Origin of the sequence: Paeniglutamicibacter psychrophenolicus, assembly GCF_030812255.1 — a bacterium.
Taxonomy (GTDB): Bacteria; Actinomycetota; Actinomycetes; order Actinomycetales; family Micrococcaceae; genus Paeniglutamicibacter; species Paeniglutamicibacter psychrophenolicus_A.
The window spans coordinates 55482-113152 of record NZ_JAUSSH010000007.1; the positions used below are offsets into that span (position 1 = coordinate 55482).

General features: G+C 67.4%; 44 protein-coding genes (2 of these 44 cut by a window edge). 27 read left to right on the forward strand and 17 right to left on the reverse strand.

Going from position 1 to position 57671, the window contains the following annotated elements; genetic code table 11:
- Window positions 1–1165: the 3' portion of a serine/threonine protein kinase gene (locus J2T21_RS11330; RefSeq protein WP_307581481.1), read on the forward strand. It extends 449 nt beyond the left edge of the window; the window shows 1165 of its 1614 coding nt (coding positions 450–1614); the start codon falls outside the window, past its left edge; the stop codon is at window positions 1163–1165.
- 47 nt (window positions 1166–1212) lie between these two features.
- On the opposite strand, the gene J2T21_RS11335 is transcribed toward J2T21_RS11330, so the two are convergent.
- The 5 genes from J2T21_RS11335 to J2T21_RS11355 form a co-directional block, all read right to left on the reverse strand.
- Entirely contained in the window at window positions 1213–1650 is a 438-nt protein-coding gene (locus J2T21_RS11335) for an OsmC family peroxiredoxin (RefSeq protein ID WP_307581482.1), read from the reverse strand.
- A 179-nt stretch (window positions 1651–1829) separates the two neighbouring features.
- Window positions 1830–2180: a hypothetical protein gene (locus J2T21_RS11340; protein WP_071213481.1), complete on the reverse strand. Its 351-nt coding sequence runs from the start codon at window positions 2178–2180 to the stop codon at window positions 1830–1832.
- A 119-nt stretch (window positions 2181–2299) separates the two neighbouring features.
- Window positions 2300–4048 (reverse strand): 2-oxoglutarate dehydrogenase, E2 component, dihydrolipoamide succinyltransferase, encoded by a 1749-nt coding sequence (gene sucB, locus J2T21_RS11345; RefSeq protein ID WP_307581483.1) that lies wholly within the window; start codon window positions 4046–4048, stop codon window positions 2300–2302.
- A 146-nt stretch (window positions 4049–4194) separates the two neighbouring features.
- Window positions 4195–5574: a dihydrolipoyl dehydrogenase gene (lpdA, locus tag J2T21_RS11350; RefSeq protein WP_307581484.1), complete on the reverse strand. Its 1380-nt coding sequence runs from the start codon at window positions 5572–5574 to the stop codon at window positions 4195–4197.
- Between the two features lie 302 nt (window positions 5575–5876).
- The gene (locus J2T21_RS11355) at window positions 5877–7391 is read right to left on the reverse strand and encodes a leucyl aminopeptidase (RefSeq protein WP_307581485.1); all 1515 of its coding nucleotides are present in this window, start codon (window positions 7389–7391) and stop codon (window positions 5877–5879) included.
- 412 nt (window positions 7392–7803) lie between these two features.
- Between J2T21_RS11355 and J2T21_RS11360 the strand changes: the two genes are divergently transcribed.
- The 4 genes from J2T21_RS11360 to J2T21_RS11375 all read left to right on the forward strand — a co-directional run bounded on the left by J2T21_RS11360 (window position 7804) and on the right by J2T21_RS11375 (window position 12887).
- Window positions 7804–8739, forward strand: coding sequence for a proteasome assembly chaperone family protein (locus J2T21_RS11360; RefSeq protein WP_307581486.1), 936 nt, complete (start codon window positions 7804–7806; stop codon window positions 8737–8739).
- Window positions 8739–10058, forward strand: a complete 1320-nt coding sequence (locus J2T21_RS11365; RefSeq protein WP_307581487.1) for an MFS transporter — start codon at window positions 8739–8741, stop codon at window positions 10056–10058. Before J2T21_RS11360 ends, J2T21_RS11365 begins: the two co-directional genes overlap by 1 nt.
- 142 nt (window positions 10059–10200) lie before the next feature.
- Window positions 10201–11358, forward strand: a complete 1158-nt coding sequence (locus tag J2T21_RS11370; RefSeq protein WP_307581488.1) for a DUF4192 domain-containing protein — start codon at window positions 10201–10203, stop codon at window positions 11356–11358.
- Window positions 11359–11654: 296 nt separating this feature from the next.
- Window positions 11655–12887, forward strand: coding sequence for an RNA polymerase sigma factor (locus tag J2T21_RS11375; RefSeq protein WP_071213474.1), 1233 nt, complete (start codon window positions 11655–11657; stop codon window positions 12885–12887).
- A 205-nt stretch (window positions 12888–13092) separates the two neighbouring features.
- Here J2T21_RS11375 and J2T21_RS11380 read toward each other — a convergent pair whose 3' ends face one another.
- Window positions 13093–13317: a DUF7455 domain-containing protein gene (locus J2T21_RS11380; protein ID WP_071213473.1), complete on the reverse strand. Its 225-nt coding sequence runs from the start codon at window positions 13315–13317 to the stop codon at window positions 13093–13095.
- A gap of 198 nt (window positions 13318–13515) precedes the next feature.
- Here J2T21_RS11380 and J2T21_RS11385 point away from each other — a divergent pair, with 198 nt between their 5' ends.
- On the forward strand, window positions 13516–15621 hold the full coding sequence (locus J2T21_RS11385; RefSeq protein ID WP_307581489.1) for a DNA gyrase/topoisomerase IV subunit B: 2106 nt from the start codon (window positions 13516–13518) through the stop codon (window positions 15619–15621).
- Window positions 15622–15705: 84 nt separating this feature from the next.
- Here J2T21_RS11385 and J2T21_RS11390 read toward each other — a convergent pair whose 3' ends face one another.
- Window positions 15706–16668 carry a M56 family metallopeptidase gene (locus J2T21_RS11390; protein ID WP_307581490.1) on the reverse strand — a complete coding sequence of 321 codons (963 nt, stop codon included), beginning with the start codon at window positions 16666–16668 and terminating at the stop codon, window positions 15706–15708.
- A gap of 24 nt (window positions 16669–16692) precedes the next feature.
- Window positions 16693–17067, reverse strand: coding sequence for a BlaI/MecI/CopY family transcriptional regulator (locus tag J2T21_RS11395; protein WP_113760959.1), 375 nt, complete (start codon window positions 17065–17067; stop codon window positions 16693–16695).
- A gap of 204 nt (window positions 17068–17271) precedes the next feature.
- Here J2T21_RS11395 and J2T21_RS11400 point away from each other — a divergent pair, with 204 nt between their 5' ends.
- From J2T21_RS11400 to cydD, 3 genes are read left to right on the forward strand one after another with little or no spacing between them, the layout of a single operon-like run.
- Window positions 17272–18846 carry a cytochrome ubiquinol oxidase subunit I gene (locus tag J2T21_RS11400; RefSeq protein ID WP_307581491.1) on the forward strand — a complete coding sequence of 525 codons (1575 nt, stop codon included), beginning with the start codon at window positions 17272–17274 and terminating at the stop codon, window positions 18844–18846.
- A gap of 31 nt (window positions 18847–18877) precedes the next feature.
- Window positions 18878–19900, forward strand: coding sequence for a cytochrome d ubiquinol oxidase subunit II (gene cydB, locus J2T21_RS11405; RefSeq protein WP_307581492.1), 1023 nt, complete (start codon window positions 18878–18880; stop codon window positions 19898–19900).
- 25 nt (window positions 19901–19925) lie between these two features.
- Window positions 19926–23261 (forward strand): thiol reductant ABC exporter subunit CydD, encoded by a 3336-nt coding sequence (gene cydD, locus J2T21_RS11410; RefSeq protein ID WP_307581493.1) that lies wholly within the window; start codon window positions 19926–19928, stop codon window positions 23259–23261.
- Window positions 23262–23992: 731 nt separating this feature from the next.
- Here cydD and J2T21_RS11415 read toward each other — a convergent pair.
- Entirely contained in the window at window positions 23993–26650 is a 2658-nt protein-coding gene (locus J2T21_RS11415) for a DNA gyrase/topoisomerase IV subunit A (RefSeq protein WP_307581494.1), read from the reverse strand.
- 125 nt (window positions 26651–26775) lie between these two features.
- Here J2T21_RS11415 and J2T21_RS11420 point away from each other — a divergent pair, with 125 nt between their 5' ends.
- From J2T21_RS11420 to J2T21_RS11430, 3 genes are read left to right on the forward strand one after another with little or no spacing between them, the layout of a single operon-like run.
- Window positions 26776–29478, forward strand: coding sequence for a bifunctional acetate--CoA ligase family protein/GNAT family N-acetyltransferase (locus J2T21_RS11420; protein ID WP_307581495.1), 2703 nt, complete (start codon window positions 26776–26778; stop codon window positions 29476–29478).
- A 31-nt stretch (window positions 29479–29509) separates the two neighbouring features.
- Window positions 29510–30184 carry a DUF5998 family protein gene (locus J2T21_RS11425; protein ID WP_071213405.1) on the forward strand — a complete coding sequence of 225 codons (675 nt, stop codon included), beginning with the start codon at window positions 29510–29512 and terminating at the stop codon, window positions 30182–30184.
- 23 nt (window positions 30185–30207) lie between these two features.
- Window positions 30208–31389 carry an alkaline phosphatase family protein gene (locus J2T21_RS11430; protein ID WP_307581496.1) on the forward strand — a complete coding sequence of 394 codons (1182 nt, stop codon included), beginning with the start codon at window positions 30208–30210 and terminating at the stop codon, window positions 31387–31389.
- A gap of 123 nt (window positions 31390–31512) precedes the next feature.
- Here J2T21_RS11430 and sepH read toward each other — a convergent pair whose 3' ends face one another.
- The gene (gene sepH, locus J2T21_RS11435) at window positions 31513–32601 is read right to left on the reverse strand and encodes a septation protein SepH (protein WP_307581497.1); all 1089 of its coding nucleotides are present in this window, start codon (window positions 32599–32601) and stop codon (window positions 31513–31515) included.
- 333 nt (window positions 32602–32934) lie between these two features.
- On the opposite strand from sepH, the gene J2T21_RS11440 reads away from it, so the two are divergent.
- Window positions 32935–33243: a DUF4193 domain-containing protein gene (locus tag J2T21_RS11440; protein WP_071213402.1), complete on the forward strand. Its 309-nt coding sequence runs from the start codon at window positions 32935–32937 to the stop codon at window positions 33241–33243.
- Between the two features lie 105 nt (window positions 33244–33348).
- Here J2T21_RS11440 and J2T21_RS11445 read toward each other — a convergent pair whose 3' ends face one another.
- Window positions 33349–33903: a DUF3093 domain-containing protein gene (locus J2T21_RS11445; protein WP_307581498.1), complete on the reverse strand. Its 555-nt coding sequence runs from the start codon at window positions 33901–33903 to the stop codon at window positions 33349–33351.
- A gap of 137 nt (window positions 33904–34040) precedes the next feature.
- On the opposite strand from J2T21_RS11445, the gene dut reads away from it, so the two are divergent.
- From dut to J2T21_RS11465, 4 genes are read left to right on the forward strand one after another with little or no spacing between them, the layout of a single operon-like run.
- On the forward strand, window positions 34041–34511 hold the full coding sequence (dut, locus tag J2T21_RS11450; RefSeq protein WP_307581499.1) for a dUTP diphosphatase: 471 nt from the start codon (window positions 34041–34043) through the stop codon (window positions 34509–34511).
- A 48-nt stretch (window positions 34512–34559) separates the two neighbouring features.
- Window positions 34560–35363, forward strand: coding sequence for a DUF3710 domain-containing protein (locus tag J2T21_RS11455; RefSeq protein WP_307581500.1), 804 nt, complete (start codon window positions 34560–34562; stop codon window positions 35361–35363).
- Between the two features lie 4 nt (window positions 35364–35367).
- Entirely contained in the window at window positions 35368–35778 is a 411-nt protein-coding gene (locus J2T21_RS11460) for a hypothetical protein (RefSeq protein WP_307581501.1), read from the forward strand.
- 60 nt (window positions 35779–35838) lie between these two features.
- Complete coding sequence (locus J2T21_RS11465; protein ID WP_307581502.1) at window positions 35839–36567, forward strand: DUF3159 domain-containing protein; 729 nt, start codon at window positions 35839–35841, stop codon at window positions 36565–36567.
- 19 nt (window positions 36568–36586) lie between these two features.
- Here J2T21_RS11465 and J2T21_RS11470 read toward each other — a convergent pair whose 3' ends face one another.
- Both J2T21_RS11470 and J2T21_RS11475 read right to left on the reverse strand, forming a co-directional pair.
- On the reverse strand, window positions 36587–37261 hold the full coding sequence (locus J2T21_RS11470; RefSeq protein WP_307581503.1) for a potassium channel family protein: 675 nt from the start codon (window positions 37259–37261) through the stop codon (window positions 36587–36589).
- Complete coding sequence (locus J2T21_RS11475; protein ID WP_071213599.1) at window positions 37258–37944, reverse strand: potassium channel family protein; 687 nt, start codon at window positions 37942–37944, stop codon at window positions 37258–37260. Before J2T21_RS11475 ends, J2T21_RS11470 begins: the two co-directional genes overlap by 4 nt.
- A gap of 156 nt (window positions 37945–38100) precedes the next feature.
- Between J2T21_RS11475 and J2T21_RS11480 the strand changes: the two genes are divergently transcribed.
- The 4 genes from J2T21_RS11480 to J2T21_RS11495 all read left to right on the forward strand — a co-directional run bounded on the left by J2T21_RS11480 (window position 38101) and on the right by J2T21_RS11495 (window position 44863).
- A complete protein-coding gene (locus J2T21_RS11480) occupies window positions 38101–40149 on the forward strand; it encodes an APC family permease (RefSeq protein WP_307581504.1) in 2049 nt (682 codons plus the stop codon).
- Window positions 40146–41498: a class I SAM-dependent RNA methyltransferase gene (locus J2T21_RS11485; protein ID WP_307581505.1), complete on the forward strand. Its 1353-nt coding sequence runs from the start codon at window positions 40146–40148 to the stop codon at window positions 41496–41498. Before J2T21_RS11480 ends, J2T21_RS11485 begins: the two co-directional genes overlap by 4 nt.
- A 181-nt stretch (window positions 41499–41679) precedes the next feature.
- Window positions 41680–44385 carry an aconitate hydratase AcnA gene (gene acnA, locus J2T21_RS11490; RefSeq protein ID WP_307581506.1) on the forward strand — a complete coding sequence of 902 codons (2706 nt, stop codon included), beginning with the start codon at window positions 41680–41682 and terminating at the stop codon, window positions 44383–44385.
- A 127-nt stretch (window positions 44386–44512) separates the two neighbouring features.
- The gene (locus tag J2T21_RS11495) at window positions 44513–44863 is read left to right on the forward strand and encodes a hypothetical protein (protein ID WP_307581507.1); all 351 of its coding nucleotides are present in this window, start codon (window positions 44513–44515) and stop codon (window positions 44861–44863) included.
- Window positions 44864–44884: 21 nt separating this feature from the next.
- Here J2T21_RS11495 and J2T21_RS11500 read toward each other — a convergent pair whose 3' ends face one another.
- The 3 genes from J2T21_RS11500 to J2T21_RS11510 all read right to left on the reverse strand — a co-directional run bounded on the left by J2T21_RS11500 (window position 44885) and on the right by J2T21_RS11510 (window position 49321).
- On the reverse strand, window positions 44885–46498 hold the full coding sequence (locus tag J2T21_RS11500; protein ID WP_307581508.1) for an AMP-binding protein: 1614 nt from the start codon (window positions 46496–46498) through the stop codon (window positions 44885–44887).
- 859 nt (window positions 46499–47357) lie between these two features.
- Window positions 47358–48212, reverse strand: a complete 855-nt coding sequence (locus J2T21_RS11505; RefSeq protein ID WP_307581509.1) for a DNA/RNA non-specific endonuclease — start codon at window positions 48210–48212, stop codon at window positions 47358–47360.
- Window positions 48213–48898: 686 nt separating this feature from the next.
- Window positions 48899–49321: an arsenate-mycothiol transferase ArsC gene (locus J2T21_RS11510; protein ID WP_307581510.1), complete on the reverse strand. Its 423-nt coding sequence runs from the start codon at window positions 49319–49321 to the stop codon at window positions 48899–48901.
- A gap of 493 nt (window positions 49322–49814) precedes the next feature.
- On the opposite strand from J2T21_RS11510, the gene J2T21_RS11515 reads away from it, so the two are divergent.
- From J2T21_RS11515 to J2T21_RS11540, 6 genes are all read left to right on the forward strand, one after another.
- Window positions 49815–50531: a succinate dehydrogenase cytochrome b subunit gene (locus J2T21_RS11515; protein ID WP_209908713.1), complete on the forward strand. Its 717-nt coding sequence runs from the start codon at window positions 49815–49817 to the stop codon at window positions 50529–50531.
- Window positions 50516–52471 carry a fumarate reductase/succinate dehydrogenase flavoprotein subunit gene (locus tag J2T21_RS11520; RefSeq protein ID WP_444939668.1) on the forward strand — a complete coding sequence of 652 codons (1956 nt, stop codon included), beginning with the start codon at window positions 50516–50518 and terminating at the stop codon, window positions 52469–52471. The genes J2T21_RS11515 and J2T21_RS11520 overlap by 16 nt, the downstream gene beginning before the upstream one ends.
- Complete coding sequence (locus J2T21_RS11525) at window positions 52468–53226, forward strand: succinate dehydrogenase/fumarate reductase iron-sulfur subunit (protein WP_307581512.1); 759 nt, start codon at window positions 52468–52470, stop codon at window positions 53224–53226. Before J2T21_RS11520 ends, J2T21_RS11525 begins: the two co-directional genes overlap by 4 nt.
- Before the next feature lie 631 nt (window positions 53227–53857).
- Window positions 53858–55825, forward strand: a complete 1968-nt coding sequence (gene dxs, locus J2T21_RS11530) for a 1-deoxy-D-xylulose-5-phosphate synthase (protein ID WP_307581513.1) — start codon at window positions 53858–53860, stop codon at window positions 55823–55825.
- Complete coding sequence (locus tag J2T21_RS11535) at window positions 55822–56421, forward strand: DUF402 domain-containing protein (RefSeq protein WP_307581514.1); 600 nt, start codon at window positions 55822–55824, stop codon at window positions 56419–56421. The genes dxs and J2T21_RS11535 overlap by 4 nt, the downstream gene beginning before the upstream one ends.
- Before the next feature lie 13 nt (window positions 56422–56434).
- Complete coding sequence (locus tag J2T21_RS11540; RefSeq protein ID WP_307581515.1) at window positions 56435–57007, forward strand: hypothetical protein; 573 nt, start codon at window positions 56435–56437, stop codon at window positions 57005–57007.
- A gap of 73 nt (window positions 57008–57080) precedes the next feature.
- Here the strand turns inward: J2T21_RS11540 and J2T21_RS11545 are convergent, their stop codons facing one another.
- On the reverse strand, window positions 57081–57671 hold the 3' portion of the coding sequence (locus J2T21_RS11545; protein ID WP_307581516.1) for a maleylpyruvate isomerase family mycothiol-dependent enzyme. 33 nt of this gene lie beyond the right edge of the window; the window shows 591 of its 624 coding nt (coding positions 34–624); the start codon falls outside the window, past its right edge; the stop codon is at window positions 57081–57083.

Below are 57671 nucleotides of genomic sequence, written 5' to 3' on the forward strand. Positions count from 1 at the left end.
TGGGACGCACCGCGTGGTGGGCCAGTTGCCGGGGGATCTGGGTACCCAGGGCTTCTGCGCCCCGGAAACCTTCAATGGCACCGAATCCGGCCAACTCGAACCTGCTCGCGATGTGTACGCCTTGGCCGCCTGCACCTGGTACCTCCTGACCGGGCGGCCACCCAATGCGACTGCCAACAGGGTCCCGTTGGGTTCGATGGTTCCGGAGGTCAATGACGAATTCGCGAAGTTGCTCGAGCAGTGCCTTGACCAGGAACCGGTGAAACGACCCAGTGCGGAACAGTTTGGGCAACGGATCTTCGTTGCCGGGGAGCCGCTTCCCGTGGAACTGAGCGAGGCGGTCGAGCCGGGGGCACTCAAGCACATGCTCACCACCCGGCAGGAGCCCGCACCGGCCGGCCTTCTGGGCGGGCGCCGGAACAGGGGGAATCCCACGGCCGCAGACAGGGAACTGCTCAGGGAGCGCAAGGCGCAGATCAAGGCGCAGCAAAAGCCGGTCCCGCGCCGGCTCCGGGCGGCGTTCGGACTTGATGCGGCCGCGTCGCCCGGAGCGGATCCGGGCGACGGGGAATGGCAGTGGGCCCAGGAGCACCGGGTCCACGGCCTGAAGCGCGGGAACCGCAGGGTCGCGGTGGCCGTTGCCGCCGGAGTGCTCTTGGTTGCCGTGGCGGCCGGGGGAGCGGGCCTGCTCAGGGCAAGCGGCGAGCCGGCGGCCGCGGAGCCCGTAGCGACGTCTTCCCCCACAGGCGACCCTGCCCGCCAGGGAAAGGCCGAATCGTCCGGGGAATTGATGCTGGTGGCGGCCGAGCTGGCTGCGCGCCGCGACGAGGGATTGATGAGCCGGAACATGGAGCTACTCGGGGACGTCCATGTTGCCGGCTCGCCGGCGCTGGATGTGGATGGAAGGGTCGTGGCCCGGATGCGTGGGCTCGGCCTGCACCTGGAAGCCCTGGAAACGCGGCTGGGTGATGTCGAGGTGCTGCCGGGGAGCACTCAGGGAGAAGCGGTTCTCGAAGCCGTCAGCGTGCAAGGCGGTTACCGCTACGTCGATGACAAGGGCAAGACCGTGGTGAGCGCCAAGAAGGACGACAGCCAGCGTGTACGCATGGTCTTGCGGTTCACGGAGGGATCGTGGCGGATCTGGGAGGTGACCGCCGCGGGCTGACCCAGCGGGGTGCCGGTGTGCCTCCCCCCGGCACACCGGCAACGCGGTTACTGGCTCAGGCGGGCATCGAGGGTGATGGAAGGGACGGCTGCCAGGGCGGCGGACACCGGGCAACCGACCTTGGCTGCCTGCGCATGGGTCTGGAATTCTTCCTCGGTCAAGCCCGGGACGGTGGCGTTGAGCGACAACCGAATTTCGCTGATCTTGGCGCCGTCGCTGGTGTCAAAGTCCACCTCCGCGGTGGTTTCCAGCCTCTCGGCGACGTGTCCGGCGCCCTTGAGGATATTGCTCAGCGACATCGAGAAACATGTGGCATGGGCCGCGGCAATCAGTTCCTCCGGGCTGGTCTTGCCCTCGGCCGCCTCGGTGCGGGCGCGCCAGGTAACCGGGAATGTGCCGATGCCCGAGGTCTCGAAGGTGGTTTCCCCGGTTCCGGAGGCCAGGTCACCGCTCCAAACGGTGCTTGCGCTTCTTGTGAATGCCATGGTGATGACTCCTCTGATTTGCAACGAGACGAAGGCGAGCGCCCTCAAGGCCCATCCTAGGGGCACCGGCTGGGGAACCAAAGAGACCCTGGGGAACGACGAAGCGGCCTGCCACCAGCATTGCTGGTGGCAGGCCGCCTGTGCGTCGGCAAGAATCCGGCTGGTGCCTTCCGGGTGGACTAGACCCAGAGGGTGGCCACGGCGATGGCGATCAGGGCGGTGCCGCCGGTCCCGTGGGCCAGTCCGGTGGGAACCTCAAGTCCGTTCTTGATCTTCTTGCGGCCCAGCAGGGCTGCGACGAAGACGCCGATGGCCAGCAGGAGCTTGACGCCGATCTTGATGTTGTTCACTTCAAGATCACGCATCTCGAGCATGCCGACGAGAAGCAGCCCGGTCACCAGCTGGGCGATGGATCCGTACCACTGCCAGATGTTGACCGTCGGGGTCTTGAAGTTGGCGAGCCAGCCGCCAAAGATTGCCGCTGCACCTAAAACGTGCAGGAATACCAGGATTGCAGTCAAAAAGGTCATGCCGCAAGCCTAATGGAAACTGCACACCATCAAGAATCTGCCCGGCCGAAGGTGGCGCAGGACATAGCAAAGGGGGCACCCACCGCCAAAATGCAGTGGACGCCCCCTCCAACCAAGTCCTAGAGACCCAGGTCTGCCTGGAAGGCACCTTCTTCAAGGCGAGCCTTCAGCGTCTGCAGGAAGCGACCTGCATCGGCGCCGTCGACCAGGCGGTGGTCGTAGGTCAGCGACAGGTACATCATGTGGCGGATGGCGATGGTGTCGTCACCGTCGGCGTCGGTCACGACGACCGCACGCTTCACGATGGAGCCGGTGCCCAGGATGGCGACCTGCGGCTGGTTGATGATCGGGGTGTCGAAGAGCGCGCCGACCGAACCGATGTTCGTGATCGAGAACGTTCCTCCGGACAGCTCGTCCGGACCGATCTTGTTGTCGCGGGTGCGCTTTGCCACGTCGGCGATCTTGCCGGCCAGGCCGGCAAGGTTCAGGTCGCCGGCGTTGGCGATGACCGGAACCAAAAGGCCCTTGTCGGTGTCGACCGCAATCGCCAGGTGCTCGGCATTGTGGTAGGTGATTTCCTGCTTGGACTCGTCGTACTCGGCGTTCAGCTTCGGGTGCTGCTTCAGCGCCTCGGCCACGGCCTTGGCGATGAACGGCAGGAAGGTGAGCTTGGAGCCGTTGACGGCCGCGAACTCGTTCTTGGCGGCGTTGCGCAGCTTGGCGACGCGGGTCATGTCGACCTCGTGGACCTGGGTCAGCTGGGTGGAGATTTCCAGCGACTCGCGCATGCGGCGGGCAATGACCTGGCGGATGCGCGGGGCCTTGGCGACGGTGCCGCGCAGCGAGGACGCCACGACGGGTGCCGCTGCCTTGGCTGCCGGTGCTGTTGCGGGAGCCGAGGCTGCTGCGGCAGGGGCGGTCTTTGCCGCGGCAGCGGCATCGACGACGTCCTGCTTGCGGATGCGACCGCCAACGCCGGTGCCGGTCACGGTGGACAGGTCGACGTTGTTCTGGTTGGCCAGGCGGCGAACCAGCGGGGTGACGTAGCCGTCGTTGCCTGCGGCCGGAGCTGCGGCCGGTGCGGTTTCCTGGGCCGGGGCGGCCGGGGCGGCCGGGGCGGCAGGTGCTGCCGGGGCGGCAACCGGTGCTGCAGGAGCAGGCGCGGGAGCGGCGGCGGGTGCAGCCGGAGCCGGTGCGGGCTCGGCGGCAGGGGCCGGTGCTGCCTCGGCAGGGGCTGCGGGTGCAGCTGCGCCGGCGGCACCGATGACGGCCAGGACGGCGCCGACCTCGGCGGTCTCGTCTTCCGGAACGCGGATTTCCAGCAGGACGCCGGCGACCGGAGACGGAACCTCGGTGTCGACCTTGTCGGTGGAGACCTCAAGCAGCGGCTCGTCAACGGCAACTTCTTCGCCCACGGCCTTGAGCCAGCGGGTGACGGTGCCTTCGGTCACGGATTCGCCCAGTGCCGGGAGGGTGATCTCGGTGCCGGATGCGGCTTCTGCCGGTGCGGCAGGTGCCGCCGGTGCAGCGGCGGGTGCCGGTGCCTCGGCGGGTGCGGCAGGTGCCTCGGCAGGTGCGGCAGGTGTCTCTGCGGCCGGGGCTGCTTCGGCAGGTGCCGAGCCGGAGCCCGAGCCATCACCGATGCGAACCAGTGCGGCTCCAACTTCGGCGGTCTCGTCTTCGGCGACGAGGATTTCCTCGATGACGCCGGCAACCGGCGAAGGGATTTCGGTGTCAACCTTGTCGGTCGAAACCTCCAGCAGCGGCTCGTCGACCTCGACGCGGTCGCCGACCTGCTTGAGCCAACGCGTAACGGTGCCTTCGGTGACGCTTTCACCCAAAGCGGGCAAGTTCACGGTTTCAGACATCTTGTTCCCGTTCTCCTAAAACTAAAAAATTTGTGTGCGAGAGATCCGCGGTTTCCCGCACATCCCGTTTGGAGGTCAGTGCCTCCGAGCTTAGTGCACCGGGCACGCGCACCTCGTGGTGCGCGTGCCCGGTTAAGCATTTGTGACTAACCGTGCAACGGCTTGCCGGCCAGGGCCATTGCGGCCTCGCCAAGCGATTCGTTCTGCGTCGGGTGTGCGTGGATGAGCTGTGCCACATCCTCCGGGTAGGCTTCCCAGTTCACGATCAGCTGTGCTTCGCCGATCTGCTCGCCGATGCGGCCGCCGATGCCGTGAACGCCCACGATCGGGCCGTTCTTGACGCGAACCATCTTGATCAAGCCGGAGGTGCCCAGGATGGAGGACTTGCCGTTGCCGGCCAGGTTGTACTCGGTGGTCTCGATCTGGTCGTCGCCGAACTTGGCCTTGGCGGCCGGTTCCGAGTAGCCAACCGAAGCGATCTCCGGTTCGCAGAAGGTGACCTTCGGGATGTTGATGTCCTCGACAACCACCGGGTTCAGGCCGCCGATTTCCTCGGCGACGAAGATGCCGTGCTGGTAGCCGCGGTGCGCCAGCTGGACGCCCGGGACGATGTCGCCGATGGCGTAGATGTTGCCCACGCCGGTGTGGCAGCGCTCGTTGGCGAGCACGAAGCCGCGGTCCATCGGGATGCCCTGCTCTTCGTAGCCCAGGTTCGCGGTGACCGGGCCGCGGCCCACTGCCACGAGCACGATCTCGGCTTCGAGGACCTTGCCGTCGGCCAGGAAGACCTTGACGCCGTTGGCGTCCTGCTCGACCTTTTCGAAGAAGACACCGGTGTTGAACTTGATGCCGCGCTTCTTGAAGGCACGCTCCAGGTTCTTGATGATCGCCGGATCCTCGTTCGGAACCAGCGAGGGCAGGCCCTCGACGATGGTCACCTCGACGCCGAAGGACTTCCACACGGAAGCGAACTCGACGCCGATGACGCCGCCGCCGAGCACGATGGCGCTCTTCGGGAGGGTGTCCATGTTCAGCGCCTCGGTGCTGGTGAGGATGCGTCCGCCGATTTCCAGGCCAAAGGTCTTGGACTCGGAGCCGGTGGCGAGGATGATGTTCTTGCCCTTGTACTGCACGCCATCGACGTCGATGGTGTCCTGGGAAACCAGGCGGCCGTTACCTTCGATAACGGTGACCTTCTTCATCTTCAGCAGACCCGTCAGGCCCTTGTGCTTGCCGGCGACAATGCCGTCCTTGTAGCTGCGCACTGCACCCAGGTCGATGGAATTGAGGGTGGTGTTGATGCCGTACTTCGCACCTTCGCGAGCGTTCTCGGCCAATTCGGCGGAGTGCAGGTACGCCTTGGTGGGGATGCAGCCGGTGTGCAGGCAGGTGCCACCGAGCTTGGCCTTTTCAATCAAGCCGACGGTGAAACCCAGCTGGACGGCGCGCAATGCTGCCGAGTAGCCGGCGGAACCGCCACCGAGAATGAGGATGTCGAATTCTTGCGTTGCTGCCGATTCGGCCACGTGAACGCTCCCTCGTTATGAGTTGTGGCCGACGTCATGGACGGCCAGGGGTCTGTTGGGGGTGTACCTGCAAACCCGGGTCGGGGCTCGCACAAATACGGTGATGCTAGTGATCTATCAGGATTACCTTATCCCCCCGAAACGCGGTCGGCCACATACGGTGAGACAGATTGCCCGTGCCTGTGACCGGTTGCACAGTGGCGGCGGCCCTTCCTTGCTGGTGAAGGGCCGCCGCCGCATGCAGCCGCGGATTCCTACTACAAGAAGTAGAAATCCATGGGGGCCGGGTGGCTTCGTGCCCGCTACTTGGCGGAGGACATATCCTCGGCCAGTGCCACCAGGGTGCGCACCGAGGAGCCGGTGCCGTTCTTGTGGGTGTAGCCGTAGGCTGCCTGCTCGTTGAACGCCGGGCCGGCGATGTCCAGGTGCGCCCACGGGATCTTGGTCCCGTCGGACTCGCCGACAAACTCGTTGAGGAACACCGCGGCGGTCATCATCCCGCCCATGCGCTCACCGATGTTGGCCAGGTCGGCGACCTGCGAATCGATCGTGGGACGCAGTTCCTCGGGCATCGGCATGGCCCAGGCGGCCTCGCCGGCCTTGTCGGCGGCGGACACCACGGCGTCGCGAAGGGTCTCCTCGCCCATGACGCCCGCGGTGCGCAGGCCCAGGGCCACCATTTGTGCGCCGGTCAGCGTGGCGACGTCGATGAGTGCATCGGGCTTCTCGGCGCTGGCGGCCACCAGGCCGTCGGCCATGACCAGCCGGCCCTCGGCGTCGGTGTTCAGCACCTCGACGGTCTTGCCGCCAAACATCGTGATGACGTCGCCCGGGCGGGTCGAGGCGCCACCTGGCATGTTCTCGGCCAGGCACAGCCAGCCGGTGACCTTGATCGGCAGGCCGAGCTCGGCAATGGCGACGATCGCCTGGAAGATGGTGGCGGCGCCGGCCATGTCGCACTTCATGGCGTGCATGCCGGCGGCCGGCTTGATGGAGATGCCGCCGGTGTCGAAGGTGATGCCCTTGCCCACCAGGGCCAGGTGCTTGGCGGGCTTGGCCGGGGCGTATTCGACCTTGACCATCCGGGGCTTGCGCTCGGAACCGCCGCCAACTCCCATCAAGCCGCCGTAGCCGTCCTTTTCCAGCTTCTTGTCGTCGAGCACGGTGACCTTCAGCGGCAGGCCCTTGGCATTGTCCTTGACCGCCTGGGCGAAGGACTCCGGGTAGAGCACGTTCGGGGCGACGTTGACCAGGTCGCGGGTCGCGCGCACTGCGCGACCCAGGATCGCGGCGCGCTTCAGCGCGGCCGGCAGGTCCTTGTCCGCGGAGGCCGCGGTGGCGATGACGGCCTCGCCCAGCGGCAGCTTCTTGGCCGGGGTGGAGCGGTGGTTGTTGAACTGGTAGGCGCCCAGGGCCACACCCTCGGCGATGGCAGCGGCCTGTCCCACGGTGGCCGCGGGCAGGGCGAAGAGCACGGTGGGGACGCCGGCGAGCTGGCGCGTGGCGGAGCCGGCGGCCCGGCGCAAGGCCTCCTCGGTGAGCGTGGATTCCTCGAAGGCGCCCAGGCCGGCGAACGCCAGGGTCTCGGCCTTGGTCTCGGCGGTGGCAGGCAGGCGGACCAGTTCATCTGCGGCACCGGTGATGTTCAGGGCGGCCAGGGAACCCTGGAGGGATTCGGTGACCTTGGCGCTGAAGGGCGAGGCCACCAGAACCGGACCGTCGGTGCCCTTGGCGACGCCAAGAACCAGTGCGCCGGCACTGATGCGCTTGATGTCGGTGGAGACAGCGGTCAGCTTGAGATCCATGGAGTTGATCACGAAACGATTCCTGTTCGTTGGTTGTGTACATGCACGTCGAATGCCCATGCACCGAAGGAGCCGAAACGGCCGCGTGTTCCCGGGGTTCCCGGGACGCAAACGCCGATTGGCCTTTATCGATCGTATCGCTGAGACCGAGCCCACAGCGCATCGGTGTGGCAACCGGCCTAGAATTGGAGACGGGCCACGGGAAGAAAATACCTTCCGAAGAGGTTGACCACGTCAGTAGGCAACCGAACGAATCATCTTTGGGTTCACCCGGCCCCGCACCTGCCCCCGGCTTTCTTGTGGTTTGCACCGTACCGATTCGGGTGCTGCGGCAAGGAATAGGCGAGGGCCGCACGAAGGCCTTGGCCGTCGGTGGCGGTGTGGCCGGCGGAACCCATGACGCAACCTGAAAGGAGCAGCGGCAATGCTTGACCCCCAATCCCTGATCAGGTTCGAAGACCACGACCTGGATTCACTCGAACTTCAGGGCCTTGACCTGCTCATTGGCCTTCGCGGCCACGCCGATGCCGGACACGCGCTGTCCCAAGTCCGCACCGAACTGCTGGACTCGCTCGAACCTCGGCTGATCGCCTCCTTCGACATCGACCAGCTGATCAACTACCGCGAACGACGCCCCCAGATTTCCTTCCTTGGCGACCACTTCGCCGCCTACCAGCCGCCGCGCCTGGAACTTTACCGGCTGACCGACGGGCTGGAACGGGACTTCCTCTTCCTGACCGGGCCCGAGCCGGACCTGGCCTGGGAACGGGTCACCGCCGCCGTCGTTGCCCTGGTCAAGGCCTTCAACGTGCAGTTGGCCGTTTCATTCGACGCGGTGCCGATGCCCGTTCCGCACACCCGCCCGCTGGGCGTGACCGCCCACGGAAACCGCATGGACCTGATCGAGGGGATCTCCACCTGGACCCCCACTGCGGAGCTGCCGGCGAGTCTGGCGGCCCTCATCGAGGTCCGGTTGATCGAGGCGGGGCGCGACGCGGTGGGATATTCCATCCACGTGCCGCACTATCTCTCCGAGGCCGAATACCCCCAGGTTGCCGTCGGCATCCTGGAATACGTGGGTGCGGCCATGGAACTCGGCCTGCCCACGGACCGGCTGCGCGAAGCCGGCCGCAACCTCGAATCGCAGATCGCCGAGCAGGTTGCTGCGACCCCGGACGTGGCCCGGATGGTGGAGAACTTCGAAACACGCTTTGACCAGCACATCCCGGAAATCGAGCGGCGTTCGCTGCTGGTGACCGCCGATGCAGAGGTCCCCGACGGCGAAGAACTCGCCCTCGCCGCGGAGGCATTCCTCTCCGGCTTCCCCGAACAAGGTGGCACGGCTGCCAAGGAATCCTAGTGACCAAGGCCGAACACCTCGACTCCGCCCGATCATGGGTGGTGTGGGCAGCCAGCCTCGGCGCCTATCTCATTGCCGTCACGCAGCGCACCAGCTTTGGCGTGGCCGGATTGGAGGCCACCGACCGCTTTGACGCCTCGGCCTCGATCCTGGCCACCTTCTCGGTGGTGCAACTGGTGGTCTACGCCGGGCTGCAGATCCCCGTGGGCATCCTGGTGGACCGGTGGGGCCCGCGGGCCATGATCACCGGGGGAGCGGCATTGATGATCGTCGGCCAGTTCCTGCTGGCCATGGCCGATTCGGTCGCCTCCGGCCTGGTGGGAAGGTTCTTCGTCGGGGCCGGGGACGCGATGACGTTTGTCTCGGTCATCCGGCTGCTGCCCATCTGGTTCTCCGGCTACCGGATTCCCATGCTCACCCAGGTGACAGGCATGATCGGGCAATTGGGCCAGCTGCTCTCGCTGATCCCGTTCGTGGCGCTGCTTCACCTGTGGAGCTGGACCCCGGCGTTCCTCTCCCTGGCCGCATTGTCCGTGGTGGGCTTTGCCCTGGCGCTGGTGTTGGTCAGCAACGGGCCGCGCACCGACGAGGCGCCGCCGGCACCGGTCAAGGCCCGGACGCTGCTGGCCGGCGCCTGGCGGGAACCGGGGACCCGGCTGGGATTCTGGACGCACTTCACCACGCAGTTCACCACCAACGTCTTCCTGCTGACCTGGGGTTACCCTTTCCTGGTCTCTGGCCAGGGGGTCAGCCCCGCAGTCGCCTCCGGGCTGCTGTCGATCTTTGTGGTGGTTGCGCTGCTGGCCGGCCCGCTGCTCGGGGCTGCCGTGGCCCGCCATCCCCACCGGCGCTCGGCGATCGCGTTCAACGTCATCGGGATGATCGCACTGACCTGGCTCGTGGTTATTCTCTGGCCCGGCCGGGCACCGATCTGGATGCTGGTCATCCTGATCGTCTGTGTCGCCTTGGGCGGACCGGCGTCGATGATCGGCTTCGACTTCGTGCGGACCTTCAATCCCGCCCACGTCATCGGCACGGCAACCGGGATCGTGAACGTCGGCGGGTTCCTGGCCGCCTTGGTCACCGTCTACGTGGTGGGTTGGCTGCTGGACATCCAGCAGCGGGCCGCCGGTGCCGGCGCCGAACTCTACAGCCTCGACGCCTTCAGGTGGGCGCTGTCCTTCCAATTCGTGGTGATGCTTGGCGGCATCATCGGCATGGTGGTCACCCGCAACAAGGCCCGCCGGGCCATGGCCCTGCGCGGCGAATACACGCCGCGCAGCCAACGACGCCAAGGCAACATCTCCGGGAACCAGTAGCAGATCTCCCCCGGTCCCGCCGGCACCAACGGACGGTCCCTCGACTGTTCCGCACACGCAGCAGGGGCCCGGGAACCGCGGCATCCACAGCTGCCCGGATGCCCCCTGCCGAACCCTGCACCACGAGGGAAGCATGGTGTGCATGACTACTACGCCTTCAGCTTCCAGCTTTTCCCTGGCCAGTCCCGAAGAGGTCTTGGCATACATCCCCCACGCCTTGGGGTTCTACCCGCGCAACGCGGTGGTCCTGTTGATCATGCAGGGACAGGGCCTGGCCGCCACGCTGCGAGTGGACCTGCCGCGGCCCGAAAACGGGCAGGACCAAGCTGTCCAGTGGGCAGAGCAGCTGGTCCAGCTGGTGCACAAGGTCCCGGAGGCCACGGCGGTGTTCATGGCCCTCTACACGGGGCAAACCCCGGGGGACGGGCATGACTCGCTGCCCAGGCACGATCTTGTCCGACGGCTCGCCCCCGCCCTGGTGCGCTCCGGGATCCACGTTCGCGATGCCTGGAACGTGGGCGCCAAGCGCTGGCACAGCTATTTCTGCGCCAGTGAAAACTGCTGTCCGGCGGAGGGCTTTGACCTGCCGGACCTGGCGCTGACCGAGACCCACCTCAGGATGGTCGTGGCGGGATCGGCTCCCGAAGAGACCATTTGGGACGGCAGCGGAGTGGCTCCGTGGTCCAACAAGGCAACCATCCGGCAGTACGCGGGGATCCTGGTGCAGGAGTACGACGGAAAGGTTCCGCGCGAAACGCTGATCCGGGACTGGGCCCAGCTGCTGGAAGCCGATCCCGTGGTCGCCGAACGCAGGATGCGCACCGACGAGGCGTTCTGTGCCTCGCTCCTGGTATCGCTCGACGACCGGATGGTCCGCGATATCCTTCCCTTCCTGGCCGGACGTGGCGCGGTGCGTGCTGTCGAGGCGTTCAAGGAGGTGAGCCGGGCCGAAGACTTCGGGCCGGCATCCCAGGACTTCTCCGATTTCCTGCTGGGCACCTCATCATGCACCCCGGACTGGGCCCGGATCGATCGTCTCTGGTATTTCTGCCGGGACCTGCTGGGAATCGCCGAGGGCACGGAGGCCTCGGCGCTGCTGTGCCTGCTGGGATGGATCAATTGGGCCAAGGGCAAGGGAAGTTCCGCGCTGACGCTCTTTGCCGCGGCTCTCGGGAAGGACCCGGAATACCGGCTGGCACTGCTCATGAAGAAATTGCTGGAAACCGGCGAGATGCCGGGATGGGTGGCCGATCCGCAGCGCGCCTGGCGGTTGCGGCTGGAAGGCCAGCTCAGCGCCTGAGCCGCACAGACCGGTGCCGGTCGGGCCCATTGCATCCCGCACGTGGGCCAAATGAATCCCCGCGTGGTCGAAACGTGAGAGACTATTAACCAACAGACCCGGTTGGGTTCGTGCTCCATGGCTATCAAGCCAGCACCATCGAGGTTCTCGATGGGAACAAATGGCGGGAAAAAGGCGTTCCACTTATTGGACCCTGATTCCCGACTCGCCTTTATCCGGCGGGACGCGGACTTGACAGGGTCATAGTGGTGTTACCGGTAGGTGGCATCGCGGACGAACCGTGAGAAAGGTATTTCGTGTCTTCTGAGACGACCACCAATGGCAAGGCAGCAAGCGCTGCCGCCGATCCGCAGGATGCAACTACGGATAAGGCAGCTGCAAAGCCGGCTGTCGCAAAGGCCGCCACCGCGAAGAAGCCTGCCGTCAAGCGGGCTCCTGCAAAGTCCCGTGCCAAGGCCGCGAAGGCCGACGAGGAAGTCGAGACCGACGAAGTCGAGACGGACGAAGATGCCGAGGAAACCCCCAAGGCCCCGCCGGTTGACGAAAACTCCAGGGGATTTGTCCTCACCGCGGACGAAGACGATGCCCCGCAGCAGCAGGTCATGGTCGCCGGCGCCACCGCCGACCCGGTCAAGGACTACCTGAAGCAGATCGGCAAGGTTGCCTTGCTGAATGCCGAACAGGAAGTCGACCTGGCGTTGCGCATCGAGGCCGGGCTCTTCGCCAATGAGAAGCTCGTTGCCGACACCGGCAACAAGATGGACAAGCGCCTGCGCTGGGACTACGAGCAGATCGTGCATGACGGCAAGATCGCCAAGAACCACCTGCTCGAGGCCAACTTGCGACTGGTCGTGTCGCTGGCCAAGCGCTACACCGGTCGTGGAATGCTCTTCCTTGACCTGATCCAGGAAGGCAACCTGGGCCTGATCCGTGCGGTCGAGAAGTTCGACTACACCAAGGGCTTCAAGTTCTCGACCTACGCCACCTGGTGGATCCGCCAGGCCATCACCCGTGCCATGGCCGACCAGGCCCGCACCATCCGCATCCCGGTGCACATGGTCGAGGTCATCAACAAGCTGGCCCGCGTGCAGCGCCAGATGCTCCAGGACCTGGGTCGCGAACCCACCCCGGAGGAGCTGGCCAAGGAACTGGACATGACTCCCGAAAAGGTCGTCGAGGTCCAGAAGTACGGCCGCGAGCCGATCTCCCTACACACCCCGCTGGGCGAGGATGGCGACTCCGAGTTCGGCGACCTCATCGAGGACTCCGAAGCGGTTGTCCCGGCCGATGCCGTGTCCTTCACCTTGCTGCAGGAACAGTTGCACTCGGTGCTCGATACGCTCTCCGAGCGCGAGGCCGGTGTCGTGGCCATGCGCTTCGGCCTGACCGACGGCCAGCCGAAGACGTTGGACGAAATCGGCAAGGTCTACGGTGTGACCCGTGAACGCATCCGCCAGATCGAATCGAAGACGATGTCGAAGCTGCGCCACCCGTCGCGGTCGCAGGTCCTTCGCGACTACCTCGATTAAGCACCCGGCCCCAGGGCCAAGAAAAGGTGCCGGTGTTGCACCCAGCGTTGCTGGGTCGACACCGGCACCTTTTGTTTCCCCCGGATGATGCCACTCACCAAGAGGTGCTTGGCACACGTGTTTTTCGGCTTAACGCCCGCGGGACCCCGGCGCGATGCCGGGGTCCCGCTGAAGGGGTCGATGCGGCCGGTGGCCGATGACCCGATTAGTCCTCGTCGTCGTAAACGGGCTTCTCGTAGAGGCGAGCCGTTTCGTCTTGCCATTCATTGGTCAAGGGGCGCAACTTTTCTTCCACGGCTCGTGCGTGGTGTCCGCAGAAGAAGAGTTCACCACCGGAGGTCTCCAATACCGCGCGCACGAAAGCCTGTGCACCGCACCGGTCGCAACGATCGAGTGCATTCAGCTCTCGGGTTACCGTCGTCGTTGTCATGATGACCTCCTTATTCGATGTGTATCCAATACAACCAGCTATCCGGCCGTTTTCTTCTTGAATAATTGCGCTTTCGCTGACCGCGTAGCCCCGGGAGGGGTGAGCTACCGCTCACTGGAGGCACGCTTCAGCGATTTGTCGGGGCCAGAGACTATTGTGGATAGCGTCGTTCCGACGATTTGAGGAGTTTTAACAACCGTGGCCAAAAGCGCTGACTACAACGCCCGACACCTATCCGTCCTGGAGGGGCTCGAGGCGGTTCGCAAACGTCCGGGCATGTACATCGGATCCACCGACTCGCGTGGACTGATGCACTGCCTGTGGGAAATCATCGACAACTCTGTCGATGAAGCCCTCGCCGGCCACGGACAGTCCATCAAGGTCCTCCTGCACCCGGACGGATCGGTGGAGATCCACGACGACGGCCGCGGCATCCCGGTGGACATCGAGCCGAAGACCGGGCTCTCCGGTGTCGAGGTTGTCTTCACGAAGCTCCACGCCGGCGGCAAGTTCGGCGGAGGCTCCTACACCGCTTCCGGCGGCCTGCACGGCGTGGGCGCCTCCGTGGTCAACGCGCTTTCGGCGCGCCTGGACGTCGAGGTGGACCGCGGCGGCAAGACCTACGGGATGCAGTTCCGCCGCGGCGAGCCCGGCCGCTTCACCGACTCGGGCAAGCCCAAGCCCGACACGGCCTTCGAGCCGTTTTCCACGGCCTCGGTCCTCGATGTGGTGGGCAAGGCCAAGCGCGGGGTCACCGGAACCCGCGTGCGGTACTGGGCCGACCGCCAGATTTTCACGCCCGATGCCAAGTTCTCCTACACGGAGCTGCAGGCCCGTGCCCGCCAGACGTCCTTCCTGGTGCCGGGCCTGAAGATCACGTTGCGCGACGAGCGCGGCCTGGCCGACACCCTGGGGGCAGACGGCCCCTACGAGGAGGTCTTCCACCACGACGGCGGGATTTCCGAGTTCGTGGAGTACCTGGCCAACGACGCAGCGGTCACCGACATCTGGCGTTTCCACGGCTCGGGTACGTTCAAGGAATCGGTGCCCGTCATTGACGAGTCCGGCCACAGCAGGATCACCGAGGTCGAGCGCACCTGCGAGGTCGACATTGCCCTGCGCTGGGGGATTGGCTATGAGACCTCCCTGCGCTCCTTTGTGAACATCATCGCCACGCCCAAGGGCGGCACCCACCAGACGGGCTTCGAGCAGGCCCTGCTGAAGACCTTCCGCAAGGTCATCGAGGCCAATGCCCGCAAGCTCAAGGTCGGCAACGACAAGATCGAGAAGGACGACGTCGGTGCCGGGCTCACCGCAGTGCTGACCGTTCGCCTGGCCGAACCGCAGTTCGAGGGCCAAACCAAGGAGATCCTGGGCACCTCCGCGGTGCGCCAGATCGTGGCCAAGGTCGTGGAAAAGAGCCTGGCGGCAAAGCTGAACTCGACCGCCAAGGGCGACAAGACCCAGGCAGCGATGCTCCTGGAAAAGGTCGTCAGCGAAATGAAGTCGCGCATCTCCGCGCGCGTCCACAAGGAAACCCAGCGGCGCAAGAACGCCCTGGAAACCTCTTCGCTTCCCACCAAGCTGGCCGATTGCCGCAGCACCGACACCGAGAAGACCGAACTGTTCATCGTCGAGGGTGACAGCGCATTGGGCACCGCCCGGCTGGCGCGTTCCTCGGATTTCCAGGCGCTGCTGCCGATCCGCGGCAAGATCCTGAACGTGCAGAAGGCCTCGGTGGCGGACATGCTCTCCAACGCCGAATGCGCGGCCCTGATCCAGGTCGTGGGGGCCGGCTCGGGACGCAGCTTTGACATATCCGCGGCACGTTACGGCAAGGTCGTGCTGATGACCGATGCCGACGTCGATGGCGCGCACATCCGCACGTTGCTGCTGACGCTGTTTTTCCGCTACATGCGCCCCATGGTCGAGGCCGGGCGGGTCTACGCGGCCGTGCCGCCGCTGCACCGGGTCGAGGTCATCAACCACGGTGCCAAGGACAACGAGATGGTGTACACCTATTCGGAGACCGAGCTGCACGAGGTGCTGGCCGCACTGGAGAAGGCCGGCAAGCGCTACAAGGAACCGATCCAGCGCTACAAGGGCCTGGGTGAGATGGACGCGGACCAGCTGGCCGAAACGACCATGGATCCACGCCACCGGACGCTGCGCCGGGTGGGGCTGGAACATGCGGAATCGGCCGAGCGGGTCTTCGACCTGCTGATGGGTTCGGATGTTGCGCCGCGCAAGGAATTCATCATCTCCGGTGCCGAACGCCTCGAGCGCGATCGCATCGACGCCTAGGGCAACAGGCAAAGGTCGGCGGGTTCCCATCGAGGGAATCCGCCGACCTTTGCTTAACGGGTGTGGTTTGGGAGGGCCAGGTGGTCAGCTGAAGAGACCCGGGGCCACCAGCATGGTGGTCGGCAGCGCCAGGAGCAGCAGCGCCGCCGCCAGGATCGTGGCGCGCAGGGCCGCGGACAGCGGCGGCTTGGGCGTCAGCAGGCGGCGCAGGCGATGCGAGGAAAGCTCCTCGGTCGGGGCGCCACCGGTCGCGGCGGCCGGCAGGGGTGCCGGGGACTTGCCGGACGGTTCGCCCAGGGCGCCGGTGGCAACCGTGAGCAGGGCACGCAACAGCACCGGGGCCTTGACCTCGCGCAGGGCTGCGTCGTCGGCAAGCATCTCGACCAGCTCCTGGACGGCGGCCAGCGACAACTTCGAGGTCGGCAGCCACGGCAGGGCGTCGTTCCACGAAGCGAAGGCCAGCAAGAGCAGGTCATGGCGTTGTTCCAGGTGGGCCTTTTCGTGGGCGAGGACCGCGCGCAGCTCCTCGGGGCTCAGCCGCTTGACCAGACCGCGGGAGAGCACCGTGACCGAGCCGGTGAAGCCCGGCAGGCAGTAGGCAATGGGCGTCTCGTGGTCCAGGACCAGCGTGCCGGGGGTGCCGGCGGACTCCTCGGTGAGCAGCGAAAGGATGTGCCGGTGCCGTGCCCGTTGGCGCGTGATGCGCCAGGCCGCCCGGATCAGGGTGAGGACCAGGTGGAAGCCCAGCAGGGCCGCGGTGCTCAGCGCAAAGATGTGGATGGTGCCGGGGGAGTTGGCCTCGGGGTCACCCAGGACGAGCCGAAGCCCGCCGCCAAGCGCTCCGATCAGGGTGTCGCCCAGCGGATCGAGGCCCCAAAAAAGAAGCGCTCCGATCATCGACAGCCCACCGGCCAGGGCGATGGCCTGCCACACGACCATCGCGGCAAAGGGGGATCTGGCGGTCCAGTGGGCGCGCGAAAGTGCGACGGGTATCGGCCATGCAAGAAGCAAGGCGAGTCCCGCCAGAAGATAGGACGTCAGCAGCACGTTCGGTGACCGTGCCGATCGTCGCTAGGCGTTACGTGGGGTATCGAGGAGCAGGCGCAGGGACTGGGCTTCCTCGGCGGAGATCCCGCCGATGAAGCGCGCCAGCACGGCTTCGCGATCCAGCACGGTACCTAGTGCTTCGTTCATCAAGGACACGGTGTGTTCCTCGCGGCTTGTCACCGAGGTGTAACGGTGCGGGCGGATGTCGCGTTCGCGCGCCACCAAGCCCTTCTTTTCCAGCCTGGCCAGAACCGTCAGGACGGTGGTCACGGCAAGTTCCTTGCTGTCGACGCCGCCGGGCGCCGCTAGCAGGTCGCGAAGTTCATTGGCCGTGAGCGGGGTTTCGGCATCCCAAAGTAGATCCATTACTGCGCGTTCAAGGTCGCCAAGAGTGGCCAATCTAATTCCTTACAAAGTGTTCCAGACCCCGTGCAGCTAACGCAGGGGTCAACGGGCGGCACCATGGGCACCTCCCGTTAGGCACCAGTTTACCGTGTTCGGCCCGAATGTTCTACAGTTAGTAGAAACGAGTTCTACGATACGTAGAACTCGGGGCGACGGGCCGACATTGCGCCCGCGAATTCCGGCAATGAAGGGCTTGGCATGGATGCACTGGAAATTGCCAGATGGCAATTTGGTATCACCACCGTTTATCACTTCCTGATGGTCCCTCTCACCATTGGCCTGGGCCTGGTGGTCGCGGTGCTGCAGACCGTCTGGCACCGCACCGGCAAGGAAGAATACCTGCGCATGACCAAGTTCTGGGGAAAGCTCTTCCTCATCAACTTCATCATGGGCGTGGCCACCGGCATCGTCCAGGAATTCCAGTTCGGCATGGCCTGGAGCGAATACAGCCGGTTCGTCGGGGACGTCTTTGGCGCACCGCTGGCCATGGAAGCCCTGCTGGCATTCTTCGTCGAATCAACCTTCCTCGGGCTCTGGATCTTCGGCTGGGACAGGTTGCCCAGGCGCATCCACCTGGCCGCCATCTGGATCGCCTCGCTGGCCAGCATCCTCTCGGCCTACTTCATCCTCGTGGCCAACTCCTGGATGCAGCACCCGGTGGGCACCGAAATGATCAACGGCCGGGCCGTGATGACCGACGCCTGGGCCGTGTTCACCAACAACACCGCCCTGGTCACCTTCCCCCACACCATCTTCGGCGCCTTCGCGGTGGCCGGCGGATTCCTGCTGGGCATCTCCTGGTACCACCTGTACAGGCGCCGCCAATCCGGGATCGACACCGTCGATGCCGACGGAAAGGTCGTGGTGGGGGAGTCCGCCACCCTGGGGAGGAACCGCGACAAGATCGACTACAGGGTCTGGATCAAGTCCCTGCGCATCGGTGCGGTCGTTGCCATGGTGGCCTTTGCGGGCGTTGCCCTTTCCGGCCACGCCCAGGCCCAGCTGATGATCCAGCAGCAGCCCATGAAGATGGCGGCGGCCGAAGCCGCATGCCACGACGGCACCGGATTCTCCCTGCTGTCCATCGGGGACCTGCGCAGCGGCGGGGCAACGACCTGCGACGACGTGGTCGGGGTGTTTGAGATCCCGGGACTGCTGTCCTTCCTCGCGCACGACAACTTCACCACCGAGGTCAAGGGCGTCAACACGCTGCTGCCGGAGTACCAGGAAAAGTACGGGACCCACCTGCCCGACAACCCGATCTACGGCGACCGCGCCGGAACCGAAATCAACTACCTGCCGGTCATGGAGGTCACCTACTGGGGCTTCCGCCTGATGATCACCCTCGGCGGCCTGTCGGCGGTGGCCGCCGCGGTGGCCCTGTGGCTGACCCGCAAGGGAACCGTGCCGCAAAGCCAATGGATCTCCCGGCTGGCACTGTTCGGCATGCTGGCACCCTTCGGGGCCAACTCCGCCGGCTGGATCTTCACCGAGATGGGCCGCCAGCCCTTCGTCGTGGCACCCAACCCGAGCTTCGAGGGCATCGACCAGGTGTTCATGTACACCGCCGCCGCAGTCTCCCCGGGAGTCAGCGCCGGGGAGATGCTCTTCTCGCTGATCGTCCTCACGCTGATCTACGCGGTCCTGCTCGTGGTCGAGGTCGTCCTGCTGACCCGCTACGTGCGCGGCGGCATCGGATCGGCCATGCCCGAACTGCACGACCGCCCCGACGGCAGCCAGAAGGACACCGACGTGCTGTCCTTCGCCTACTGACCTGCCGACCAACGAGTTAGGACACTTTTTCGTGGAATTCCTTCCCACCTTGTGGTTCATCCTGATAGCAGTGCTCTGGGGCGGCTACCTCTTCCTCGAGGGCTTCGACCTGGGCGTGGGCATGCTCATGAAGACCTTCGCCCGGAACGAGAAGCAACGCCGCGTGCTGCTCAACACCATCGGGCCGGTCTGGGACGGCAACGAGGTGTGGCTGATCACCGCCGGCGCCGCGACCTTCGCCGCCTTCCCCTACTGGTATGCCTCGCTCTTCTCCGCCCTCTACGTCCCGCTGGTGCTGGTGCTCGTGGCACTGATCTTCCGTGCCGTGGCGTTCGAATACCGCGGCAAGGCCCACACCCGGACCGCGCGCAACGCCTGGGACTGGGCGATCTGCCTCGGATCCTTCACCGCGGCGTTCGGTGTCGGGGCGATGCTCGCGCTGAGCACCACCGGACTGCCGCTGGACGCCAACGGCGACCGCGTCGGCGGGCCCTTCGCCTGGTTCAACATGTATGCGGTCCTGGGCGGGATCGGGGTCGTCGCCTTCTGCCTGGTCCAGGGCCTGGCATTCCTCGGGTTGAAGACCGACGGGGAGATCCGCACGCGGGCCGCCCGGATCCTGGCCCGCTGGCTCCCGCTGGCACTCCTGCCGCTGGCCGCGTGGGCGGTGGCCGTGGTGCTGCTGAACCACAGCGCCACGGCACTGGCCCCGCTGGGACTGGCCGTGTGCGCACTGGTGTTCGCCTGGATCCATGCCCGCAAGACCAACGAGGGCCTGGCCTTCACCGGGATGGGCATCTTCCTGCTGGCAGGGGTGGCGGCGATCTTCACGGCCGCCTACCCCAACGTGCTGCCCTCCACCATCGACGCCGCCTACAACCTGACCGTCGCCAACGCATCCTCCAGCCCCTACACGCTGGGGCTCATGAGCATCGTGGCGGCGTTCGGGCTGCCGCTGGTGCTGGCCTACCAGGGATGGACCTACTGGGTGTTCCGCAAGCGCATCAGCGAGGCCCACATCCCCGACGCCCACGCCGTGACCCCGATCGTCTGAGCACCGGCAGGAGAAGACCCACGCCATGAAACCCGTACTGCCCGCAGGGACCGGATCGCGTATTGTGCTGGCACTGCTCGCCGGGCTGGCAGCGCTCAAGGCCATCGGGCTGATCCTGCTCGCCGATGCCCTGGCCACGGCCATCGCCCAGCTGGCCGGCACCGGCACCGCCGATGTGCAAAGGCTGCTGGCCCTGGGGCTTGCCGGCGCGCTGCTGCGCGCCGGCGCCGTCTGGGGCACCCAATTCGCGGCACGGCATGCGGGGCTTGGGTCCAAGGAGAAGCTGCGCGGGCAGCTCATGAACGCGGGCCTGTCCGGAAACGGTGCGGAAACCGGATCGGGCCAGGACCACGGGGCACTTGCGGCCCTGGCCAGCCGCGGGCTCGACGGATTGGACAACTACTACACCAAGTACCTGCCGGCCGTGGTCGCCGCAATGGTCGTCCCGGTCATGGTCGTGGCGCGGGTGCTGGTGGCCGACTGGGTCTCGGCCCTGGTGATCGTGCTGACCTTGCCGCTGGTTCCGGTGTTCATGATCCTCATCGGCCTGCATACCGTCGAACGGGTCAAGGCGGCCGCCGCCGGGCTGGACCGGCTGTCGAACCAGCTGCTTGAACTCGCCCAGGGCCTGCCGGCGCTGATCGGCCTGCGCCGGGCCAAGGGCAAGGGCCGCGCCCTGGCGCAGGTCTCCGAGGGATACCGGGAAAGCAGCATGAAAACCCTGCGCACCGCATTCCTTTCCGGCCTTGCCCTCGAACTGATTGCCACGATCTCGGTGGCGGTGGTCGCGGTGTTCATCGGCGTGCGGCTGGTCTACGGGCACATGGGACTCGAAGCCGGGCTGCTGGCGCTGGTCCTGGCCCCGGAGGCCTACCTTCCGCTGCGCGAACTCGGTGCCGCCTACCACGCCTCCGAGGACGGGGTCGAGGCGCTGGAACGCAGCGAAAAGTTCATCGCGGGCGGCACCCCCGAACCGGCTGCAGGTGCCACGAGGTGCCCGTCCGCGGCGAACGTGCTTGAAATCCGCAACCTCACGGTGCGCCACCCCGGACGCACCGAACCGGTGTTGGAAAACCTTGACCTCGAGCTTGGGCGCGGCCGGGTCCACGTCCTGGACGGGGCCAGCGGCACCGGCAAGAGCACGCTGTTGCATGCGGTGCTCGGGCAGCTTGCTGCAAGCGGCCTGGAGGGCAGCATCGCCGTGCGCCCCGAACGTGCCGCCTGGATCTCCCAGCACCCGCGGTTCACCGAGGAAACCGTGCGCGGCGAAATCATGCTCCACGCACGGAACCTGCTGGATGAAGCGGGCCTCGCCAGGGTGTGTGAAGATGCGAACATCACCCACCTGGCCGAACGCAGGCTCGTCGATTGCAGCCCGGGGGAATTGCGCCGCGTCGCAGTGGCCCGGGTGCTGGCCCGTGTTGCCACGGATCCCGACGTCGAACTGGTCCTGGCCGACGAACCGACGGCGCACCTCGACGAGGTCTCGGCCGCCCGCATCAGGGCGGCACTGAATCGGCTTTCGATTGGCTGTGCACTGCTCGTGGCAACCCATGACCGCGCGCTGGCGGCCTCGCTGCGCGGCCGGGATGCGCCCGCCGCCAGCCGTCCGGGGCCCCAGACCGGTTCGCAGATCCCGCGCCCGGGTGCACCCGAGCTCCGCTTGGACCAGGCGCCCGCTTCCAAGCGCACGCTGTGCCACTGGAACCTGCTGCGTTCGCTGCCGTGGTTCCGGGGCGGCCTGGGCCTGGGGTTGCTGCTGGCGGTGCTGGCCGCGCTCTTCGGCGTGGGCCTGACCGGGATTTCCGGCTGGCTGATCGTCACAGCCAGCCACCAGCCGCCCATGCTCCACCTGATGGTCGCCATCGTCGGGGTGCGCACCTTCGGCATCGGCCGCTCGGTGCTCCGCTACGCCGAACAGCTCAAGATCCACGATGCGGTGCTGCGATTCTCCGGCAACCTGCGCCAGCGGCTCTGGGATGCGCTTGTCGCCCAACCGAAGATGTGGGGCGGGCTCACCCGCTCCGGTGCGGCGCTGGGACACCTGGTGGCCGAGGTCGACGAGGTCCGCGATGCGGTTCCGCGGGTGCTGGTCCCGCCGGTTGCCGGCGTGGCCACCTGGGTCGTAGTCAGCATCGGGATCGGTTTCTGGGCGCCGCAGGCCCTGTGGCTGTCGCTGCTGCTGGGCGTGCTCGCCTTCGCCGCGCTTCCGCTGGCAGTGCTGGCCGCCGAAAAGCGCACCACCATTGCCGTGAGCGAACACCGCATCTGGCTGGGCTTCAGGGTCCCGACCCTGTTGCGGGCCGCGCCCGACCTGCGCGCCAACCATGCCGCAGGCACCGCCCTTGCGCGGTTCGCCGGTGAAGACGCCGAGGCGACGGCATCGCTCCGGGCCACGGCCCGCGGTGCGGGCCTGGCCCAGGGCGGCGCAGCCTTGCTCAGTGCCGTCGCCGCGGTGCTGGCCGTCGCCGTGACAACCGGCGGGGGAGAGGCAGCAGCCGTTGCCGGGCTGCTGCTCCTTGCCCTGGGCGAACCGATCGCCAACACCGCAACCTCGGTCCAGCAGCTGCCGCAGCTCGACGACGTGCTCAAACGCGTGTGGGCCAACATCGAGGCTGCCCCGGTTCACGCCCCGCCCGTGGACGAGGAAGCCCCGAGGCAGGACGGAGCCCGGCAACCCGCCATGGGCATCCGGCTCTCCAATGTCAGCGCGGGCTGGGATGAAAGCCTGCCGGTCATTGAACACGCAGACATCGAGGTTGAGGCAGGTCGCTGGGTGGGCCTGACCGGGGAATCCGGAGCCGGCAAATCAACCATTCTTGCCACGTTCCTGGGGGCCCTTCCGCCACTTGGGGGAACGGTGCAGGTCAAGCACCGCGGCGGCCGATGGATGGAAGCAACCCCCGCCGACCTGGCCGCGGTGTCCTGGTGCCCGCAGGAGGCGCATCTCTTCGATTCCACGGTCCGCTCCAACCTGTGCCTGGGCCGCGGCCTCGAGGATCAGCCCGGCGACGGCGAGCTGGTGGCCGTGCTGGAGCAGGTGGGCCTGGGCCGGTGGATTGAGGCACTGCCCGGCGGTCTGGAGCAGCGCATCGGTTCCGGCGGACACCACCTCTCGGGCGGGCAGCGCCAGCGCCTGGCCGTGGCCCGCGCACTGGTCGCCCGCTCCGCGGTGCTGCTGCTCGATGAGCCCACTGCCCACCTCGGTGCCGATGAGGCAGTGGAACTCATGGAGGACCTGCGCGGGGCGCTGCGCGACCGCGCGGTGCTCGTTGTCACCCACGATGCCACCGTTGCGGCCCTCGCCGACAACGTCGTGGACCTGGCCGAGCTGAAGACCGGGGTACCGGTGGGCGTCTAGGCGCCGCGGCCTGCATCCCGGGCCAAGGCCACCGCCTCGGCCCGGGATACAGGCCTTTGGCTTGGCAAAGGCACTCGAGACATGGTTGCGCACCGGGGCCCCGTCCCGGCGCCGCCCGAGGGCGGCCTGGACCGGGGATGCGTCGAAATCGTCGGCATTGAACGTGCTCACCACACCGTCATAGCCCCACAGCGTGGGCATCGACGCCGCACCGTTGCCGGAGTTCCGGCATTTGTCGAGGTTGTCGTGGACGATGGTGCGCAGTTGGCGCGCGACGGTGCGTTGGATGGTCTCGTCGTCGCGGATTTTGATGTACCAGTTCACGTGGCCGGCCACCGGCAGCGCCGCGACAAGGAACAGTGCGACGCCGCAGTTGGGCATCGGCGTCCGGTCCTCCGGGTCCATGGCGCCGGAGCCGGCGGAGGGGATGAGCAGCAGCCCGATCGGCGCTACCAGCCGGCCCGCCATGGCGGTGATCCTCGGCAGGGGGAGTGTTTCGGCGTTGTCCGGGTCCCGGTTCGGCCGGCGCGTGGACCACCGGGCCACGGCAGTGGCCGGGAGCACGACGGACATCACGGTTCCCGGCAGGATCCATCGGTCTTCGGCCATGGGGACACCGCTATCCGCCGGGGGCTCACACGCCGGGAGTTTCGCCGGCTTCACGACCTGGCCGGGGGGCCTGGGTGGTCCGGGGCAGGCCCCCGGACCACGCGGTTGGCGGTTCAGCGGTGCTACTCGTCGAGCAGCGAGTCCTGGACCGCGACCCGGCGGGCGGGCTCGACCTCGACCACGCCCGAATCGGCAAAGGGCAGGGAGTCCTGGTCGGGCGCGACCAGCGGCGCTCGCTTCGAGGATCCGGGGGGCGGCAACTGCCCCTCCGGCTCCGAGGCGCCGTTGGCCTCGTTCCCCCCGGCCGCCGGGGTGCCGCCGAGCAGGTCGATGCCCTGGGCCAGCGGAACGCCCGAGCCGTCGCGCTTGGCGTACTCGGTCGGCAGGGCCCGCACCACGCCGGCGGCGGAGGACGCCCGCGCCGGGCCGGCACCGGCAAAGGCCAGTTCCAGGTGGTCCTCGCCCTTCAGGAAGCGGTGCGCCCGCACCCCGCCGGTTGCCCGGCCCTTGGCCGGGTACTCGGCGAAGTCGGTGACCTTCACCGAGTGCGAGGCGGTGCCCGGCAGCGTATTGGATCCCGTGGCGATCGAGACGAAGACCGGGGCCTGGGCGTCGGCCTCGAGGACGCCGAAGAAGATCACCGCGTCATCGGCACCCAGCTTGATCCCTGCCATGCCCCCGGCGGTGCGGCCCTGGGGGCGCACCGTGGAGGCGGCAAAGCGCAGCAGCTGCGCACCGCGGGTGGCGAAGACCAGTTCCGCATCGTCCTCGCCCACGGCGGCGCCGATGACGGTGTCGTTGTCCTTGAGCGTGATCGCTTCCCACTCGTCGCGGTTCAGCGGGTAGTCCGGGGCCAGCCGCTTGACCACGCCGTTGGCGGTGCCCAGCGCCACGACCTTGTTCAGCGGCACCAGGGCGACCATCTTCTCGCCCTTGGCCAGCTGGGCGAACTCGTCGACCCTCACTCCGCCGGTGAGCTGCGGGAATCCGTGGGCCGGGGGCAGCAGCGGCAGGTCAACGACCTGCAGGCGCAGCATCCGGCCGGTGGATGTGATCCCGCCGATCTCCCCGCGGGCGCTGGTGGCCACCACGGAGGAGAGCACATCGTGCTTCACCCGTGCCCCGGCGCCGTCCAGCGGGTCGGCCGAGGACATGCGGGCGACCTGGCCGGTGGCCGAAAGCAGTACCCGGCACGGGTCATCGGCGATTTCCAGGCTCAGCGGGGCCGCCTTGCCGGTGGTGGCCACCGCCGGCAAGGCGGTTCCCTTCAGCGGGGACCCGGACTCGGATTCCAGCAGCACGGTCCGGCGCGGGGTGGCGAACTTCTCGCTCATCTGGGCCAGCTCGCCGGAAACCAGGTCGCGCAGCAGGGTGTCGGAGTCCAGGATCGCCTTGAGTTCCTCGATGGCCGCGCGCAGTTCCCCGGCTTCCTTCTCCAGTTCCAGCCGGGAGAACTTGGTCAGCTGGCGCAGGCGCAGCTCCAGGATGTGGTTGGCCTGAAGCTCGGAAAGGTCGTAGATGGCCATCAGGCGCTCGCGGGCCTGGGCGGTCTCGTCGGAGGAGCGGATGATCGCGATGACCTCGTCGATGTCGACGATCGCGATGAGCAGGCCCTCGACCAGGTGCAGCCGGTCCAGCTTCTTGGCCAGCCGGTGGCTGGTGCGGCGGCGCACCACCAGCAGCCGGTGCTCCACGTACACGGTGAGCAGCTCCAGCAGCCCCAGCGTGCGCGGCTGGCCCTCGACCAGGGCCACGTTGTTGATGCCGAAGGAATCCTCCATCGGGGTGAACTTGAACAGCTGGGCCAGCACCGCGTTGGGGTTGAAGCCGTTTTTCAGCTCGATGACCAGGCGCAGCCCGTGGTTGCGGTCGGTCAAATCCACCACGTCGGCGATGCCGGTGAGCTTCTTGGCGTTGACCGCGTCCTTGATCTTCTCGATCACCTTTTCCGGGCCGACCATGTACGGCAGCTCGGTGACCACCAGGCCCTGCCGGCGCGCGGTGATCTGCTCCAGCTCCACCTTGGCCCGGGTCTTGAAGGTGCCCCGGCCGGTGCGGTAGGCGTCGCGGATCCCGTCCAGTCCCACGACCCGGCCGCCGGTGGGCATGTCCGGGCCCGGGACGAACTTCATGATGGCCGCCAGGTCGGCGTCCGGGTGGGCAATCAGGTGCCGGGCCGCGGCGATGACCTCGCCGAGGTTGTGCGGTGCCATGTTGGTGGCCATGCCCACGGCGATGCCGGTGGTGCCGTTGACCAAAAGGTTCGGGAAGGCGGCCGGGAGCACCGACGGCTGCATGAACTGGTTGTCGTAGTTGGGGACGAAGTCCACGACGTCCTCGTCCAGGTTCGCGGTCATCGCCACCGCCGAGGCACCCAGGCGCGCCTCGGTGTAGCGCGGGGCGGCCGGGCCGTCGTCCAGCGAACCGAAGTTCCCGTGCCCGTCGATCAGCGGAAGGCGCAGCGCGAAGCCCTGGCTCATGCGCACCATCGCATCGTAGATGGCGGTGTCGCCGTGCGGGTGCAGCTTGCCCATGACCTCGCCGACCACGCGGGCGCTCTTCACGTGCCCGCGCTCCGGGCGCAGGCCCATCTCGGACATCATGAACAGGATGCGCCGCTGCACCGGCTTGAGCCCGTCGCGGGCATCGGGCAGGGCGCGGGAGTAGATCACCGAGTAGGCGTACTCCAGGAAGGAGCCTTCCATTTCCTTGGTCACATCGATGTCAACGATGTGTTCCACGAAATCCGCGGGCAGTGGTTCAGGCTTTTTGCGCGCCATATTGGGTGTGAATCCTCGATTCGGTACTGATGCCCGGCCTTTGGCAAGGCCAGGTTCATGTTCATGCTGCGGTTCCGGCGCGTCGATCCAAGTGCCGGAGTCGCGGCGGCCGCTAGGCTAAGCCTATGGTGGATGGTCGTAAACCCGGTGAATATCCGTCCCATTGGGAAGCGGACGTTGTCTTGCGCAATGGCTCGACGGCACATCTACGCCCGATTCAACCAACCGACGCCGACAATTTGCAAAAAATGCATCGGAGCCAGTCGGAATCCTCCGTCTACATGCGCTATTTTACGTACAAATCTGCGCTAACGGCCAAAGAGCTCAAACGCTTCACCGAAGTCAACCACGTGGACCGGGTCGCTTTCGTGGTGATCCGCGGCGAGGACATCATCGGGGTGGGCCGCTACGACCGGCTCGACGACCCCGCCGAGGCCGAGGTCGCCTTCAACATTTCCGACACCTACCAGGGCATGGGCGTGGGCTCGATCCTGCTCGAACACCTGGCCGCGGCGGCGCGCGAGAACGACATCGAGCGCTTCTCCGCCGAGGTGCTGCCGGAGAACCGGAAAATGCTCACGGTCTTCGCCGAGGCCGGCTACGCGGTGGCGCGGCACTTCGACGAGGGCGTGGTGATGCTCGAGTTCCCCATCGACCCCACCGAGAAATCCCGGGCGGTGATGGAATCGCGCGAGCACCGCGCCGAGGCCAAGTCGCTGGCCGGGCTGCTGGCCCCGGCCTCCATCGCGGTGATCGGCGCCAGCCGCGAATGGGGCACCATCGGGCACACGCTGCTGCACAACATCATCGAGGGCGGCTACACCGGAACCGTGTACGCGGTGAACCCGCAGACCTTCGAGCTCGGCGGGCTGGCCAGCTACGCCTCCGTGGCCGAAGTCCCCGGACCCATCGACCTCGCCGTGGTTGCCGTTCCCAAGGAATCAATCCACCAGGTCATCGCCGAATGCGCGGCGGTGGGTGCCAAGGGGCTGCTGATCGCCACCGGCGGCTTCGAGAAGGACGGCGAATCCGGGCTGGCGCACCAGCGCGACCTGGTCCGCCTGGCCCGCGCCAACGGCATGCGCGTGATCGGCCCCGCCTCCCTGGGCCTGGTGAACACCGATCCGGCCACCTCCATGAACGCCTCGGTGGCCCCGGGCATGCCCAAGCGCGGAACCTTGGGGCTGTTCAGCCAATCCGCCGCCGTGGGCGTGCTGCTCTATGCTGCCTCGGTGCGCCGCGGCGTCGGGGTCTCCTCGATCGTCTCGGCGGGGAACCGGGCCGATGTCTCGGGCAACGACGCCATGCAGTTCTGGGAGGACGACACCGCCACGAGCGCGGTCGGCCTGTACCTGGAATCCTTCGGCAACCCGCGCAAGTTCTCCCGCATCGCCCGCCGGCTCTCGCACTCCAAGCCCGTGATCGTGGCCAAGTCCGATGTCATGGGACTGCGCCTGCCCCCGGGCCACGCGGTGCGCACCACCCAGGCGCCCGCTGCCGCGGTCGATGCGATGCTGCGCCAATCCGGGGTGATCCGGGTGCGGACCAACGAGGAGTTGTTGGAGGTCGCCCAGGTCGTCGCCGCCCAGCCGCTGCCGGCCGGAAACGGGATCGCGGTGCTGGCCAACTCCGCGGCCCTGGCCTCGGTGGTCGCCGACGCCGCCGGGCAGAACGGGCTTGAAGTCGCGGTTTCCGATGCGGACATCGCCCTGCACGACGGGGCCTCCCGCGCCCTGCCGCGGCTGGCCGCGGCCCTGGTGCGGGCGCTGGAAAACCCGGCGGTGCATTGCGGGATCATCACGTTGCTGCCCGAACCCGGGCTCACCAACGCCATGCTGGCCAGGGCCCTCCGCGAGGCCGCGGCACCCTCGGGCAAGCCGGTGGTTGCCGTCTTCACCGGCCTGCTGGACCCGGAGTCCACCGCCGACGGGCTGCTCGATGCCGGCACGGATGCCCACGGGCGCGGCCACGGGCTGCCCTGCTACTCCAGCCCCGGGGTCGCGGTCAACGCGCTGGCGGCCATTGTCCGCTATGCGCGCTGGGTCGCCCGGGCCCACGGGGAGGTCATCGCCCCGGAGGGCATCGACGTGGCGGCAGCCGCGGACTTCATCGAGGACGCGCTGGGCGCGGTTGTCGGGGTGGATTTGCTGCACCTGTCCAAGGCGCAAGCCGCGGAGCTGCTGGGCCACTACGGGATCCGGGTGCTCGAATCCGCCGGATTCGAGACCGCCGACCAGGCCGTTGCCGCCGCCGCGCGGCTGGGCTGGCCGGTGGCCATCAAGGCCCGCGACGAACACCTGCGCCACCGCCTGGATCTGGGCGGGGTCCGGCTGAACATCACCGATGAATCCTCGCTGCGCTCGAACATCGCGCACATGCGCGAAGTCCTGGACCCGTACGGGGCCACCGACCTGGAGATCCAGTCCATGGCCCCGGCCGGCCAGGGCTGCGTCATCCGCGCGGTCGAGGATCCGCTGCTGGGCCCGGTGGTCTCCTTCGGGCTGGCCGGGGACGCGGTGAACCTGCTCGACGACTGGGCGCACGGGATCCCGCCGCTGACCACCACCGACCTCTCGGACCTGGTGGGCACCCCGCGGGCCGCGGCCCGGCTGCGCGGCTACCAGGGGCTTCCCGCGGTGGACCTGGCGGCGATCGAGGACCTGGTCAACCGCGTGGCGACGCTGAAGGACAACCACCCGGAGGTGTCCTTGCTGGAGATCAATCCGGTCATGGCCAACGCCAGCGGCACGGTGGTGCTCGGCGTGGACACCTGGCTGGGCAACGCGGAGCAGCGCACCGATTCGGCCCGGCGGGCCATGAGCCACTGAGCCGTCGGCGCCCTTAGGTAGACTGGAGGGCATGACCCCCCTTTCTTCTGCCTCGGACCCGGACCTGCAAGCTGACCTCAACCGCGCGGGTTTCTACCCCAAGATCGTTGCGGACGTCATTGACGAGGCCCTCGACGGCCGTGAACCCGGCGGCCACCTGGTGCACCTGGAGACCCACTTCGACCAGCACGAGGTCCACCGCCACATCACCGTGCTGGTGCTGGCCGAGGACGTCCTGCTGGTCACCCATGTCGATGACCAGCAGCTCGACGAAAAGGGCAAGGAAGTCATGGCCCAGATCTCCACCGAGCTGGTCCAGCTTTCCAAGGTCGCGACCGTGGCCACCAGCTACGTCTACCACCAGCCGCAGAACTACCGCACCGGCGACATGGTCAAGGAACTGACCCTGGGCATCGCCTGGGCCGGCGCCCAGCGCATCGACCTGGCCCCGGCCGGGTGCGCGGACCCCAACTGCGATGCCGACCACGGCTACACCGGCACCTCCCAGCAGGAGGACCTGGTGCTGCGCGTCAGCGCCGAGGCCGACGGCGTCAAGGCCGTGACCGCAGCCCGCAGCTTCGCCAAGGCCATGCGCCGGGCCTCCGCCCCGCGCGGCACCGAGGTGCGCACCGTCCTTCCGGCACCAGCGGCAGAGGTCCGCGGCCGCGTCGGCTCGCGCTTCGGCCGCAACACCCACCAGGGCTAAGGCCCCGGAAAGGCACACGCATCTTGGCAACCAGCACCCGCAAGACCCCGGCCTCCGCACTTCCGGCGGCCCCGCCCTACGGCAGCAAGACCATCGCCGAGCTGCTTCCCAGCGCCGCCGCCGCGCTGGGGGTGCCGGGCTTCGACAACCACCTGGGGCTTCCGGCGGCCAACCGCATCGCCGTGGTGATGGTCGACGGGCTGGGCAAGGCGCTGCTGCGCTCGCGCGGGGGACACGCCCCGTTCCTGCGCAAGCTCATGGAGAACTCCCAGACCCTGCTCTCCTCCTTCCCCTCCACCACCGCGGCCTCGCTGGCGTCCCTGGGCACCGGCCTGCCTCCGGGGCAACACGGGGTGGTCGGCTACGACTCCGTGGATCCGGCCCGCCGCCGCGTGGTGAACCAGCTCGGCGGCTGGCCCAAGGACCTTGACCCGCACTCCTGGCAACCGCACCCGACGGTCTTCGAGAAGGCCGCCGAGGCCGGGGTGCACACCGCCACGGTGTCCCTGTCCCAGTTCAAGGGCTCGGCGCTGACCGCGGCGGCGCTGCGCGGCCCGGTCTTCATGCCGGCCGAATCCACGCATGCCCGCGTGCGGGCCACCTGCGAGGTCCTGGCGGCCAACCCGCGCGCCCTGGTCTATTGCTACTTCAACGAGCTGGACAAGGCCGGGCACCGCCACGGCAAGGGCTCGGCGCAATGGGGCAACGCGCTGGAGGACCTGGACTCGCTCATGCGGACCCTGGCCGCCCGCGTTCCGGCCGGCACGCTGCTGCTGCTGACCGCCGACCACGGGATGGTCGACGTGGAGGAGAAGTGGCGGATCGACTACTCCGAATTCCCCGACCTTGTCGACGGGGTGGAACTGACCGCCGGGGAACCGCGCGGGGTGCAGCTGCACTTCGACGCCGGCACCTCCGCAGCCCGGCGCGAGGCCGTGGCCGAGGCCTGGCGCGAACGCTTTGGCGCCAAGGCCTGGGTCCTTTCCCGCGACGAGGCAATTGCGCACGGGCTGTTCGGGCCGGTGGCCGAGGCGGTGCGCGACCGCATCGGGGACCTGCTGATCCTGGCCGCCGAGGACGTGGCGTTCCTGGACGGGCGCAGGGTCAAGCCCGCGGCGTTCGCGATGGTCGGGCAGCACGGATCGATGACCCGCGCCGAGTGCGAGGTCCCGCTGCTGGTGCTGGCGAAGCCCGCGAAGAAGTAGCGGCACCAACGCCAAGGGCCCGCACCCGGCATGGGAAACATGCCGGGTGCGGGCCCTTCGCTGTGCGGTCCGTGGCTCGCCCGGCCCGTCCGCTGGACGGCGCCGGGGCGAAACCGGGGGAAGTCAGTCGTTGTTGTTGCGGCGCCCGAAGACGATCTCGTCCCAGCTGGGCACCGAGGAACGCTTGGCCTTCTTCTTGCCGCCGGCCTCGTCTTCGCCGGACTCGGCCCCGTTCTCCGGGTCCTTGTCCTCGTCGGTGCCGTGCCGGGGGCCGGGCACCAGGGAAATGGAGGTGGTGCGGGTGCTGATGCCGTCGTAGAGCTTCGGCAGACCGTCCTCCAGCGGGGCGGGGCCGGCCAGGCGCGGGTCGTCGTCCGGGTGCGGGGAGCGGGAGAGCATCGCGGCCAGGGCGTCGTCGCCCTCCTCGTCGAGGCCCAGGCGCTGCCCGCGACGGGCGCTGAGCACGTCCAGAAGCTGTTCGGAGTCGGCCACTGCGGCCTCGAAGTCCACCTCGTCGCCGTCGGCCTCGACATCGAAGGGGGCGTCGGCGACGGCGGTCAGGCGGCGGGCGCCGACCGGGGCGTCGAGCGGCTCGAGCTCGCTGAGCACCTGGGCCCAGCGGTTTGCGTTCTGCAGCGACTTGCGGCTGGGGTGGAAGGCCCACTTGGCCATCGATTCCTCGGAACCGGAGTCCAGGGCGATGCTCGCATCGGTGTCCGGCAGCTCGAAGCGGGCCACCACGTCCCAGGATCCGTCGGAGGCGCGCCAGGCATCCCAGGCAAGGGTTTCGTTGTCGATGCCCAGCGAGTGGATGCGGTAGGCGACCATTTCGCCGAGGTTGGCCGGCTCCTCGCCGAAGATGCTGCGGTAGCCGTCGTGGGTCTGCGGGGCCGAGACCTCGACGTTGCGGGCCTGGGCGGCGATGTATTCGCGTTCGGCCAGCACCGGGCCCTCGTAGCGCATGATGCGTTCCAGCGGCATGCCCGAATCGGCTGCGACTTCCTCGGCGGTGGCCCCGGAGCGGATCCGGGTCTGGATGTCGCGCGGCGACAGCGGGGCAACGGGCTCCTGGGAACGATCGGCCCGGGCAGCTCGAGTCAATGCACTGCGCAGCGCTTCATCGATGGGCAGCACAAAGCTGTTGCCGTCCTCGCTGCTCAGGTGCAGGCTCTCACCGTTCTCGTGGATGCCCACCAGTCGGAGTTGACGCATGACTATCCTCCACAAACCGTCGTGTTATGGGTAAAACTCTGCCACCTGCACCGCCAAATACCTAAGAGGCGCCTTGGTGTGGCGCGCGGCGGCTTCATGATTATTCCCTCAGGGGAACGCAAAAACCGGTAAAACCGGGCAATAAATCCAGACTTCGGCCCGGAAGGTGCAATGATAATCAGGCCGTGGGGAACCGGGCACAAAAACGACCTGTTCTGCGTTGAATCATAGGCGCATCCAAACGCGCGGGTTGACCGGGGCACCAACATGGCCCCCCCGTGCAGTCCCGATACGAACGACAGCTTGAACCAAGCGGAGTGTGAAGCAGCAATTATGGCAACCGACTACGATGCACCTCGAAGGCATGCCGAAGACGATGAGAAGCCCGAGGCACTGCCCGAGCTGAAGGCGCAACGCAACACGAACACCAATGCCTCGAACCTCATTGACGAAGACGAAGCGGCACTGGCCGACAGCTACGAGCTGCCCGGCGCCGACCTCTCCGGCGAGGAGCTGGCGGTCATGGTGCTTCCGGCGCAGGCCGACGAGTTCACCTGTGCCTCCTGTTTCCTGGTGCGGCACCGCTCGCAGATCGCACTGGAAAAGGACGGGCTGCTGTACTGCACCGACTGCGAGGGCTAGGCGCTTAGGCGAACAACAAAGCGCCCGCCGCTTCCGCTTGCCCCGTGTTCATGCGGGGGGACGGAGGCTGCGGGCGCTATTTGCTGCCGTGGGGACCGGTGGGGACTAGGCCGTTTCCGGCCCGGCGGGGGAATCCGGGGTGTGGGCGCTGTCCGGCTCGTTCCCGGCCTCCTGTGCCTCGCGGTACTGCACCATCAGCCCGCCCAGGGCCGAGGTGAGTTCCTCCGGGCGGCGGGTGGACGCCAGCCAATAGGGGGTGGAATCGCGCTCATCGGTGATCTCGATGCGCACCACCGGGTCGATCCAGCCGCGGATGCACATGAAAGCGATGCCGTTCAGGCCCGGGCCGCGCTGGTGGTAGGCGGCCGAACCGCGGTAGCCGGTGACCTCGCCCACGAACTCGCGCTCGATGGTGGCCCGTCCCACGCGCACGGAGTGGTCGGTGACCTCGATGACGGGGGTGCTCATGACCAGCGCGAAGGCGATCAAGCCCAGGGCGACGATGCCGGCAACGACGCCCCAGGAGATGCCAATGGGCATGAAGGCGACGGCGGCGGTGCCGCCCAGGCCCAGCGTCACGACCCAGATCCACCAGGCGGGCCACAGCTTTTCGCGGAAGTGGACGGGGGCGGGTTGCGTTGGGGAAGGGTTCTCGGCCATACCCACAAGCATAGGTGGTGGGCCGTTGCCCGGACGCCATCGCGAAGCGCCGCAAGGGACTAGAGTTAAGGACGAAACGCGCGCGTTCGCACCGACGGCGCGCACACCCCAACCCGAACCCCTGGAGTGGAAAACACATGTCCGCATCGAGTGTCGATATCGCCCTGAAAATGCTTGATCCCGACCTTCCGGTTCCAAGCTATGCACACGAAGGGGATGCGGGAGCCGACCTGTGCGCCCGCGAGGACGTCACCTTGGAGCCGGGGCAGCGCGCCTTGGTTCCCACCGGTGTTTCCCTGGCGCTGCCGCTGGGCTTCGTCGGACTCATCCACCCTCGCTCCGGACTGGCGACCAAGCACGGTTTGACCGTGGTCAATGCGCCCGGAACCGTCGATGCCGGGTACCGTGGTGAGTTGAAAGTCACGTTGTTGAACACGGATGCAACCACCCCGATCGTGCTGAAGCGCGGGGACCGCATCGCCCAGCTGGTGGTTCAGCGGGTCGAACGGGCCCGGTTCATCCAGGTGCAGGAACTTGATGACACCGCGCGCGGCGCCGGCGGCTTTGGCTCCACCGGCGGCTTTGAAACCGCAACCACCAGCCACTAGGTACGGCCGCCGAAACCCAGCGGTCGACACAGCAAGAGAGCTACTTCCATGATTTTCAAGCGCAAGAAGAAGGCTGAAGCCCAGGCGCAGCCCGAGCAGACGATCGCCGAGCTCAATGCCGCGGCCGAGCAGGCCAGGGAACCGGCCGCGGACGTCCCGGCCGCCGCCAAACCTGCGCCTGCCCAGGGGGCCGGGGACAGCGCAGCGGCACCGGCCGCCGTGCGGGACACCGCCCAGGGCCCCTTTGACGGGGACGACTTCGGGGACCACGACGGCTACCTGGACCTCGGCGCCCTGCTGATCAAGCCGGTCCCCGGCCTGCAGCTGCGCCTCGAGGTCGAGGAATCCACGCAACGGGTCATCGCCGTGGCCCTGGAGATCGGCGGCTCGCGCATGCAGCTGCAGGTCTTTGCCGCACCCAAGACCGATGACCTGTGGCCCGGGATCTCCACGCAGATCGCCACCGGGATCGCCGACCAGGGCGGGGAAACCGAAATGGTCCCGGGCCGCTTCGGCAATGAACTACTGGCCCGGGTTCCGCAGGTGGCTCCCGACGGACGCCAGGGCCATGTGGTGCTGCGTTTCCTGGGCATCGACGGCCCGCGCTGGTTCCTGCGTGCGGTGATCGGCGGCGCCGCGCTGACCGACATCGAGGAAGCCAAGGCCATGGAGGACGCACTGGCCCAGGTCGTGGTGGTGCGCGGAGACACCCCGATGCCCCCGACCGAGCTCTTGCCGTTGACGGTCCCCGCCGGCGCGCTGGCCCGCCCGAACGAGTCACCGGATGCCGCGGAGCAGATCCCTGACACCGAGCGCCCCGATCGCGGCCCGGAAATCACCCAGATCGGCTAGCGACGTGCCCAAGGACAAGGCGCCCAGGGCCAGGCGGGGCCAGCCGGCACCCGCCGCGTCTGCGGCCGCGGCAGGTGTCCTGCCGCAGACCGGATTCCAGCGCCTGGCCTCGCTGGCCGAACTTCCGGTGCGCGGGCGCATCGCGCACCGCGGCTATGTCGAATCCATCACGATCCTTCCCCCGCAGCAGGCCCCGGCCTTCACCGTGACGATCGTGGACCACCCCGCACCCCCGGGGGGCCGCCGCAACGCGGTGCCGCACCTGCGGCTGGTCTTCGTGGGCCAGCGCCGGGTGCCGGGGCTCCTGGCCGGGTCAAGGATCCGCTACGAAGGCATGGTGGCGCCCATCGACCTGGTCCCCACGATCTTCAACCCGCGCTACGAGATCCTTCCCGAGCGCACCGCCGCCAAGTAGCGGGCACCCGGCAGCGCCCCCCATCCACAGCACCCCGCCACCCAAGGACAAGACAGCGCGATGAGCGAGCACAGCGAAAACACCCCCAAGCCCGAGGACCCCGGCGCCGACAGCGGCCCGAACGCCGAGGACGTGGCCCGGCGCATCGGTGCCAATGCCGGGATCGAACGCCGCGACGACGGGCAGATCGACGTGCTCAAGACCATTGGCGGGGTGCGCGGGCTGGTCGAGTCGCTGCTTCCGGGCCTGGTTTTCCTGGTCATCTTCACCCTCTGGCAGCAGCTGAACCCGGCGCTGATCGCCTCGGTGGCGGTGGCGGTGGTGTTCACCGTGGCCCGGCTGGTGCGCCGCGGAACCCTCACCCAGGCGCTGACCGGGCTGGTGGGCGTGGCAATCTGCGCGATCTTCTCCCGCGTCACCGGGGAGGCCAAGGACTACTACGTCCCGGGTTTCTACACGAACCTGGCCTACGGCGGCGCGCTGGTCGTCTCGATCCTGGTTCGCTGGCCGCTGATGGGCGTGATCTTCGGGTTCATCCGCTCGGAAAACACGAAGTGGCGCTCCAGCAAGTCCCGCACCAAGGCCTACGCCTGGGCGACCTGGATCGTGGTGGGGGTCTTCGCCGCGCGCCTGGCCGTGCAGGTTCCGCTGTACCTCGCCGACAACGTCCCGGCCCTGGGCGCCGCGCGCCTGGCCATGGGCGTCCCGCTGTATGCCGCGGGCCTGTGGGTCGCCTGGATGGTTTCCCGCCCGCAACCCGGCACCCCGGCCACCGACCCTGCCGCATAGGCCGGGGCGGCGCCGCCGGCTACCGCTGTTCGGAATCCGAGTTGCGCAGCACCGCGCGCAGCTGGTCCTCGGCCACGATCGTGGTCACGAAGAACAGCTCGTCCCCGCCCTCGACGACGTCGTCCGGGCTGGGGGCCAAGGGCACGTCGTCGCGCAGGATCGCCACCACCGTGGCGTCATCCGGCCACGGCACCGAGCCCAGGGTGCGCCCGATCAGCGCCGAATCGTGCGGCACGGTGAACTCCACCATCGACACGACCCCGGACTGCAGGGTCATCAGGCGCACCAGGTCGCCGATCTCCACCGCCTCCTCAACCAGTGCGGTCATCAGGCGCGGGGTGCTCACCGCGACGTCCACGCCCCAGGCGTCGTCGAACATCCAGTCGTTCTTCGGGTTGTTGACCCGGCCCACGGTCCGCCCGACCCCGAACTCGCTCTTGGCCAGCAGCGAGACCACCAGGTTCACCTTGTCGTCGCCGGTCGCCGAGACCACCACGTCGAACTCCTCGAGCTTGGCCTCCTTGAGCACCGAGAGCTCGCAGGCATCCCCGAAAAGCCAGCGCGCGCCCTGGACCCCGGCGCGCGAGACGACCTCGGGCTTTTCGTCGATGAGCAGCACCTCGTGCCCGTTGGTGATCAATTCCTTGGCAATGGAACTTCCCACGGAGCCGGCTCCGGCAATCATGACCTTCATTGTGCGTTCTGCTCCGTGGTTGGCTTGGGGGCGACGGAAAGGACCTTTTCGATGTCCTTGTCGGCATTGACCGGCATCATCGCGTGCACGATGTCGCCTTGCTGCAGCCGCATGCCGGGCACCGGCAGCACCCCTTCGCCAAAGCGCGAGAGGTAGGCGATGCGGATCGGGGCGGCGGCCTCGAGCTCCTCAAGGCCGGAGCCGTACCAGCCCTCGTGGACATTGACCTCGCCGAGGATCAGCCGTCCGGAGGCCTCGCGGAAGTCGCCGTTGAGCGAGTGTTCGGGCAGGATCCGGCGCAGCACCTGGTCCGAGCTCCAGCGGACCGCGGCGACCGTGGGGATGCCCAGGCGCTGGTAGATTTCCGCGCGTCCGGGATCGTAGATGCGGGCCACCACGTGCGGGACGTGGTAGGTTTCGCGGGCCACCCGGGTGGCCAGGATGTTGGAGTTGTCGCCGCTGGAGACCGCGGCAAAGGCGTAGGCCTCGGAGATGTTCGCCCGTTCGAGGGTTTCGCGGTCGAATCCGACCCCGGAGACCTTCAGCCCGGAGAAGTTGCGCCGCAACCTGCGGAAGGCGCGGTCGTCCTGGTCGATGATGGCCACCGAGTGGCCGGCGTCGTCGAGCGTGTGGGCCAGTGTCACCCCGACCCGGCCGCAACCCATGATAACGAAGTGCGCCATGATCCATCCCCTTGTTCCCACCGTGTGCCTGCGGTCCTCCGCGGCACGGTTCACCACCAGTGTTTCACGGTTCGAGGCCCGGATGCGTGATTCTTCACGTGCCCGGGTGCGGTGTGGTGTATGACAGGGCAGGGCAAAGACGGCTAGCTTTGGATCGTGCTTTCATTCCTTGCCGCGCTGAAGCGGATTCTGGTGGGGCGCCCCTTCAGGACCGAGAGGCTGAAGCAGGCGCCGCTTCGCAAACGCCTTGCGCTGCCCATTTTCTCCGCCTCCGCGTTCTCCTCCATCGCCTACGCCCCGGACGAGGTGATACTCACCCTGGCGCTGGCCGGGCTGGGTGCCATGGCGTTCTCGCCCTCGGTGGGCCTGGCCGTCATGGTCGTCATGCTGGTCATCATTGCCTCCTACCGGCAGTCGGTGAAGGCCTACCCCTCCGGCGGAGGGGACTACGAGATCGCGTCGGTGAACCTGGGGCACCGCGCCGGGACCACCGTGGCGGCCGCCCTGCTGGTGGACTTCGTGCTCACCGTGGCCGTGTCGATTTCCTCGGCTTCGCACTACGTCATCGCCGCGTTCCCCGCCATGGCCGGATCCCAGCCGTGGATCGCGACCGCCGGGGTCGTGATCCTCGCGGTGCTGAACCTGCGCGGGCGCGGCCGCTCCCGGATCGGGAGCGCCGCACCGGTGTACCTCTTTGTCGGGGTGGTGTTGGTGATGCTGGCTGCCGGCGGCATCCTGGCCGCCACCGGGAACCTGGGCACCGCACCGAGTGCCGGGTTCGAGGTCGTCCCTGACCCGGACTACCCGCACGGGCTCACCGGGCTGGCCGGCGTGCTGCTGGTGCTGCGCGCCTTCTCCACCGGCTCGGCCGCCCTGACGGGCGTGGAGGTCCCGATCTCCAACGTGCACACGCTGGCTGCGCCCAAGGCCCGCAATGCGGCGATCGTGTTGCTTTTGCTGGGGCTGATTGCCGGCGCGCTGACCCTGGGGACGATGTACCTGGCCCGGGCCGTGCAGGTCCACGTGGTCGAGGATCCGGCGACCGGGCTGCGCCTGGACGGCGGGCCGATCCCGGCGGACTACATCCAGCACCCGGTGCTGGGCCAGCTGGCCGAGGCGATCTTCGGCGGCGAATCGGTGGGCCTGTACCTGGTGCTGGCATTGACCGTGGCGGTGCTGTTGATGGCCTCGCACACCTCCTTCAATTCCTTCCCGAACCTGGCCTCGCACCTGGCCACCGACGGCTACCTGCCCCGCCAGCTGCGCACCCGCGGGGACCGGCTGGGGTTCTCCAACGGCATCCTCGCCCTGGCCATCGCCGCCATCGTGCTGATCTGGGTGTTCAACGCCCACGTGCCGACGTTGATCCAGCTCTACGTGGTGGGGGTGTTCGTCTCCTTCACGCTGAGCCAGCTGGGCATGATCAGGCACTGGGGCCGCGAACTGGCCCAGACCCCGGACAAGCGGGTGCGCGCCCGCATCCACCGCTCGAGGCTGCTGAACCTGGTGGGCTTCGGCCTCACCGCGGCGGTGCTGGTGATCGTGCTGGGCACCCGGCTGGTGCACGGCGCCTGGCTGGCGGTGCTGGGCATCGCGGTGCTCTTCTTCATGATGGATGCGCTGCACCGGCACTACGTGCAGGTCGATGGGGAACTGGCCATCGGCGCCGACGACTCGGCCACCGCGCTGCCGGCCCGCGTGCACGCCCTGGTGCTGGTCTCCACGCTGCGCAAGCCGGTGCTGCGCGCCGTGGCCTTCGCCCGCGCCGCCCGGCCCTCGAAGCTCGATGCCATCGTGGTGGACGCGGACTCCGAGCGCACCGAGGCGACGCTGAAGCAGTGGGAGGCCCTGGGTATCCCGGTGCCGATCACGGTGCTGGCCTCCCCGTACCGGGAGATCTCCGCCCCGCTGATCGAGTACATCCGCTCCATCAAGCGCGATTCCCCGCGCGATTTGATCGTGGTGTACATCCCCGAATACGTGGTGGGCCGCTGGTGGGAGCAGCTGGTGCACAACCAGACGGCGATGCGCATCAAGAACCGACTGCACTACGAGCCCGGGGTCGTGGTGGCCTCGGTGCCGTGGCGCCTGGCCTCCTCGGACGTCTCGACGTTCCTGGGTCCCACCGAGCAGGGCTCGGCCGGGACCAAGCCCCGCAACACTTCCGCAACACTTCCGACCCCCAAGCCGAAAGACACGCCATGAGCACGCACGAAAACATCCTGAAGGTGCGCCTTGGCGCACCCGCCCACGGCGGACACACCGTCGCCCGCCACGAGGGCCGGGTGATCTTCGTGCGCCACGGGATCCCCGGCGAACTGGTGTCCGTCGCGGTGCGCGAGGACGGCGAGAAGGCCCGCTTCTGGCGCGGCGACGTCGTGGAGGTCCACGAGCCGGCCGAATCCCGCGTGCCGCATTTCTGGACGCAGGCCGATTCCCTGCACGCCGCCGCACGCGGCGCGCTGCCGGTGGGCGGCGCCGAATTCGGGCACATCTCACTGGAGGCCCAGCGGGAGATCAAGGGCCGGATCTTCATCGAGCAGCTGGAGCGCCTGGGCGGCATTGACGCGGCCGAACACGGTTTCACCGGTGTGCGGGCGCCCGAGGGCGAGAGCGCGGACGCGCTGGGCTGGCGCACCCGCACGGCGTTCGCCGTCGATGCCAAGGGCCGCCTGGCCATGAGCCCCTTCCGCTCCAACGACCTGGTCCCGGTCAAGGAGATGCCGCTGGCGCATCCGAAGATCAACGAGCTCAAGCTCTGGGAGCTGCCGCTGGTGGGCATCAGCCGAGTCGAGGTTGCCGTTGGCTCGGGGGAGGACTCCGGCGTGCTGGTGCTCTTCGTCGAGGACGGCACCGTCGCCGGGGCCGCCGGGCGTGCGGCCAAGCGCCTGCCCGAAGGGGTTTCCGCGGCCTCCGTCACCCAGGTCGGCGGCTCGGTGGCCGACGGGCGCGGCGCGCTGCAGCGCCTGCGCGGCCGCACCTGGCTTTCGGAGTCCGTGGCCGGACACGACTACCGGATCACCGGCGAGGGCTTCTGGCAGATCCACCGCCTGGCCCCGGCCACCCTGGTCGAGCGCGTCATGGCCCAGCTGGCCCCGGGCTACGGCGCCCGGGTTGCGGACCTCTACGCCGGCGCGGGGCTCTTCAGCGCCCCGCTGGCCCGGGCCGTGGGCGACGACGGCATGCTGCTGTCCATCGAGGGTGCCCCGGGCACCAGCAAGGACGCGGTCAAGAACCTGCGCGAGTTCCCCCAGGCGATCATTTCCCAGGGCCGCGTCGAGAAGACGCTGTCGCGGGAATTGAACACCCGCAAGGCCAAGCTCGACTCGATCGTGCTTGACCCGCCGCGCACCGGTGCAGGCAAGACGGCGGTGGCCGCGATGGCCCGTTCGGGTGCCCAGAAGATCTCCTACGTTTCCTGCGACCCGGCCTCGTTCGCCCGAGACACGGCCGACCTGGCAGCTGCCGGCTTCCGCCTGGACGAGGTCGAGGTCATCGACCTGTATCCGCACACGCACCACATGGAGACGGTCGGATTGTTTGTCCGCCGCTGAGCGAGGATGTGACCCCGTTGAACCCGTAAATGTCGGGTTGGCGGGGTTCGATGGGCGGTGGGGGATAGACTGTCTATAGCTCTGTCGCAAGAATCCACGAGTTGAACTCAGTTAGGACCGCCTAACTGGATTTCCTTGTGGGTGTGCAACGAAGATGAAGAATCCGGCGAGAGGAGTCCCCGTGAGCAATGTGGACAGTTTTGGTGCCAAGGGCGTATTGGACGTCAAGGGCAACGAATATGAAATTTACCGGCTGAACGCCGTCGAAGGCGCGCAAAGCCTTCCGTACAGCCTCAAGGTTCTGTTGGAGAACCTGCTTCGCACCGAAGACGGTGCGAACATCACCGCGGACCACGTCAAGGCCCTGGGCCAGTGGGATCCCGCGTCTGAACCCAACACCGAAATCCAGTTCACCCCGGCACGCGTCTTGATGCAGGACTTCACCGGTGTTCCGTGCATCGTTGACCTCGCCACGATGCGCGAGGCCGTCAAGGACCTGGGTGGCGACCCCACCCGCGTGAACCCGTTGGCACCTGCCGAAATGGTCATCGACCACTCCGTGCAGATCGACGCATTCGGCAACGCCGGTGCGCTCGAGCGCAACATGGAGATCGAGTACCAGCGCAACGGCGAGCGTTACCAGTTCCTGCGCTGGGGCCAGACCGCGTTTGACGACTTCAAGGTCGTCCCGCCAGGCACCGGCATCGTGCACCAGGTGAACATCGAGTTCCTGGCCCGCACAGTGATGACCCGCGAGGTCAACGGCGTGCTGCGTGCCTACCCGGACACCTGCGTCGGCACCGACTCGCACACCACCATGGTCAACGGCATGGGCGTGCTGGGCTGGGGCGTGGGCGGCATCGAGGCCGAGGCGGCAATGCTCGGCCAGCCGGTCTCCATGCTGATCCCGCGCGTGGTGGGCTTCAAGCTCTCCGGCGCGATCGCCGCCGGCGCCACCGCCACCGACGTCGTGCTGACCATCACCGAGATGCTGCGCAAGCACGGTGTTGTGGGCAAGTTCGTCGAGTTCTACGGGCAGGGCGTTGCCGAGGTTCCGCTGGCAAACCGCGCGACCATCGGCAACATGTCCCCGGAATTCGGTTCCACCGCGGCCATGTTCCCGATTGACGATGTCACCCTGGACTACCTGCGCCTCACCGGCCGCTCCCAGGAAAACGTGGACCTCGTCGAGGCCTACGCCAAGGAGCAGGGCCTGTGGCACGACCCGAGCCGCGAGATCCGCTTCTCCGAGTTCCTCGAGCTGGACCTGTCCACCGTGGTTCCCTCGATCGCCGGCCCGAAGCGTCCCCAGGACCGCATCGAGCTCTCCAGCGCGAAGGAGCAGTTCCGCAAGGACATCCACAACTACGCCGCGGGTGCAGCCGACGAGCTGGGCATCGGCCGCCCGTCGACCTCCGTCGAGGTCACCAAGGCCGACGGCACGTCGTTCTCGATCGACCACGGCCTGGTTTCCATCGCCTCGATCACCTCGTGCACCAACACGTCCAACCCCTCGGTCATGCTTGCCGCAGCACTGCTGGCACGCAAGGCAGTGGAAAAGGGCCTGGTGTCCAAGCCGTGGGTCAAGACCTCGGTCGCCCCGGGCTCGAAGGTCGTCACCGAGTACTACGAGAAGTCCGGCCTGATGCCGTACCTGGAGAAGCTCGGCTTCTTCATCGTGGGCTACGGCTGCGCTACCTGCATCGGCAACTCCGGTCCGCTGGAAGCCGAGATCTCCGAGGCCATCCAGGCCCACGACCTCTCCGCCACCGCGGTGCTCTCGGGCAACCGCAACTTCGAAGGCCGCATCAACCCGGACGTGAAGATGAACTACCTGGCGTCCCCGCCATTGGTCATCGCCTACGCCCTGGCCGGCACCATGGACTTCGACTTCGAGAACGATTCGCTGGGCACCGACGAGGCCGGCAACGAGGTGTTCCTCAAGGACATCTGGCCGACCCCGACCGAGGTCCAGGCGACCATCGATTCCTCCATCGACGAGGGCATGTTCGCCCGCGGCTACGAGGGCGTCTTCGACGGCGACGACCGCTGGAAGGCCCTGGACACCCCGGCGGGCAACACCTTCGAGTGGGCCGAGGATTCGACCTACGTCCGCAAGCCCCCTTACTTCGAGGGCATGCAGGCCACCCCGGCTCCGGTCGAGGACATTTCCGGTGCGCGCGTGCTGCTGAAGCTGGGCGATTCGGTCACCACCGACCACATCTCCCCGGCCGGTTCGTTCAAGTCCGATTCCCCGGCCGGCCAGTACCTGCTGGCCAACGGCGTGGACCGCAAGGACTTCAACTCCTACGGCTCGCGCCGTGGCAACCACGAGGTCATGATCCGCGGCACGTTCGCGAACATCCGCATCAAGAACCAGCTGCTGGACAACGTCGAGGGTGGCTTCACCCGCGACTTCACCCAGGAAGGCGCACCGCAGGCATTCGTCTACGACGCAGCCATGAACTACAAGGAAGCCGGCACCCCGCTGGTCGTCCTGGGCGGCAAGGAATACGGTTCGGGCTCCTCGCGCGACTGGGCCGCCAAGGGCACCGCGTTGCTGGGCGTCAAGGCCGTCATCACCGAGTCGTTCGAGCGCATCCACCGCTCGAACCTCATCGGCATGGGCGTTCTTCCGCTGCAGTTCCCGGCTGGCGAAAACGCCGAGACCCTGGGCCTGGCCGGCACCGAGACCTTCTCCGTCGAGGGAGTGACCGAACTCAACAACGGCACCACCCCCAAGACCCTGAAGGTCACCGCCGTGGCGGAGGACGGCAAGACCGTCTCCTTCGATGCCGACCTGCGCATCGACACCCCGGGCGAGGCAGACTACTACCGCAACGGTGGCATCCTGCAGTACGTCCTGCGCCAGATCTCCGCCAGCTAGCCAGCCAGCGCACGATCCACGCACCGCAAGGGCGGACCGTTCCCGAGCAATCCGGAACGGCCCGCCCTTGCGGCATTTAACATGCAGGAATTCTTTGGAGCAGGTCCAGGCGAATAGGATGGTGGCCATGGGAATCGCGCGGCTGGTCAACCTTCTGAAACGGGACCGGAAACGGCAATCCATTGACGAGGTCATCGAGATCACCCGGCGGCTGGAGCAACATTTCGCCAGGCATGCCAATCCCGGAACGCCAGGCTCCGCCGATTCCGTCGCCCGCAGCGCAGCCTGGATCAGGAACCGGGTCACCGGGGCGGAGACCGGCGAGCAGCTGCGCAACGGGGCCAGGGACGGGCTGCATGCCATGCGCGGCGGCATGGCGTCGCTCACCGACACCTATGTCGGCGAGGATCCAGCGGACTACGCAATGATCGAGCGCTCGTGGAAACAATTGCGAACCGCCCTCGAGCTCCTGCTCTAAGTCGGCATCACCGGAAACGACTTAAAGGCCGAGCCTGGCCGAGGCTTCCTCTCGGAGCTGGATCTTGCGGATTTTCCCGGTCACCGTCATCGGGAATTCATCGACGATGACCAAATGCGCCGGAACCTTGTAGTGGGCCAGCCGGCCGCGGACGAAATCCTGCAGTGCCGGCAGGTCCAGCGGTGTGGCCCCCGCCTTCATCTTGATGCAGGCACACAGCGCCTCGCCGTACTTTTCATCGGGCACCCCGATGACCTGGACATCCTCGATGTCGGGATGGCGGTACAGGAATTCCTCGATTTCCCTGGGGTAGATGTTTTCCCCGCCGCGGATCACCATGTCCTTGATCCGGCCCACGACGTTGCAGTACCCGTCGTCGCGCATCTCGGCGAGGTCTCCGGTGTGCATCCAGCCCTCGGCGTCGATCGCTTCGGCGGTTTTTTCCGCATCGTTCCAGTAGCCGAGCATCACCGAGTAGCCGCGGGTGCACAATTCGCCGGTGCGGCCCCGCTCCAGGGTTTCGCCCGTGGCCGGGTCGACGATCTTGATCTCCAGATGCGGGTGGACCCGGCCGATGGTTGCCGTGCGGCGCTCAAGATCGTCATCCGCACGGGTTTGGCAGGAGACCGGGCTGGTTTCGGTCATCCCGTAGGCGATGGATACCTCGGACATGTTCATTTCCGTGATGCAGCGCTGCATGACCTCCACCGGACAGACCGAACCGGCCATGATTCCGGTGCGCAGGCTGGAAAAGTCATGGGTTCCAAACGTGGCGTGGTTCTGCATGGCGATGAACATGGTTGGCACCCCGTAGACGGCCGTGCATCGCTCCGCTGCGATGGTTTGCAGGGTGGTTTCGGCGTCGAACCCCGGTGACGGGATCACCATGGTGGCGCCGTGGGTCATGCAGCCGATGTTGGCCATGACCATTCCGAAGCAATGGTAGAACGGGACGGGGATGCACAGGCGGTCGGCGGGGCCCAGGCCGATCAGCTCGGTGGTGAAGTGCCCGTTATTCAGGATGTTGCGGTGGCTGAGCGTTGCCCCCTTGGGGAACCCGGTGGTGCCCGAGGTGTATTGGATGTTGATCGGGTCGTCGGGCAGCAACGACTCCATGCGCCGGGCCACGGCGTCCGGGGCGATCTCACGCCCCGACTCGATGAGTTCGGCCCAGTCGGCCGTGTCGAGGTAGACCACGCGTTCCAGCCCCGGGGTCTCGCCCGCGGTCTGCTCGATCATGGACCGGTTGTCGCTGGTCTTGAAACTCGATGCGGCGATGAGCATCCGCAGGCCACTGTGGTTGGCGGCGTATGCGTATTCATGGGTTCGGTAGGCCGGATTGATATTGACCAGGATGACTCCGATCTTCGCCGTGGCGAACTGCACCAGGGTCCATTCGGCGCAATTGGGTGCCCAGATGCCCACACGGTCGCTCGGTGCCATTCCCGCCGCAAGCAGGCCCCTGGCCAAGTCGTTGACGTCGCGATCAAGTTCCGTCCAGGTCCAGCGTCGCCCGGTGGCAACCTCGACCAGGGCTTCCGATGCGCCGTGCCCCTGAACCGTCGATTCAAAAGCGCGGCCAATCGTTTCGCTCAACAGCGGAACCAGGGTCTCGCCCTTCGCGTAGGACTTCATGCCCGCGTCCACATCCGGCACTGGATGATGCCGGGTTGCTGTTTCGGGAAACCCGTCCGGGGCGCGGCATCGGCGTGGGGGAATCTCTGGGTGGTGACAGCACTCATGGTGCATCCAATCTTGCTAGGTGCCTCGAGGGCAGACCGCTGAAGGGACGGGATGGGTCGGCCGGCATCCAACCTGGAAATCCCTTGGTCGGTGGCGCCCGCGTATGTCGATTTCAAGTCCTGGGCGGTCTCGAAGCCGACAATTACACCGTATACCGCAACTCCGCCTCCGGTGTGTTGGACATCACGATTGATGGACAATGCCCAAATCCGTGACGGCCGAAACCGGACGGGTTGCTTTGCTTCAGGGGGAGCCCTGCCGCAACGGGCGGGAATCGCTCGGATGCATCGAGGGCACCTGTCGGGGCATTGAAGCCCGTCTCGCCCGTTCCGGGGAAATCGCGGCACCGGCGCACGTGACCGGCATCGGGCTGGATTCCTGCGGACCCGGAGTCCAATGCAACAATGCTGCGCCATGCGCGAGGTGGGCCAGTGGCCGCGGAGCCAATCAGTCGGCCTCGAATCGCACACCGCTGTGAAAGGGCGGCATCCGCCAGGGAGGAATCCAGGCCTGGTACGTGGGGATGCTGGCCAGCATGGCCCGCATTGTCGCGGTGCTCTGCCCGGTCTGCCGGCATTTTCCCGCAGAGGTCAAGCGCCGGGAAGGCCCAGCGCTCGGTCCGGCAACTCCCAAGGACCTCCGGAGACTTCCGCCTCCGATTCATGGCGCGGCAACGAGCCGGAGCACTGGCTGTGGCAGCGGATCACCGCATGTGTGACGATGGGATCCATCCGGTGGGTTCGGCATTGAATCACCATTGGATCCCGGCGGCCGAGTCCAGCGGCATGCGTTCCTCGGCGGCGCGGGTCGTGGCGGTCGTGGGGGCGTCGGCCGCATGCAGGGCTTCGGGGAAATGGAGCATGGTGCGATCCTCGAGTTCGGCCAGGGTGATTTGGTAGACCCTGAATTCGTCCAGGTCCATCAGTGCCCGAAGCTGGTCGAGGTTCTGGGTGAGCAGGAACGCACGCGACTTCAGGACGCCGCCCTCGAAGAAGGCCACGAGCTTCCAGTATTCGTGCGGCAGCGCTGTGCCGCGGTAGATGCGGTCATCCTCGTGGAAGACCGGGCCGCCGAAGACGCTGACGCGCAGGTCATCGACGTCGACGTCCTCAAAGACCGCGTTCTCGAGGCGGCCCCAGATCCCTTCCTTGCTGCTTTGGTTGAAATCGTCCATTTGCGGCGTGATGTTGGTGTAGTAGAACGAATCCTTGTTCGCCTGCTTGGCCCCGGGCAAGTCGCCCCAGAGCAGGTCGGCGCGGCGTGCCAGGTGCCCGCGGTCCAGGCGGTTGTTGGCGTATAGCTCGTTGCCGGTTTGTGCGTCGTCGGGAAGCCGGGGGTCGTCGGTGAAGTTCGAGTTGGCACGGCTGAGGCGCTTGATGCTGGCGCCGTCGATGTTCCACGCGACCCAGCGGGCGAATCGCCGCGAACGGCTCAGGGTGAGGGAGAAATGCGTATAGGGGACGGTTGCGGCCCCCTCCCACAGCACCGCATCGTCACGGATGCTTTCATCGAGTGCGGGGACCTCGATATGGATTGCCAGGAAATCCGGATCGTATCCGGTGCGGGCGGCGGAGTCTTGGTCGTCTGGTGCGGTCGTGTCGGTCATGACAGGGTCTTCGTTCTCTGAAATTCCCAATGCCGCGCCGCACGCGCCAAGGGAATTCACCGGGGTGTCCGCGCAAGTGCTTGGTGTCCCGGGTGCGTCGGCGGACGCGGCGGCCCGGTGGCGCCATCTTCCACTCGAATCGAGGGGGATGGGATGCCTGGAATCATGCGCAAGAAGGTTCCCGCGCGAACAAGGCGCGGGGCCCTCCGGCGGGGGCCTTGAGGGTTGCGGCCGGAAGCAGGAACCGGCGGCAGCCGCTTCTGAACCGCCCGCCGTTCCAGAGGCCCGCCAATGAGGCGAGAAGCTGGCCCAGGTACATGCCCTGGAACAAGGGCCCGCGGGGCAAGAGAACCTGAATCCCGCCCCGTTGCGGGAAGCTGCGCGATGGAACGGCAAATGCCATGGTCCTGCTATCGGTACGCCCGGTTGCTCTGGCCAGGGCTGTCAACAGGGAGCCGGCGGTCGCGTATGTGGCGCCGATACCGGGCCTGCACGTACGCGGTTCGCCCGACCAGCTCAAGTGTTGCTGCGGGTCGGCGGCGTTCCGGTCCATGTGGAGGGGGATTCCACGCGGCATGTCGATTCCCTGGCTTCAGGGGGCCCGAAAGGGTCCCTGCAAGGTTCATTGAACCACCTGATGCATTACCGCGTCGTTATCGGTCGCCGGTGGGCCCTCCCGCGCTGGCCTACCCGGCTGCGGCGGAACCCAGTTCCCTGTTCAGGTTCGAGACCCGGGCGGCAATGTCGTCGCGCAGGAACTCCATGCGTTCGCGCTCGGTGGCCAGCTCGGCCGGGGCCTCGGCGGGAACCCAACGCTCCATGGTGACGCCCTCGAGCTCGGGCACCTGGGCCTCGCCCACGATGACGACCCGGTCCGCGGCACGCAGCGCCTCCTCGGTCAGCGCGGTGGGGACCTCGGCACGCATGTCCGCGCCCAGCTCGGCGACCACGTCTGCGGCCAACTCGTTGATGTGGTGTGCCGGGACCAGGCCGGCCGAGTGGACTTGCACGCCCTCGCCCGCAACCTGGCGCAGCAATGCGGCGGCGAGCTGGGACTTGCCCCCGTTGGTGTTGCAGACGAAGAGGACATTGGGTTTCTTATCCGACACGGTGGCAGGTCCTTTACTGGTGGTCGGGGCCCGGCAGCAGGCCCATCGTACCGATCCATCCTATGGTCCCGGGCCTTCGGGCACCTACGTTGAAGGTGGCGGCCGCATGTGTGGCGCTTGGGAACCGCTGGAATCCCGCCCTGGAGGTACTCCGTGCCATCTCCCGACTCATCCAACACCGTGCGGCCGCGGCCCGCGGCCCGACGGATCGACGCAGTACGGGACACACCGTGGGCACGCCGAATCCAGGACCGGCAGCCGTGGGATTCGGCGAGCATCTCTCCGGGACTCCCCAAGACGTTGTCGACGAATCCCGCACCGGTGCCCTTGCCCATCCGGTGTTGAACACGTACGTTGGGGCCATTGGTCCCGTTTGGCAATCCAGATGAATTGCGAGGTCCGCCATGAACAACGGAGTTGTAGCCTTCCGCCGATGCGTGTCCCGGGGTGCAGCCTCGGCCGATGTCCGGGTCCTGGGAACCGGCATGCGGGCATGATGGCGGTGACCGCGGCCCGGCGTCGGGCCACCGGATCCTCTACGGCCCTGCATGGGCTGATGGCCGTCGGCGGGATCATTATGGTGCTGTTCCTGGTTGCGCACATGTACGGAAACCTGAAGGTCTTTTCCGGGCAGGCGGCCTTCGACGGGTATTCGGCCTACCTCCGCACCATCCTCGAACCCCTGCTCCCGTATGCCGGGGCGCTGTGGATCCTGCGGGTGATCCTGCTGCTGAGCGTCGGTGCCCACATCCTGGCGGCCTTCGTGCTCTGGCACCGCGCGCGGGCGGCGACCGGTGGGCGGGGCGGATACCGCTACCTGAGCACCGCGAACCGGCGCGGGGTCCAACGAAGCTACGCCTCGTTTACGATGCGCTGGGGCGGGATCACCATTGCGCTGTTCGTCATCTACCACCTGCTTCACCTGACCGTGAACGTGATCGCCCCGGGCGGGGCCTCCGAGAGCCCCTACACGCGGATGGTCAACGGGTTTTCGATCTGGTGGGTGGTGCTGTCCTATGCGGTTGCCTTGGCCGCGCTGGGCCTGCACCTGCGCCACGGGATCTTCAGCGCGCTGGCCTCCCTGGGCGCAAACACCTCGACGACAACCCGGCGCCGGTACAACCAAGCGGCGGTGCTGGTCACCGCCGTGCTGCTGATCGGCTTCCTCGTCCCGCCGCTCTGCATCCTGGCCGGATGGGTGGGGCCATGAACGGGTACTACGCCGGCGGAGACCCGCTGGTCGACACCAAGGACCCGGGCGGGCCGCTCACCGAACGCTGGGACAAGCGCCGCTTCGAAGCCAAACTGGTGAACCCGGCCAATCGCCGCAAACGTACGGTCATCATCATCGGCACCGGACTGGCCGGGGGATCGGCCGCGGCAACGCTCGGGGAGGCCGGCTACCAGCTGAAGGTCTTCTGCTACCAGGACAGTGCCCGCCGGGCCCACAGCATCGCCGCCCAGGGCGGGATCAACGCCGCGAAGGACTACCGCAATGACGGGGACAGTGTCCAGCGGCTGTTCTACGACACGGTCAAGGGCGGTGACTACCGCTCACGCGAATCCAACGTGTACCGCCTGGCCCAGGTCAGTGCCGCGATCATCGACCAGGCCGTCGCCCAGGGGGTTCCGTTTGCCCGGGAATACGGCGGACTGCTTGACACCCGCTCCTTCGGCGGCGTGCAGGTCTCCCGCACGTTCTACGCCCGCGGGCAGACCGGGCAGCAGTTGCTGCTGGGCGCCTACCAGGCGTTGGAACGCCAAGTCGCGGCCGGAACCGTTGAGCTGAACACCCGCCACGAGATGCTCGAGCTGATCGTCATCGACGGCAAGGCCCGCGGGGTCGTGGTGCGGGACATGGTCACCGGTGCCTTTGAAACGCATCTGGCCGATGCGGTCGTGCTGGCCTCGGGTGGCTACGGCAACGCGTACCACCTCTCCACCAATGCCATGGGCTGCAATGTGAGCGCCACCTGGCGGGCGCACCGCAAGGGCGCCTACTTCGCGAACCCCTGCTACACGCAGATCCACCCGACCTGCATCCCGGTCAGTGGGGAACACCAGTCCAAACTGACCCTGATGAGCGAGTCGCTGCGCAATGACGGACGGATCTGGGTTCCTGCGGTCGCCGGGGACACCAGGGATCCCGCCCTGATCCCGGAGGCCGAACGCGATTACTACCTGGAACGGACCTACCCGGCCTTCGGCAACCTGGTGCCCCGCGACGTGGCCTCCCGCGCTGCGAAGCAGCAATGCGATGCCGGGCGCGGGGTGGGCCCCGGTGGGCTGGGCGTCTACCTGGACTTCAAGGATGCGATCAAGCGGCTGGGCCGCGAAACGATCGAGGAGAAATACGGGAACCTGTTCGACATGTACGCAAAAATCACCGACGAGGACCCGTACTCCACCCCGATGCGCATCTACCCGGCCATCCACTACACGATGGGCGGGCTGTGGGTGGACTACGACCTGGAAAGCACGGTCCCCGGGCTGTTCGTCATCGGGGAGGCAAACTTCTCCGACCACGGCGCCAACCGGCTCGGTGCCAGTGCGCTGATGCAGGGGCTCGCCGATGGATACTTCGTGCTACCCGGCACCATCGGGGACTACCTGGCCACCAATCCGCTGCCCGCCGGGATCGACGCCACCCATCCGGCGGTCCTCGAGGCGGAGGCCGCCGTGCGGGAACGCACGGCGAGGCTGCTGGCCGTCAACGGGTCGCGCACAGTGGATTCCTTCCACCGGGAACTGGGCTCCATCCTGTGGGAGTACTGCGGGATGGAACGCAACGAGGAGGGCCTGACCAAGGCGATCGGACTGATCCGGGAGCTTCGCGAAGCCTTCTGGGCCGATGTGAAGGTCACCGGTGTCAACGAGGAACTGAACCAGTCGCTGGAGCGCGCCGGGCGGGTGGCGGACTTCTTCGAACTGGCCGAGCTGATGTGCATCGACGCGCTGCACCGGCGCGAATCCTGCGGCGCCCACTTTCGCACCGAAAGCCGGACCCCCGAGGGCGAGGCGCTGCGCATCGACGAGGAGTACTCCCACGTGGCCGCCTGGGAATTCGCAGGCGACGGGGCGCCGCCCATCCTGCACCGCGAGCACCTCGGTTTCGAGCACATCAAGGTCCAGGCAAGGAGCTACAAGTGAAGATCACGCTGCGCATTTGGCGCCAGCCAGACCGCGATGCCGCCGGGGCCATGGCCACCTACGAGGTGGACGGCATCTCCCCGGACATGTCGTTCTTGGAAATGCTCGATGTGCTCAATGAGGAGCTGGCGCTCGCCGGCGGGGATCCGGTGGCCTTCGACCACGACTGCCGGGAAGGGATCTGCGGGATGTGCTCGTTGGTGATCAACGGCCTGGCCCACGGGCCCGAGGCACTGACCACCGCCTGCCAGCTCTACATGCGCCACTTCACCGACGGGCAGGTCATCGACGTCGAGCCGTGGCGGGCCACACCGTTCCCGGTGCTCAAGGACCTGGTGGTGGATCGCGGTGCCTTGGACCGGATTGTTGCCGCCGGGGGATACATCAGCGCGCCCACCGGAGCGGCACCCGAGGCGCACTCGGTGCCGGTGCCCCGGAAGGATGCCGAGCGCGCCTTCGACGCCGCGGCGTGCATCGGATGCGGCGCCTGCGTGGCCGCGTGCCCGAACGGGTCGGCCTCGCTGTTCCTGGGGGCGAAGATCACCCACCTGGGAGCGCTGCCGCAGGGGCAGCCCGAACGCGATGCCCGTGCCCTGGCCATGGTGGAGCAACACGATGCCGAGGGCTTCGGTGGGTGCAGCCAGATCGGCGAATGCACAGCGGTGTGCCCGGCGGGCATCCCGCTGGACATGATCTCCCAGCTGAACCACGACGTGCTCGCTGCCCTGCCGCGCGGCAAGGACCAGCGCGGGTAGCAGGTGGCCGGGTGGGGAATTCCCGCGGTGGGCAGGCTGTACGGTGGCAGCGCGGATACCCCGGCGCCGGCATTGTGCCCATTGGTGCCACCGTCACGGGCGGGGGCCGGACGAGTGCGTTGCCGGCCGAACGCACCGGGGCCCGCTGCATCGGACTGGAGGACCTGCGTGCCGGACACCATGCGCGGGCGCGGTGCGACGATGCGGCGGCCCGGAGTCTTGGGCCCGGATCCGGGGTCTCTGCGATGCCGGCCCGCCGGAAGCCGATTGGGGCGGCCGGCTCGTCGGCGTTGCGTGCCGGGAGCAGGCCGGTCGAGAGGACCTGCGCACCCTCGCCGGCGGCCCGGTGCGGCACTGCGGCGGCAAGCCGGGACTTGCCTCCCGTTGGCGTTGCCGACAAGGCGGGCCCTGGATGCGTGGGATTTCGAGGCGCCCACGACGGGAAGCGGGTCTTTGCATTGGTTGGGGCAGCAGGCGACGGCTCCCGCGATCCCAGGCACGGACGTCGCCGGCGGCCAACGGCCCGTCGCGGCGGGCCGGGACAATGTGGCGTGCACCGCCATGGTGCCCGGGTCCAAACACGGAGCGGTAAGATTGAACGGGTATTTGTCATCTCGAAAGGACTGCCTCCGTGCCATTGCTTCAGACCATCAAGGAACCGCGGGACCTTCGTGGCCTGGACGCGGCCCAAATGCAGCAACTGGCCAAGGAAATCCGCTCGTTCCTGATCAAGAACGTGGCACGAACCGGCGGACACCTGGGCCCAAACCTCGGCGTGGTCGAACTGACCCTGGGCATCCACCGGGCCTTCGATTCACCGACCGACTCCATTATCTTCGACACCGGGCACCAGTCCTACGTGCACAAGCTGCTCACCGGCCGCCAGGACTTCTCCACGCTGCGCCAGGCCGGCGGGCTCTCCGGATACCCGGAACGCGCCGAATCCGTCCACGACATCGTCGAATCCTCGCACGCCTCCTCCTCGCTGTCCTGGGCCGACGGGATCTCCCGCGCCCGCAAGCTCACCGGCGAAGCCGAGCGCTACGTGGTGGCCCTGGTGGGCGACGGCGCCCTGACCGGCGGCATGGCCTGGGAAGCGGTCAACAACATCGCCGCCGACAAGGACCGCCGGGTGGTCATCGTGGTCAACGACAACGGACGTTCCTACGCCCCGACCATCGGCGGGCTCGCCGACCAGCTGGCCGGGCTGCGCCAGCGCCTGGACCAGTTCCGCACGCACCCCGCCTACGAAGACACCATGGACAAGCTCAAGAACCGCCTGAAGGACTCGGGCGCCGTGGGCCAGTTCGCCTACAAGTCCCTGCATGCCACCAAGAAGGGGATCAAGGACTGGTGGGCCCCCCAGGGACTCTTCGAGGACCTGGGCATGAAGTACATCGGCCCCATCGACGGGCACAACCAGGCCGCCGTCGACGAGGCGCTGCTGCAGGCGCGGAAGTTCGCCGGACCGGTCATCGTGCACGCGCTGACCGAGAAGGGCCGCGGCTACGCACCTGCCCGCGCCGACGAGGCGGACCAATTCCACGCCGTGGGGGTCATCGACCCGCAGACCGGCGAACCGGTCTCCAAGGCCTCGGCCCGCTCCTGGACCAGTGTTTTCGGCGAGGAGATCGCCGACATCGCCGACGAGCGCAAGGACATCGTGGCGATCACCGGGGCGATGCTGCAGCCGGTGGGCCTGAAGACCATGTCCGAACGCCACCCCGACCGCGTGCTGGATGTCGGCATCGCCGAACAGCACGCGATGACCTCCGCCGCCGGCCTGGCCTTCGGCGGCCTGCACCCGGTGGTCTGCGTCTACGCGACCTTCCTGAACCGCGCCTTCGACCAGCTGCTCATGGACGTGGCCCTGCACAAGGCAGGGGTCACCGTGGTGCTGGACCGCGCCGGGGTCACCGGCCCGGACGGCCCCAGCCACCACGGCATGTGGGACATGGCACTGATGCAGATCGTGCCCCACCTGCACCTGGCCGCCCCGCGCGACGCGGTGCGGCTGCGCGAGGAATTGCGCGAGGCAGTGGCCATCAAGGACGCGCCCTCGGTGGTGCGGTTCTCCAAGGGCAACGTGGGACCGGAGATCGTCGCCATCCAGCGCCTGCACGACGGGGTGGACATCCTGGCCAAGCTCGGTGCCGGCGAGGAACGGGACGTGCTGATTGTCTCGGTGGGCGCCATGAGCGAACTCTGCCTGGACGTCGCCGGGCGACTGAACGCCCAGGGCATCACCGTCACGGTGGTGGACCCGCGCTGGGTGCTGCCGGTGCCGCGCTCCATCATCGGCCTGGCCGCCCGCCACCGCATCGTGGTGTGCGTCGAGGATGGGGTCCGCGCCGGCGGCGTGGGGTCTCGGATCCGCCAGGAAATGCGGGCCGCCGGGGTCGACACCGCCCTGAACGAGGTCGGGCTGCCCACCGAGTTCCTCGCCCACGGCACCCGCGGCGAGGTCCTGGAGCGGGTGGGGCTCACCGCCGACCGGATCGCCAACGACACCTTGGCCCAGGTGCTGGGCACCAAGGTCCCCTTCGCCCGGCCGCTGCCCGGGGCCGAGATGCCCACCGGACAGATTCCCCAGCTGTGAGCGCAGCAGCACCGGTGCCCGCGAACCTGCCCCGCGACCCGGCCGGCGCCGCCCCCGGGGACCTGGTGGTGGCCCGCGCCTGGAAATACGACGGGCACCCGCACTGGGTAGTGCCCGGGCGCTACCTGGGCGCGGATGCCCATGGCCATTGGATCTACCAGCCCGCCGGCTCGCTGGTCTCGCGTCCCGGCCACGGGCACTGGGCCGACACCGATGCGGTCTGCCTGGTGCCGCGTGCCGGAGAATGGCTGGGCACGTTCTACGACGACCCCGGCGAGGATTTCCGCATCTACCTCGATCTGTCCACGCAAATCGGTTGGCGTGAACTGTCCCGCGGCGGCTGGGAAGCGAACTCCGTGGACATGGACCTTGATGTCGTCGACTCGCGCTCGCGCGGGATCTACCTCGATGACGAGGACGAATTTGCGCAGCACGCCGAGGCCATGGGCTACCCGCCGGCGCTGGTCCGGAGCATCGGGGCCCAGGCACGGACGCTGCTGCATGCGGTCGGGCAGGGACATGCCCCCTTCGACGGCACCGCCATCGGCTGGCTGGCCCGCGGCCGCACCGAATTTTCACAGACACCATCCCGCTAAGGAGCACCACCATATGTCAATAGTTCGCACCTACCGCCGCGACGAAGATGGAACCCTGTACTTCCGCGAGGCCTGGTTCTCCACCTACGAGGGCGAGGAGCTTGGCCAGTTCGTCGTCAACCACGGCACCGTCGGGCACATGTCCACGACCGAGACCGCCAAGGACGTCAACGAGGCCACTGCCGTTGGCCTGTTGGACGCCTTCACCGAGCAGTGCCAGGCGGACGGCTTCGCGACCCTCACGGACGCCGACCAGAGCTGGGTCGTGGTGCAGTACGCGTTGAAGACCGCCGAGGGCACCGACCGCGACCGCTACCTTGAAGCCACGGCCAAGGAGGCCCTGGTGGGCCACCTGGCGTGGCGCGGGCTGGGCACCGTGGAGTCCTCGGACTTCGCGACCCGCAAGCTGAACATCCGCATCCTCTCGCCGGAGCCGAAGAAGGCCGTGTCGGCCATCAAGACCTGCCTGCGCGAGGCCAAGCTGGACTTCACCAAGCTGTCCATCGCGACAGCGCCGTTCGAGGACGTCGAGAAGCTCCGCCAGGCATACCCGCTGCCGGCCAAGGCACCCTTCACCCTGGGCTAAGTGCCCCGGACAAACGCCCGGCAACCAAGAATCGTTGCCGGGCGTTGTGCTGCCCGAATTCGGTGCGCCGTGGCTACCATGGTTCCAGATTCGTGGAGGGGTCCAGGGGACCGCGGCCGGCCAGCCAGGCCATGAACAATCGTTTTTCGGCGGGGTTGCCCAGCCTATCCGGGGCGGTTGCGAGGAGCATCGGGAGATCCCAGCCCACATATTCCTCGGGCCAGTCCAATGGCGTGTAGCCGAGTCCGAGATCCACGTGGTGCATTTCCACTTCACGCAGCCGGTGGGCGGGGCAGCCGGAGACGCCGTAATGCCCGCCGCCGAGGAAACCGCCGTTGGGCCACCCGGCTTCCGAGGACCGGGCAAACACCGCTTCCAGGTTCGACATGCTGGTGCGGAGGTCGGCAATGACCTGAACGGCCGGTCTTCCGGCCCCATCCTCGATCTCGTCCCGGCGCTGGCCCTCTCCACTGGCGTACTTGGGAACATCCTGTCCGTCCAGGGCACCGGCCAGGCGGCGCGCGTGTGCATCGGCGTTGCGGGCCAGATGGGTCAGGACATGACCCACGGTCCAGCCGGGCAGTAGGCTCGGTGCGCGAACCTCGGGGTCCGCCAGGTTTGCCACATTGTCCATCAACCGCGCCTGCGCCTCGCGGCATAGCCG

Coding starts and splice junctions, on each gene's coding strand:
- J2T21_RS11465 (WP_307581502.1), top strand. CDS start 35,839: ATGAGCGAGCACAGCGAAAACACCCCCAAGCCCGAGGACCCCGGCGCC.
- J2T21_RS11370 (WP_307581488.1), top strand. CDS start 10,201: ATGACTACTACGCCTTCAGCTTCCAGCTTTTCCCTGGCCAGTCCCGAA.
- J2T21_RS11540 (WP_307581515.1), top strand. CDS start 56,435: ATGTCAATAGTTCGCACCTACCGCCGCGACGAAGATGGAACCCTGTAC.
- J2T21_RS11520 (WP_444939668.1), top strand. CDS start 50,516: ATGGGTGGGGCCATGAACGGGTACTACGCCGGCGGAGACCCGCTGGTC.
- cydD (WP_307581493.1), top strand. CDS start 19,926: ATGAAACCCGTACTGCCCGCAGGGACCGGATCGCGTATTGTGCTGGCA.
- J2T21_RS11470 (WP_307581503.1), bottom strand. CDS start 37,261: ATGAAGGTCATGATTGCCGGAGCCGGCTCCGTGGGAAGTTCCATTGCC.
- J2T21_RS11485 (WP_307581505.1), top strand. CDS start 40,146: ATGAGCACGCACGAAAACATCCTGAAGGTGCGCCTTGGCGCACCCGCC.
- J2T21_RS11340 (WP_071213481.1), bottom strand. CDS start 2,180: ATGACCTTTTTGACTGCAATCCTGGTATTCCTGCACGTTTTAGGTGCA.
- J2T21_RS11335 (WP_307581482.1), bottom strand. CDS start 1,650: ATGGCATTCACAAGAAGCGCAAGCACCGTTTGGAGCGGTGACCTGGCC.
- J2T21_RS11515 (WP_209908713.1), top strand. CDS start 49,815: ATGATGGCGGTGACCGCGGCCCGGCGTCGGGCCACCGGATCCTCTACG.
- sepH (WP_307581497.1), bottom strand. CDS start 32,601: ATGCGTCAACTCCGACTGGTGGGCATCCACGAGAACGGTGAGAGCCTG.
- J2T21_RS11445 (WP_307581498.1), bottom strand. CDS start 33,903: ATGGCCGAGAACCCTTCCCCAACGCAACCCGCCCCCGTCCACTTCCGC.
- dut (WP_307581499.1), top strand. CDS start 34,041: ATGTCCGCATCGAGTGTCGATATCGCCCTGAAAATGCTTGATCCCGAC.
- J2T21_RS11415 (WP_307581494.1), bottom strand. CDS start 26,650: ATGGCGCGCAAAAAGCCTGAACCACTGCCCGCGGATTTCGTGGAACAC.
- sucB (WP_307581483.1), bottom strand. CDS start 4,048: ATGTCTGAAACCGTGAACTTGCCCGCTTTGGGTGAAAGCGTCACCGAA.
- J2T21_RS11400 (WP_307581491.1), top strand. CDS start 17,272: ATGGATGCACTGGAAATTGCCAGATGGCAATTTGGTATCACCACCGTT.
- J2T21_RS11440 (WP_071213402.1), top strand. CDS start 32,935: ATGGCAACCGACTACGATGCACCTCGAAGGCATGCCGAAGACGATGAG.
- J2T21_RS11475 (WP_071213599.1), bottom strand. CDS start 37,944: ATGGCGCACTTCGTTATCATGGGTTGCGGCCGGGTCGGGGTGACACTG.
- J2T21_RS11500 (WP_307581508.1), bottom strand. CDS start 46,498: ATGAAGTCCTACGCGAAGGGCGAGACCCTGGTTCCGCTGTTGAGCGAA.
- J2T21_RS11455 (WP_307581500.1), top strand. CDS start 34,560: ATGATTTTCAAGCGCAAGAAGAAGGCTGAAGCCCAGGCGCAGCCCGAG.
- J2T21_RS11425 (WP_071213405.1), top strand. CDS start 29,510: ATGACCCCCCTTTCTTCTGCCTCGGACCCGGACCTGCAAGCTGACCTC.
- J2T21_RS11380 (WP_071213473.1), bottom strand. CDS start 13,317: ATGACAACGACGACGGTAACCCGAGAGCTGAATGCACTCGATCGTTGC.
- J2T21_RS11505 (WP_307581509.1), bottom strand. CDS start 48,212: ATGACCGACACGACCGCACCAGACGACCAAGACTCCGCCGCCCGCACC.
- J2T21_RS11420 (WP_307581495.1), top strand. CDS start 26,776: ATGGTGGATGGTCGTAAACCCGGTGAATATCCGTCCCATTGGGAAGCG.
- J2T21_RS11495 (WP_307581507.1), top strand. CDS start 44,513: ATGGGAATCGCGCGGCTGGTCAACCTTCTGAAACGGGACCGGAAACGG.
- J2T21_RS11360 (WP_307581486.1), top strand. CDS start 7,804: ATGCTTGACCCCCAATCCCTGATCAGGTTCGAAGACCACGACCTGGAT.